Genomic DNA, 56,634 nt, shown 5'->3' with positions numbered 1-56,634 from the left:
GTCGTCAAGCAGCGGACTGGGATTGATCTCCTCGGGAATCAGCAGCAGGCGGCGGCGATGCAACCGTTCACCGATGCTCACGCGGCTCAGGTAAACACAGGTCGGTGCCGCCAAAACCAGCGGGATCGCTACGGGCAAGGACCAGAGGAAAAACAGCGGGTCCAGACTCCAGGCGAACGCCGACCAGGAGGCGCCGACGATCAGGCCCGGCAGTTGGGTCACGATGGCCTGCCGCCAGGTGGTTTCCTCCGTCCGGTTCTGCCCCGCCCAGCTGAGTGAGAAGTTCATGAAGGCCCCGAGCACATAGCGGCTGTGAGCGAGCATGCGAACCGGCGCCAGCAATACGGAGATGACGATCTCAATCAGCACGCTGACGAACAGACGCCCAAAGCCACCGAAAAACTTCGACTTGCGGTGAATCAGCGCATCGAGGATGGCCAGGAACTTGGGAATAAACAGCAACGCCATGGTGCTCAGTGCCAGCCCCAGCGCCCACTCCGGTCGCCATTCCGGCCACAGGGGAAACAGCCCCTGGTGGCCTTCGGGGAAGTAGTCGATGGGCGACAACGCCATCTGTGCTGCCTCGACGGTGGTCAGGATCAGGAACGCCAGCCACAGGGGCGACGCGCAATACGCCATGATCCCGTTCATGAAGGCCATGCGGTGGGCGAACCGCAGCTTGCGGCCGAACAGCATGATCCACAGGTGCTGGATATTGCCCTTGGACCAGCGTTCATCCCGGGTCAACTCATCGGACAGCGTGGGCGGCGATTCCTCGTAACTCTCACCCAGCTCAGGCTCCAGCCAGACTTCATAGCCGGCCCGGCCCATGTAGGCCGCCTCGACAAAATCGTGGCTGAGAATCGGGCCGCCAAAGATACCAAAGCCCGGCAGCTTCCTGAGGCCACAATGCTCCATGAACGCATCGACCCTCAGGATCGCATTGTGCCCCCAGAAGGCGGCGTCGCCCATCTGGATGGCCGCCAGCCCGGTGGCGAACAGCGGCGAATACACCCGGTTGGCGAACTGCTGCATCCGGGCGAACAGGGACTGCCCGTTGATCAGCGTCGGGTTGGTCTGCAGGATGCCGCATTGCGGCTCGCGCTCCATCAGCTGGACCATGCGCACCAGCGTCTGGCCGCTGACCAGACTGTCCGCATCCAGTACCACCATGTATTTGGAGCGGCGTCCCCAGCGGCGCAGATAATCCGCGACATTGCCGCTCTTATAGTTCAGGTTCACGGTCCGGCGCCGGTAGAACATCCGGCCTTCGGCACCCAGTTCCTCGGCCATGCGCTGCCAGGTGGCCTGCTCTTCCAGCCAGACGTTCGGATCCCGGCTGTCGGAGAGAATGTAGAATTCAAAATTCTCGATCTGGCCGGCCCGCTCAATGTCCTGATAGACCGCCTTCAAGCCGCTCAGTGTGCGGTGCACGGGCTCATGGTAGATCGGCATGATTACCGCGGTTTTGCCCAACGGCGTCTGGTCCAGCTCTTCCGCGGAATGGCGGTGCATCAAAGAACGCCGATCCCCGCCGAACAGGCGTAGCACAAAGCCCAGCATTGCCGTCCAGAAACCCACGGCAATCCAGGAATACAGCAGCGCAAACAGAATCAGCAGCCCCAGCTCGACGCCGGTACCGCCGTGGTAAGGCAGGACCCACAGCAGGTAATAACAGGCCACGGTGGTCTGCCCCAGAACAAACAGGATCAGCAGGCTGCGCCGGATAAAGGCGATGCCCCGCCAACGGTAGCGTTTGGAGGCTTTCGCCGGGATGGCGTCTTGGGTGGTTCGCTCCTGGAGCGCTTCAGACATTGGTATGGTATCCGATACTGCCGCGCATCAGCGGCGGGCTTTGCATGGGGATGGCCAGGGGTGGCAGGTCGAAGTATTCGGGAATCATGTCCATGGCCCGGGCCATGACCTCGTGGCTTCCCGCCTCGGCCAATGCCCGGTCCACCAACTGCAGCGCCTTGCGGCAGTTTTCCGACGTAATCTCCACGCCGCAGCCCCGCAGGTAGGCAATCAATCGATCCAGGGCTTGCTGACAGACCGCTCGTTTCATCGCTCGTCCTCCCTGTTGGCCTTATTCCTTGGGCGCCCGCAGATCCGAGCCGACCGGCAATTGGTAGGTCCAGGTCTCGGTGAGCGGCTTACCCTCGAGGCTCAGGAAGCCACGCAGGGTCATATCCGCATCCGGATCAGGCCGCACCAGCATGGACAGCCGCCAGGCGTCGGTGGGTTCGTTGTACTCGACGAAATGCTCGACCACCTTGACGTGGTCACCGCCGGATACCTGGCTGACCACTGGCGCATCAGGCTTCAGGCCGTCAAGCTCGCCGCCCTTGAAATCCACGATCAGTCGATAGGCCCCTTCGACATTGCCGCCACCAATCCGGTTGCCCTCGCCGACAAACGTCTGCGTAGCGTGGGCCGTGGGCTGCTTGGCAATGGACGGGGCGCCAAAGCTGAGGGTGTATTGCAGGGTTCGCTCATCGCCGGCCTTGACCTGGCCATCCGGCTGCCAGAAGGTGACGATGTTGTCGTTCACCTCGGAGCGGGTCGGAATCTCCACCAGGACCACGTGCCCCTTTCCCCAGTCGCCTTTGGTCTCCACCCAGGCACTGGGTCGCTTGTCGTAGCGGGCTTCCAGATCTTCGAACTGATCGAACTGCGTATCCCGCTGCATCAAACCAAAGCCTTTGAGATCTTCCGCCTGGAGGTAGCTCATTCGCAACTTGCGCGGATTCAGCAGCGGGCGCCACAGCCACTCGCCAGTGCCGCCATCGTGGATCAGGAGGCCATCGGAATCGTGGACCTGTGGCCGCCACTCACCCACCGGACGTACGGTATTCTTGCCGTAATAGAACATGGAGGTCAGCGGGGCGAGTCCGAGCAGCTCAACCTTGTCCCGGAAAAACAGCCGGGCGGTCACATCGACCTGCGTGCTGGCTCCGGGATGAATATCAAAGCGGTAGGCGCCGGTCAGGCTGGGGCCGTCCAGCAGCGCGTAAACGCGCATGGTGTCGCTGCCTCCGGCGGGCCGTTCGAGCCAGAATTCCACAAAGCTGGGCACCTCTTCACCGGAAGGCAGCCCGGTGTTGATGGCAATCCCCCGAGCCGACAACCCGAACCGGTTGTCGCGCCCCAGCCCACGGAAATAACTGGCGCCACCAAAGACCATGAACTGCTCCTGGTCGGTTTCCTTGTGCATCGGGAACGTCAGGCGGAAACCGGCATAGCCCAGGTCCGCGGGAACGCGCTTGGCAAACGCGTCGTTCGGATAGGTGAAGTTGGCCTTGTCGAAGTTGATGGGCTCGACGCCCTCGCTGTCCACTTCATGCAGTGTGACGGCGTGAGAATAGTAGCTGCCCGGCGGGAACATGCGCACCTGGAAGCGGGAGCGGCCTTCCCGCCAGAGACCGGCCTCGGGCTTGAAGCGAACCGCCTGGTAATCGCTGTAGCTCAGATCCCGCAGGAACTGGGGGGCCGATGCAGGGGCCTCATAGGGCTTTCCGGCACGTGCTTTCGCCATCTGTTCCACATCTTCAAGCCCGAAGGCACTGGCCACGTTGGCGGCCAGGAGCATCGCTGGGCCGAGCAGGAACATAAGCAATCGGGCTGAAAGCATGGACAATCCATCTCCGTCGTTTCAGAGGTTCAAAGGGGTGTCAGAAGCCGAGACGCCAACTCCATGACCTGTCCGGCGCGTGACGGGCTCCTGGGCAGCTTCTGTCGAGTGACGAAGACCGTCGCCCAGTGGGAGTCCCTGGTCGTTTCCGACGTACCAGAGTTTTTAATGTAACACTGTCAGTAGCTTATGCTTCAAGTGACATCTCTGTAAGACACGTCTCAGAACCGACACGCGCCAGCCCCGATTCATGGTCAGTATATGACCAATTCGAGCGTATCGTCAGAATATGTCGGAATGATGGGCAGACGCATAGACCGTCGGGTGACGGCCCATGGAGGCAGACAGGATAAGAACCGTGCGGCCCAAGCAGCGCTGCAATCCGCTAAAGGCCCATGGAAAGCGAGAGAGAAACGTCCGGCATATCAGGCTTGGTGGTCGCCAGACTGGACGCACCGAGCATCCGGCCCACACTCAAACCGGCCTGGAAGCCACGCCCCTGCATGCTGAGAGAGATCTCGGCGGCGCTGGCGGAACCATAGCGGTCGGCCTGCTCTGCCGTGTACGGCACCCAGCCCTGCAAGACCGAGAAGCGAAGACCCGAACGCATATACGGCATCAACGGCGTGTCGAAGCGCGGGCTACTGGCATCCAGGCGCAACCACCCGCCCTCGGCGGCACTCACGCTCTGGCCATTGAATCCGGAGATCATGGAGGCTCCGGCCACCGTCATGTACTCGGAATCCGGCAGATCGTTGGGCGAGAACTGGTAATGCCCGCTGACGCCCCACTGCCAGTCGAAGAAATCGCGCGAGAGGGCTGCGGACAGCGAATATTTGCGAAACGCATCATCCTCGTTGAAGTCCTCTTCCATGTCGTATTCCTTGCCGACCACTTCCAGGCCGCTGACGGCGGAAACCCGGGTTGTCGCCATCACGTCGTACCACAACTCATGGGAGGTACTGCCTTCCAGCGTGAACAGCGACTTCTGCCGGGAAGAGTCTTCCACCCACTCCCCGTCCTCGTAATAAGACGCGTCCTGCGCCGACAGGCTCATGATGCTGTCAAACTGCACGCCGTATAGAGAGAACAGCGAGCGGCGCCCGCTGACGTAGACATTGCGGCCTTCGCCGCTGGCATCGTATTTTCCGTCGTCACCCTGCACGGTACTGCGGTAGGAAAAATTATCCACATCAAAGCTGAGGCGACTCGCGCCCAGCGGAAAGGCATAGTGGAAAGAGAACGCTTCCGCCTCGTTCTCGATACGCTGGGACACCGACTCGTTGAAGTTGAGTCTGAGCGCATGGTTATCGCGAATGAGGTCGTCCGCTTCCAGGCCGATCTGACCGCTGCGCTGGTCCCGGGTAGATGCGGAATTCCCCGCCACCTGAAGGTGTGAGCCCAGCCAATGACGATGGACGTGCTGGAAGCGCACCGTCGGCGCTTTGGAGGCCTTCGATGTCGGCTCTGCGCCTTCCACCGGCGCCACGTTGGCCAGGCCGGAAGGACGACTCCAGCGCCCGAACGTGTACGACGGCAGCGTATCGGTTGCAACCAGCGCCGTGCCGCGCGGCGACGAAAAACGAGCGGCATGGGCCCGGGGCTGGGCGGACGCCCGACGCGTCTCACCCATCGCGGCATTGCGAAAGCGCAGCGTCAGGACATGATTCACAATGGGGCGTTCCGGCAGCCAGGCCACCGTGTCCTGCTCACCCTCCTGCTCCAGCACCTGGTTGATGCGATTGGCAAGTCCATTGAGGCGATCCGGATCCAGGCACTGGCGTGTCTCCGGCTGCACCAGCGCGTGAACGCGGGTGACGACCCGGCTGGACAACAGCCTCAATCCGGGCAGACGAACGGAATCGATGGGAACACAACGGCCGGACGGCCAGTCGGTTTGCAGTTGGGTTCGATCAGGCTTGGTCGCCGGACGGGACCGGGAGGTCAACCAGCCGCGGCCGTCCTGCTCCGATCCATTGGCAAAAGACGCACCGAGGGCGCTGCCCAGCTCATAGCCGGCACCCGGGTCTGGCTCGGCAAAACGCACCACGGCACCACCCTGGGTGCTGATGATGCAGCCGACAAATGCCAAAAGTGCCCAAAATCTCACAAACAAGCGTCCCCATCAGGCGCACGGAGGCACCCGACTATTTCGGTCAATGGAATTGAAGAAAATCGTTGTACCGAAGACCCCAGACGGCAACACTTGGGATGGTCCTGTTGCCCACGATGAACCCATCGCGAAACAACAAGCACGGTATGCGTTGGCAGTACCGACTATAGGCAAGATGCAGGTCACATACCAGCCCTTACTATCAAAAATTTACAAATTTAATTTTTAACGAAAAACAACAAGTTGTATCCAAGTTTGTATGTAGTTTCTGGAGATAGATTGCTGCCTTTTAGCCCCCTCGATCGCCACCTTTTTTACCCCCTCCATGGCGACCTGATACTGCCACAAGAGGCGTGTTTTCAATCGCTTGGCACAACGGTTTCAAAATCCGTCACGATGTCACGGGCACCATTCTGAAAATCAACCCGAATCCCGCCCCAACTCGGTGCACAACGCCATGACAAAACTTGTCGTATAACCGGACAGAAAAATGTAACCGGACCATCAGGGCGTTTGATGGATCGATAACACACGACAAGTGGCCCCTGCCGGAACTTGCCTGTCACCCGGAAAGCGCCGGATACTGGGGGTTGGCGGGCGATCTTTATCCGGCCGAGGCGCCAGAATTACGTCAAAGTGACGAAGTGGTAAGCGGGCATGTCTCCATTTGTCATATCAACTTGGTTACACTTGGCAAACTTTGTGCAAAACCTGAAATGTTCCGGAGACCTTTCCCCGGACGGGCCGTCGCCCGGTCATGGACAGGTTTGAATGAACCGCTAATAAGGACGATTCATATGATCAGGAAGTGCCTATTCCCCGTTGCCGGTTACGGTACCCGCTTTCTCCCGGCCACTAAGGCCATGCCCAAGGAGATTCTACCCATCGTCAACAAGCCGCTGGTGCAGTATGGCGTTGAGGAAGCAGCGGAAGCCGGCATCCATGAATTCGGTTTCGTGACCGGTCGCGGCAAGCGCGCCATCGAGGACCACTTCGACATCAGCTATGAGCTGGAGCACCAGATTGCCGGTTCAGGCAAGGAAAACCTGCTGACGTCCATTCGTGAGCTGATCGACAACAGCTCCTTCTCCTTTACCCGTCAGAACGAAATGAAAGGCCTGGGTCACGCGATCTGGACCGGTCGTAACCTGATGGGCGACAACCCGTTCGCCGTCGTCCTGGCGGACGACTTCTGCGTGGCCGAACCGGGGGATATCAGCGTGCTGGCGCAGATGGCCGAACTCTACAAGCAGTTCCGCTGCTCGATCGTGGCCATTGAGGAAGTGCCGGAAGACGAGACGCACAAATACGGTGTGATTGCGGGCGAGCCGATGAAGGACGGTCTGTATCGCATCACCGACATGGTCGAGAAGCCGGCTCCGGAAGACGCGCCGTCCAACCTGGCGATCATCGGTCGCTACATTCTCACGCCGGATATCTTCGAGATCATCGAGAACACCGAACCGGGCAAGAACGGCGAAGTCCAGATCACCGACGCCCTGCTCCACCAGGCCCAGAAAGGCTGCGTGCTGGCCTATAAATTCCGCGGCCGCCGCTTTGACTGCGGTAGCGTGGATGGCTTCGTTGACGCGACCAACTACGTCTACGAGAACATCTACAAGAACGGCAACGCATAAAGCGAGGATTCAGCCGAGCAGCTGAATCACCATGCGCCGGTTCTCCGCAGTGGTATTGCGGAACCGGCGCAGCATTTCCATCTCTTCTTCGGTCGGTTTGAGCCGTTCGATTTCCCGCTCCAGCTCTTCGAGCACCCGTCCCAGATCCGCATTGGAATCAAACGCCAGACCCGGCAGCTCCAACTGCCCCGCATCCGGTGCATCCTCGAAATCCAGCAGGGCTTCCAGGGGCGTTTCGGTTTTCAGACAGAGGTCCATCAGTTCGTCGATATCGGGAAAGGTCCGGGTTTTCGGGTTTTCGCTTTCCCAGCCGGCGACCCGGCGCTCATCGGCGTCACACAGGCGGGCGATGTCGGCAACCGACAGCTGTCTGGACTCCCGCAGCACCCGCAGGCGTCGATGAAAGGACGTCATATACCGCATCACCGATCTCCCCCTTCTCCCTCATGGTCCGGCCAATGCGGCGTGCGTCCCGCGTCGGCGGCCTGTATGCCTTCAATCTGTTCGGCGGTGCCCTGCAGCTCCACCATCCAGTCACGCTCGGCGGCAAAGCCGGTCTCCAGCGGACGCATCCGCGCATGCTCGATCAGTTGCTTGGTCGCCCGCACGGCCTGCGGTCCCTGACGGAACGACCGGCGCACCCAGTCTGAAGCCAGCTCACTCGCCTGCCCCGGCTCGCTAATGGCGTCGACCAGACCGATGGCCAGTGCCGTTTCGGCGTTAACGGTTTCGCCACACAGCAACAAACGCTTGGCCCAGACCTCGCCCACCAAGCGCGGCAACAACTGGCTACCACCACCGACCGGGACCAGACCATAGCGGGCCGGAACCATCGAAAGGCGCACCGAGGGCTCCGCAATTCTGAAGTCACAGCATAGCGCACATTCCAGCCCGGCGTCCGCGGCATCGCCGGTCAGTGCGGCGGCCGAAACCCCCGGGAAACGGCGCAGGGCGTTGAACGCCAGACCAAACTCGCGATTCACCCCGGCGCCGGCGGTCTTGCTGCCTTCATGGAACAAAGCAAGATCCACACCGTGGGAGAATGGCTGCCCCGGCTGGCCCTCGATGACGAGCCCCCGCACATCCTGGCGCCTATCCAAAGACTGCACATCACGGTAGAACGCATCGAGGCTGGCATCGCTCCAAAGCGCGTCAGTCGACTGCGGTAGCCGCATGTGGGCCAGTCCGTCGATCAGGGTCAGGTCTGTCAGAAAGGAATCGGACAAAGGCTACTCCTGCCGGAACGATCAAAGAGAAACAGGCCACCATTACACCTTATGGGTTCGCTCTCACGCAATCGCAAGACTGACCGAAAACGGTCATAAATCAATCGGTTCAATACGTCGCCCCAAGAGCATACGAAACCCTTCCAGCACACTATACTCCCTGTATCGCAGGACAAGGAGGCGACCGTCATGACTTATTCCACCCTGGATTGGCAGGCCCTCACCACGGTCGAGCTGAAAGAGCGCATCAGCAATGCCAGCATTGCGGTGCTACCGGTCGCGGCCATTGAGCAACACGGCCCTCACCTGCCGCTGGCCACGGACCGGATTATCGGCGAAGGCATCCTTCAAGCCGCCGTTAACGGCTTTGACGACGCCGAACTTCTGGTTCTGCCGACCCTGCCGATCGGCCTCAGCCTTGAGCACAGCGACTTCCCGGGGACACTCTCGCTGCGCCCGGACACGGCCATCGATGTGTTGGTGGATATCGGCCAATCCGTTGCCGCCAGCGGCATTCACCGGCTGGTCATCTTCAACAGCCACGGCGGTAACCGGCAGATTATTGACCTCGCGGCCCTCCAGCTGCGACAGCGCTTCGGGATGCTGGTGGTTAAGGCCAACTACTTCCGCTACCGCATTCCTGAGACCCTGATCGAGCCGGAAGAACTCCGCCGCGGCCTCCACGGCGGCGAGCTGGAAACCGCGATGATGCTGCACCTGGCTCCGGATCAGGTCCGGCAGGATCTGATTGACCACTTCCAGTCGCTTGAGGAAACCGGACTCGCCGGCAACCGTCATCTGACGCCAGAGGGCGACGCCGCTTTCGCCTGGATGGGCCAGGATCTGAACCCGGTCGGTGTCGTCGGACGCGCCAGCCGGGCAACCGCGGATCAGGGACGTCAGCTGGTGGCCCACTTTGCCGCCACGTTGGCCGACACGTTTCGAGAAACAGCCCGTTTCAATCTGCGGTTGCTGCGTTAACCGACAATCCGGCGGCAAACGCCACCGTATAATTATCCAGACCCCCAACATCCAAAGCACGGATCCAACAGACTTATGGCAGGACCATTACTGCAGGCTGCAGAGGCCTGGTGCCTGATTCGGCGACTGGCGCGATCAGACAAGACCGGCCCGTTCCCCGCAGACGCTCCGGAAGGGCCCGTCATCACCACGTTCGACGATGGATCATGGGAGTTACACCGACAACCGGCCGACGTGGAGGTCGCCGACCTGCTGGGCTCTTTGCTGCCCCTGTGCCACCCGGTAAACCGGTCGCTGGTGTATGCCCAGGTGGGCCAGAGCCTGGATGGGCGCATCGCGACCGTGACCGGCGCCTCCCACTACATCAACGGCTGCGACGGACTGGATCACCTGCACCGTTTGCGCGCCATTGCCGATATTGTGGTGGTGGGCGCCGGTACGGCGGACTCCGATAATCCGCAGCTCACCGTAAGACGGGTCGATGGTGATAATCCGGACCGTGCCGTGATCGATCCCCGGCGGCGAGTTTCGCCCGAACAAGTGGTCTTCGACCAGGCTGCCGCCCCGACGTTTCGTCTGGTAGGCGATGCGCCCTGCCAGGCCGATGAGATTCAGGTGACGGGCGAGTCCGGCTCGGTGACGCCGGCGGACATCATTCGTTGCCTGCAAGCCCGCGGCTATCGCCGGATTTTTATCGAAGGTGGCAGCCAGACGGTGTCGCAGTTCCTGCACGCCGGGTGCCTGGACCACCTGCACCTGATCGTTGCACCGATGATCATTGGCAGCGGCATTCCTGCATTACAGCTTCCCGAGATTGATGAACTGGACGGGGCGCTGCGGCCGGAGACGGTGCCGTTCCGTCTCGGCAGCGATTACCTGTTCGACATGCGGTTCAGGCAACCGCCCTTCTGATCGGCCACAACCACACAAGACCGGGCGCGCTCGCCACCAGGAACACCAGGCCATAGGCGACACTCAGGGCAAGTCCGTCCGCCGGGGAATAGCCCATCAGCCCCCAGAGAATGCCGGCCACGCTTTCGCGGACGCCCCAACCGGCGACGGTGATCGGCAGCACCATCGCCAACAGGAGCGCCAGTGCCCCGGGAATCAGCAACGATACGGGCATGCTCATCCCCAGATCCCGGGCCAGGATCAGGAACACGCCGACGTAGCAGAGGATAATCGGCAGCGAGACACCCAGTTGAACCAGCAGCACACGCGGCCTTAGCAGCGCAAAATGCAGCGCCGACAGGAAGGACCGGATGGCAAAGGCCAGGCGCGACCACAGGCACGCGACAAGCAGCCCGATCATCACCGCGGCCAAGACCAGCGACCAACCCGGCAGTTGGAGCCCTTCCATCATGCGGGCAACGACGTCCCCAGGCATCAGCCACCACCAGGCCAGAATCGCCAGCCCGGCCAGCACGATCTGGCCAGCCAACCGTTCGATCAGCACCGCATTCAGGGCCGACAGACTCTGCTGGGTACTGCGACCGTGACGCAGGGCACGATTGGCGTCCCCCAGCACACCCCCGGGCATCACCTGGTTGATGAAGCTGGCGAGGAAGTATTCCCGCACGGCCTCCGACCAGGGCAATGGCAAACCGAGCAAGCGCGCCGTATACCGCCAGCGTCCGGCGGACAGCACCACCTGCAATAGCGCCAGCGCCAGCACTGCGATAAGCCCCGATGCCGACAGCCGACCCAGCCGGGACAACACCTGCGCGCTGTCGAAGGCCAACAGCGCGGCCACAAGCACCGCCAGCGTCCAACCCCAGCGAAGCCAAACCGGCCAGCGGCGCATATCAGGCGTCGCTTCCGACGGTACCGGACCCCGGCGGCAAGGCCAGCAGATCCTGGTGACCCACCCGGATCCGGCTTTCACCGCGCCGAACCCGTTGCAGCCGCTGGTCCAGCCACGCCGATACGGAAGGTGCAGAGTCCGGCAACCATTCCCCGGCGGCCCGCGCCCAGCCGGTCAGCAGGTTGTCCTGCAACGCCGCCTGTGAGGCATCCAGTGACCAGACGGATGGCTCGTGAAAGACCGAAAAGCCGGCTTCCCGGAACAGCGATGCACAGACCGACCAGGCATCGGGACCCAGCGCCGGTCCGCCGCCCTTGTCCTGCCTTTGGTGGGCGTTGACCGCCTGAATCACCGCGTCGTCCTCCGCCAAGGCTGGCGTCAGGCTCACGTCGCCGCTATAGCTCAAGGTGATCAGACAGGCGGCGCCCCGCCTCGCGGCGAGCGAGACACATCGAGAGAGCCATTGTTCGGATACCAGATCCAGCAGGGCCGACGCCGTGATCAGCACCGCGCCTTCCGGAATCAGCGTGTCCAGAGAGCCAACCAGGTCACCCTCAAGTGTCTCCACGCTGGAAACACCGGGCAGGTCGCGGCAGCGCTCCGCGGCCAGCGTCAGCAGCCCGGCATCGTGATCCACCAGACACCACCGCTGACCGGCCGGCAGTCGCGGCGCGAGATAGCGGACGTTCGATCCACTGCCGCAGCCCAGATCGCACAGACGGAGGTTTGCGGCGTCGCGATCGACCAGCCAATCCGCGAGTCGTGCGGTCAGCGATTCGCTGCGGGCCGAATGGTCGGCCGCTTCACGGATAGAAAGCCATTCGCTGTCAAATACCGTCGAAGGATGCGGCACGACTTACTCCAACGCCCTGGATGGCGGGTCGCCGATCAGGTTCGCCATGGCGCCCTTGAATTGACCTGCAGCATCATCCCAAGACGGCAGCGCACGCCGCTCCGACGCCGCTCCGGCCACCAGTTGCTGGAGACGTCCAGGCATCGTCATCACCTGCCGGAGTGCCACCGCCAACGCATCCACGTCCCCCGGTGTCACCTTGATCGCCGCTTCACTGGATGCCGTGTGAGCCAACGCGCCGCCCGTCGTGGTAATGACCGGCAGGCCATAAGCCATCGCCTCGGTGATGACCATACCGTAGCCCTCGTACCAGGACGGCAAGACAAAGACATCCGCAGAGCGGTAGGCCTGATCGAGCCCCTCATCGTCCAGCTCTCCCACACAATGCACCCGATCACCCAGACCGGCCTCGTCGATCTGGCGACGCAGGCTGGTCACATAATCCGGGTGACGATCCAGGGAACCGGCCAGCGAGCATTGCCAATCCAGATCCACGCACTGCGTCAGGGCCGAGACCAGCAGATCCTGGCCCTTGCGGGGCCCCAACGTGGCCACACACAGGAAACGGAACGGATCTCCCGGCTGCAGCGGGCTGTCCGGTGCCGTTTGCGACGGCGGTGCGACCCCCGGAATGACCACCTCGATTCGCGATGGCGGCACGTCGTAGACGTTAAGACGCTCTGCGGTAAACGGGCTCGTTACGATGACGCGCTCGATCGCCTGGAGCGCCGCCTTCTCCGTAGCAAAGTAATGCGCCTGCCCGGCCTCATCCAGCCCGGTTTCATCCGCCAGCGGATGATGCACCAGGGCCATGACAGCCAGGCGCTCCAGGTGGCGGTTCGCCAGTGGCGGTAGGCCACACAGGGCAAGTCCGTCGATGACAACGCGGGTGCCATCCGGCAAGGCATCCAGCGCGCTGTCCATGGCATCGCACGCCCGGGCATCTCCATCCGGAAACGTACCCTCCAAACCCTGCAGGTGGACGCGGTCACCCCGGCGCCGCAATCCGTCAACAATACGGCGCACGTAGCCGTAGCCTCCGGTACGCTGACCGGGATCACCGGCGACCAGAAAGACAATGGCCATGGAATCAGAGGTCCTGTTCATAGCTGGCCCAGGCCACATGGGATTCGCCCAGTGTCACCCTGAGTCGTTTCAGCCCCTGGGCTTCGGCCCCCAGCGCACCGGACCGAATCCGCGCGGCCAGGCGCTGGTGGACCACTCGGGCCATGAATTCGGTGGTGGTGTTGTGTCCGCTGAATTCCTCGTGGTCGTCCAGGTTGCCCAGATTGAATTCCGCAACCACCTCACGCAGTTGCTCACCGGCCAATCCGATGTCCACCACCAGGTCGTCTGCATCCAGTTCGTCGCGATAGAAGGTGACGTCCACAACATAAGTCGCTCCATGCAGGGCCTGGGCCGGTCCGAAGCGTGGCGACCGGAAACTGTGGGCGATCATCATGTGATCGCGAACGGTCAGGCTGAACATAAGCAGGTTCCTTTCATCCATTCATCCATCAGTAGATCACCCGGTGGCACAGCACGCCGCTGTCCGCCGTCGTCACGGACGCCATCGCTGACGGCAGGTCCGTCAGACGGCACTCCGAATGGATCAGTACATCGAGTTCCGGCGCCTGCAGCAGCTTCAGCGCCAGCGCCATGCGCTCCCGGTGATTCCAGCGAGCACTTTGCACCGGCGCTATTCTGCCAACCTGGCTGGCGATCAGCGAGAGCCGTCGCGAATGGAAGGCGCTGCCCAGACTCAGCGGGACCGGCCGATCGCCATACCAGCTCATCTCAACAATACGCGCTTCGACGCCGGCCAGACCGAGAGCGGTTTCCAGGCCATCGGGATGACCGCTGGCGTGGATCACCAGATCGTAATCGTCACGTCCATCGCTTTCGGCGCGCCAGTGTACGCCCAGCTGCTCCAGGATCGCCGCCTTGTCGGGATCCGGATCGATGGCCAATACGCGGGTTCCCGGGATGCGCCGGGCCATCCACGCCACCAGGCAACCGACAACGCCGCACCCGATGACCGCCACACGATCGCCGACTCGCGGCGTCGCATCCCAAAGCGCATTGACAGCCGTTTCCATGTTGGCGGCAAGGACGGCTCGCTCCGGCGGCAGCCCTTCCGGCAGCGGCACAACCGCGGATTCGGGAACGCGGAAACAGGTCTGGTGAGGGAACAGCGAAAAAACCACACGGTTCTTCAGGGAAGACGGGCCTTCCAGCACACGTCCGACGTTGGCGTAGCCGTATTTGACCGGAAAAGGAAAGTCCCCTTCCTGGAACGGGCAGCGCATTCGCGCGTGTTCGGACTCAGGCACCCGGCCGTGGAAAACCAGGCTTTCCGTTCCCCGGCTGATGCCGCTGTAGAGCGTCTCGACAATCACGTCACCGGTTTCGGCCAACTGCTGACGGGAGACCTGCACCGGCCGCAATTCACCCCGCCGGTATCCGGTGACCCAGAATGCCCTACCCTGGTAATCCGGTCGTGCCCCTGTTTCTGCCATAGGATGTATCCTTAACGTCAATCCACCCCGCTCATAAAGGCGTAAACTGTGTTGAGATGCAAGGGATGGATTCCGTCATCCAACGTGAACGAGGGCCCCGATATGTCCCATCAGCTCGCTGCCCGGATGCGGTGGCGCGTGACCGCCGAACTGGGTGCCGCACTGTTCACCGTTATGCTGGTGGCCGGACTGCTGGGTCGCGCTCTGAGCCTGCCGAGCCTCTATCTGGCGTCGGCGTTTCTGACGGGCCTGGTGCTGGTCACGACGGTTGGAATCTGCTGGTCCAGGACGCCATCTGGACAACGCCCGCCGGACGACAGCACCCTCGGGCCCGCCAATTGGGTGACGCTCAGTCGAGGCACGCTGGTCTGCATTGCGGCGGCCTTTATACCGTTCTCGCACTATGCTGCCCAGCACGCCTGGATCATCGCCTGGATCAGCCTGATCGCCCTGATCATGGACGGTGTCGACGGCGCCACGGCACGCCGCACCCAGAGCGCCTCGGCTTTCGGTGCCCGCTTCGATATGGAGCTGGACGCGGCATTGATGCTGGTGCTCTGCGCGCTGCTGATCACACAGGGCAAAGTCGGCCCCTGGGTTCTGACCATCGGCCTGATGCGCTACCTGTTCGTCATTGCCGGTGGACTGATCCCTGGACTCCGCGCGCCGCTGCCCGAGAGTCGCCTTCGCAAGACCGTCTGCGTCTGGCAATTGGTCACGCTCATGGTCTGCCTGCTGCCCTGGGTGTCCCAAGGCTGGGCAGCGGGTCTGCTGACCATTGCCCTCACCCTGCTTGTCTATTCCTTCGGCCGAGACAGTATCTGGCTGCTTGCTTACCGCGATGCCAAGGAGACGTCCCGATGACACCTATGAGACATCTATTCGCTGCCCTGCTTTGCTTCGGGCTGTTCAACACATCGGCTGCAGCCGAGCCGATCAAGTACAAAATCGACCCGGACCACTTTTCCGTGCTGTTTGCGGTCAATCATCTGGGCTTCGACGACGTCCTCGGTTTCTTTCGGGAGGCCAACGGTGGATTTACCTATGACAAGGGCACCGGTGAACTGACGCAGGGCAAGGTGGTGATCAAGAGCAAGAGCGTCTTTACCAACCACAAGGAGCGGGACGAGCACCTGTGCAAAGCTGACTTTCTCAATTGCCGGAAATACCCGGACATCACCTTCCAGGTCACGCGGTTCGAGAAGAAGACAGCCACCACCGGTGTCTTGCATGGCAACCTGACGCTGCTGGGACAGACGCGCCCGGTCGCGCTGGATTTAACGCTGAACAAGGCCGGGGTCTATCCATTCGGCCACGAGAAGTTCACCCTGGGCTTCTCAGCGACCACCACGTTGCAGCGAAGCCAGTGGGGCATGGACTACGGCCTGAATCCCCTGATGGTCGGTGATGACGTCCGGTTACGGTTCGAGTTCGAAGCCTACGACGACAGCGGACTGTTCTGACCCGGCGCATTCCTCGCCTGTGGGCGGCGACCGATCGGCGCCGCCCACAGGCCAGCCTTTCCGATAGCGTGTGGTGAGAAGCGCCGTGATACACTGCGCGGCGTTTCAATAACCCACTCGGCTGTTTCACTGAATGAACCTTACTGACGCCAGAAAAGCCGATCTCCTGCTTGTCCTGGTTACCCTGCTCGCTGGAATCGGCTGGATTTTCTCGAAAGAGGCGGTCCTGCTGATGCCGCCGTTGCTGTTCATGGCCTGCCGCTTTCTACTGGCCGGCGCCATTCTCTGTATCGCCGGCCACCGTCAGATCGCCCGTTTGTCGTTGGAGCAGCTTCGGCGTGCCGTGGGCGTCGGGCTGGTGTTTGGTGTTGCCATGAGCTGCTGGATCAGCGGCCTGTTTCTCACGGAGAACGTGGGCGAAGGCGCCTTCCTCACCAGCCTCGGCGTCGTCTTTGTGCCGGTGATCGCGCGGGTCGTGTTCCGGGAAGCGCAACCGATGTCCACCTGGGTCGCCCTGCCCGTCGCGATTTCCGGGCTGGCGTTGCTGTCCCTGCGTAACGGTTTCCGTCCGGAGCCGGGCCAGGTGCTGTTTGTCCTGGCGGCCCTGATCTTTGCACTTTATTTCACGCTCAACACCCGTGCCGCGAACACCCGCATCGTTCAGCGCAGAACCGGCGGTGAACGTCGCAAGGAACGCGTGCCCGCCCTGGCCCTGACCGCCATCGCCCTGGTGACGGTCGGCGCGGTCACCCTGAGTCTGTCCGCGATCCGTGAGTCCTGGCTACCCACGGTCCATCACTTCAATCCGATGATCCTGGTCTGGGTCGGCCTCTCGGCCATCCTTGGCACGGCGGGGCGCTTCTTCGTTCAGACCTATGCGCAGAGTCTGTCGATCAACAGTCATGGGGTTGTGATTATGGTTCTGGAACCGGTCTGGGTCGCTATCTTTGCGGCGGGTTGGTTCGGCGAGATCATGTCTGGCATGCAGGCGGCCGGATGCTCGCTGATTTTCGGGGCGTTGCTGATCAATCGGTGGAGTGCGGTGAGGAAGTTGATTCTAAGGCGCTGACACCAAAGCTGCGGCCGAAGGCGACTGTAGGTTGGGCTGACGCAGGAAGCCCAACATTCCGAGGCGCACCGTAAATCAGCGAATGAACCGGACGGGACGCCAAGCTTCATCTATCACGCTTTGCCCGCTCAGGCGCCACGACGAAGAGGTGGTGTGATGCGGAAATTCCCGGGTAATCGCTGTTGGGCTTCCTGCGTCAGCCCAACCTACGGTCTTGGAGCAAAGATATGAACCGGCTTTCCCAAGACACAAAAAAGCCGCTTGGACATCATCCTAAGCGGCTCTTTCGTAACGGAATTCGTTGGTAGGACCAGGCAGATTCGAACTGCCGACCTCTACCATGTCAAGGTAGCGCTCTAACCAACTGAGCTATGGTCCTCCGTCAACGGGGACGAACTATACTGATCCGCTCCCCGGGGGTCAACTGGTTTTTTGAACCCGGCCGGCAAAAAATATTGCCGGTCGTTTTTACACCCCGTAGAACGACCGATACCAGTCCACAAAACGCGCGATCCCCTCTTCTACCGGCGTGTCCGGCTTATAACCCACGTCGTCGATCAAGGCCTGAACATCGGCGTAGGTGGCCGGTACATCACCCGGCTGCATTGGCAGCAGATTCTTCTCCGCCTTGCGGCCAATCCGTTCTTCGATGATCTCGATAAACCGGCTCAACTCCACCGGGTTGTTGCTGCCGATGTTGTAGATCCGATAAGGCGCGTTGCTGGTGCCGGGATCCGGGTTGGCACCGCTCCACTCGTCGTTCGGTTCCGCCACGTTGTCCAGGGTTCGGACGACGCCTTCGACGATATCGTCGATGTAGGTGAAGTCACGCTTGTGGTGGCCGTGATTGAACACATCGATGGGCTCACCGGCCAGGATCTTGCGGGTGAAGATGAACAACGCCATGTCCGGCCGGCCCCAGGGACCATAGACGGTAAAGAAACGCAGTCCGGTGGTCGGCAGACGGTACAGATGGCTGTAGGTGTGCGCCATCAATTCGTTGGCTTTCTTGGAGGCCGCGTACAGGCTCAACGGGTGGTCCACGTTATCGTGGACGGAGAACGGCATGGTCTCGTTGGCGCCGTAGACGGAGCTGCTGGAGGCGTAGACCAGATGCTTCACGTCGTTATGCCGGCAACCCTCCAGAATGTTCATGAAGCCCACCAGGTTGGCATCGACGTAGGCGTGCGGGTTTTCCAGGGAGTAACGCACACCCGCCTGGGCCGCCAGGTGGACAACTCGCTCCGGCTGGTAGTCCCGGAAGACGGCTTCCATGGCTTCCCGGTCGGCAACGTCCTTGCGAACTTCGGTAAAACCCTCGCGGCATGTCAGGCGTTCCAGGCGTGCTTCTTTCAGGCTGACGTCGTAATAGTCATTCACGTTATCCACGCCGATGACTTCATCGCCTCGGTCCAGGAGGCGGTGAGCCAGGTGCGAACCAATAAAACCTGCCGTGCCGGTGACCAGAATCTTCAAGTTAATCTCCCTGTCGGTAATCGGAAAACATGGATGGGATGGCGGGAGTCAGGCACGTGGCGACGTTCGACACATCCCTGTCCGCATAATCAGAACCCTGTCGGTACCTCGCCTACAGCTCGACGAATCAACTGGGCGTGGTCGGCTCCGATCAGGTCAGCCTGTTATAAAGCCTATTCTAACCATACCCATAAAAAAAGAGCGCCAGATGGCGCTCTTTTAATGCCGAATTCAGGCGCTGTTCAGAAATCCAGGCCAGCGCTGATGAACGGTCCACCCAGATCCACGTCCATGGCGTCATCGCCATCTTCATAGTCGATGCTCATTTTACGATACCCGGCCTGCAGGCGCAGCACGGACAGGTCGTATTGCGCGTAGGCCGAGCCGTCGAGCAGCGAGTCGCCGCCATAGCTGACGCCGTTACCCTCAACACCGACGGACAAACCGGTCAGCGGAAGATCAAAACGGGCGGCCGCATACAGCATGGGAACGACCGCGTCGATCTTGGTGCGCGTCGCGTTGCCGGCCACCGTGCGCTGTTCAACCTTCAGGTCGCCATCAAGCTTGCGCACGGTCAGGCCCGCATCCAGGTTGACCCAGTTATCCAGAAGCTCGTAATACATCGTCAAGTCAAGCTGGTCGATGTCCAGCTCGGAATGAACCGGTACGCCGGGAAGCAGATCACCAAAGCCATCGACCCCGACATTGCCGTTACCGCTCTGTTTGATCGCGGTGTAATTCACTCGAATGTTGGGAAGCACGGGAATCGGGTGTTCGAAAACCGCGGTCAGATTGACATTGTCGTCGCTGTCCAGATTCAGATCGTCGTCGACGTCAACTTCGTCACTGTTCTGGCTGGCGGTACCGGTCAGGTCGGAGTCCCAGTAGCTGACCTGGGCACCCACACCCACCACATCAGCCGCAGCCACGGAGCTAAAGCAGCCCAGGCCGCCCAGTAGTACGATGGCGGTTTTACGCATGTGTCACCTTCCTGTTCTTGATGTGTTGTGGGTGGATCAGGCCCGGCTGCCGATACCGGGCGACTACTCAGGGTCTTCAGTCGAACTGGATACCCAGCCGACGACCCACTTCCTCGTAGGCCTCAATCACTTCACCCAGGCCCTGACGGAAGCGGTCTTTGTCCATCTTCTTGCGGGTGTCCTTGTCCCAGATCCGACAGCCGTCGGGGCTGAACTCGTCACCCAGGACAATCTGACCGTCGGAACGGCCAAATTCCAGCTTGTAGTCCACCAGCAGCATGCCGGCATCGTCGAACAGTTTCTTGAGCACGTCGTTGACCTTGTAGGTCAGCGTTTTCATTTGCGCCAGATCGTCGGCGCCGGCCCAGCCGAAGGTTTCCGCCAGCGATTCGTTGATCATTGGATCGTGCAGCGCGTCGTCCTTCAGGAACAGTTCGAAGGTCGGCGGCTGCAGGGCCTGCCCTTCCTCGACACCGAGACGACGGCACAGGCTGCCGGCGGCGTAGTTCCGGACGACACATTCGACCGGAAACATGTCCAGCTTCTTCACGAGCGATTCCACCGGAGACAGGACTTTCTCGAAATGCGTCGGGATGCCGGCCGCTTCCAGCTTCTCCATAATGAAGGCGTTGAAACGGTTGTTGACCATCCCCTTGCGGGCCAGCTGTTCCTTCTTCTCACCATCGAAAGCCGAGGTGTCGTCGCGAAACAGCAGTACGAAGCGGTCGGGATCGTCGGTGCGGTAGACCGACTTGGCTTTACCTGAATAGAGCGCTTCGCGCTTTTCCATTTTCTTTCTCCGGTGTGCGCGGCGGCCCTGGGAGCCGCCGGATAGATTTTAACGATTAATAGAGATGCTCGAACAGGGTCGACAGCAAGCGGGCTGAACGATCGTCGCCGTTGTAATCCGGTGCGGTCTTCGTTCTCAGGTTCACCGCGTCGCCTTCCTTGCGGATGCTGACAAGATAGGTGTACTCCGGTTTGTCGGGATCTGCAAACCAGTTGAACCAGCCCGACTCCCGCTCGTCTTCCGTGCGGAAATCCACATAGAACTGACCGGCACTGCGGTCGATATCGACTACCGGAACCTGCGCCTCGGACAGCGAGCGGGTCACTTCAGACCAGGCCCGATCGAAACTCAAGTCCATCTCGATGTGGGGATCGCTGCTCTGGCCGGCGACCATCTTCACTTTCGGTGCGCTGGGAATATTGAGCGCTGCGCGGGAGTAGGACTTGGTGTCTTCCCGCTGTTTGAGGAAATCGCCCAGGTCAGACAGCAGCGTGCGCTCTTCTTTGGCATCGGAGGTTTCCGACGGCCACTGCAGCATGCCGTCCGGACGACCGTCGACCTTGCTCACGCGGAACTGGATCTCGGTGGTCTTGCGACGGACCCCCGGGGAAATCCGCGACTGCACCACAGTCAGTTTGTCGGGATTCTCATTGGTGATATCCAGCAGGTTGCGTGCGCGGGAACTGAAATCCGCCACTTCCGTCTGTAGCAGGCCAATCTGCGGGTTATCCCGCGCCACTCCGAGCCCGCGATCCGTCAGGTAGGACGACACCATCGGCCACACCCGCCCGGGGACTTCGTTGACCAGCAGCCAGATTTGTCCATTGAGTTCCTCGATCACGTAGTTCTGGTCGAGGATTTCGGACGTCATATCCGGCGGATTGGGGATTTCAAACTCACCGGTCGCCACCTGATCCCCGGTCTGGGTATCACGGATGGGATAGGCCGGCTGGATGTGCTCACGGGTTTGCCAGTCTGGCACTTTGACGCCTTTGCCGGTTGGCGCGTCGCGGTATTCATTGGAGCGGTCATGGATAATGCCGCAACCTGACAGCAGGCCCAGCATCAAGGCGCCTGCCATCAGGCGGGCCGGTCGGGTATCAGAACGCATCAAACGACTCCGGGACGAGCCGTCTGAGCCCGCCCCCACCTGTTTGGATTGATTCAAAGGACACCTGCGCTGGTCAGCGCCTCCTCGACCTCTGAGTGGAATTTCGGATCAAGGGGGGTCAGCGGCAAACGGATGCCTTCGCTGATCAGGCCCATGCGATGCAGAGCCCACTTAACAGGAATCGGGTTGGCTTCCAGGAAGAGCTTGCGATGCAGCGGCATCAGCTTCTCGTTGATTTGGGCCACCCGGTCCCGGTCCCCGGCAATGGCCGCTTCACACAGGTCAGCCATACCCCGCGGCGCCACGTTGGCGGTCACAGAGATGTTGCCCTTGCCGCCGGCCAGCATCAGGTCGGCTGCGGTCGCGTCGTCACCGGAATAGACCACCATACGACCCTCAACCCGCTGGATGAGTTCCTCACCGCGCGGAATATTACCGGTCGCGTCCTTGATGCCCACGATGTTGGGGATGTCGGCAAGGCGCTCGACGGTCTCGTTCATCATGTCGCAGGAGGTCCGGCCCGGTACGTTATAGAGGATCTGATCGACCGGTACGGCTTCGGCAATGGTCCGGAAATGACGATAAAGCCCTTCCTGGGTCGGCTTGTTGTAGTACGGCACAACGAGCAGGCAGGCGTCAGCGCCCAATTTGTGAGCCTCGGCCGTCAGTTCGATCGCTTCCCGCGTGGAGTTACCACCGGTGCCGGCAATCACTGCAATGCGACCATTCACCCGTTTGATAATATGGCCGATAACACGACAATGCTCATCCGGATCGAGGGTGGACGCCTCACCGGTCGTGCCGACGGCAACGATCCCGTGGGTGCCATTGTCCAGGTGGAAATCGACCAGGCGATCCAGCTCTTCCCAATGAATCTCTCCATCGGGGTGCATGGGGGTGGCCAGGGCGACGAGGCTACCAGTGATCATAATGACTCCGTTCGCGTAAAACGGTAATGGTAATTGCGGCTGACAACCGAAACAACCATTCTATATGACCGCCTGACAGACTTTTCATCGTAGAACCCATTGAACCATTCATTTCACAGCAAGGAGATGCCATGAGCACCGTAGAATTGAACCAACCGGTTCCGGATTTCACCCTGCCGGCCACCGGCGAGCAGGACATCAGCCTGTCTGATTTTCGCGGCAAGAAAAACGTTGTCATTTACTTCTACCCGAAGGACAGCACCCCGGGTTGCACCACCGAAGGCGGCGATTTCCGCGACCATCATGACGCCTTCGAGAAGGCGGACACGGTGATCTTCGGGGTCTCCCGTGACGGCATCAAGTCACACGAGAACTTCAAGGCCAAGCAGTCGTTCCCGTTCGAACTGCTCTCCGACAAGGACGAAACCGTGTGCAAACTGTTTGACGTCATCAAGCTCAAGAAGATGTACGGCAAGGAAAGCCTGGGCGTGGAACGCAGCACATTCCTGATCGACAAGGAAGGCGTCCTGCGCCAGGAGTGGCGCAAGGTGAAGGTGAAAGGGCACGTTGAAGAGGTCCTGGAGGCCGCGCAGGGACTTTAAGCCCTGAGCTGACGGCAGGCCACGCCTGCCGTCAGTATCCCGGACTACTCGGCAGCCCGCTTATCCTCGGGCGGCAACGAATAATGCACCGGCCAGGCTGCAAAGATGGCCTTGAGCATGGTGGCCAGAGGAATCGCGAAGAACACGCCCCACAACCCCCAGATACCGCCAAAGAACAGCACTGCGATGATGATCACGACCGGGTGAAGATTGTTCACCTCGGAGAAAAGGACCGGCACCAGAACGTTACCGTCCAGCGCCTGAATGATGCCGTAAACCACCATCAGCCAGATGAACTCGCTGCTCCAGCCAAAGGCAAACAGGCCGATCATGGCCACCGGTACGGTCACCACCGCCGCCCCGATATAGGGGATGACGACCGACAGGCCCACCAGCAGGGACAGCAAGGCCGCATAGGGCAACCCCATCAACCGGAACGCCACAAAGGTCGCGCCACCAACGATGACGATTTCGAGGGCCTTGCCTCGCACGTAGTTGGCGCATTGCTGGTTCACCTCGGCCCAGATGCGCCGCATCATCGGGCGCTGCTGCGGCAGGGTCGACGCCAGGGCCCGCACCAGGAGGTCGCGATCCTTCAGGAAGAAGAACACCAGGATCGGCAGCAGGACCAGGTAGATGAGGATCGCCATAACGTCGGGAATGCTCGACAGGGAAAACGACACCAGCCACTGGGTGAAGTTGGCGGCCTCACTGGTGGCCTGCTGATACAGGTTGTTGATCTGTGCCATCGACACCAGGTGCGGGTATTCCTGGGGCAGCAGCTCCAGATAGGCCTGCATTTCCCGGAACATGCGCGGCGTTTCGCCGGCCAACGACGTCAACTGCGACCACAACAGTGGCATCATGCCCAGCAGGAAGCCCACCAGAACGCCCAGAAAGAGCAGGAAGACGAGTATCACGGCCACCAGGTTGGGCACCCCGTGATTCGTCATTTTGGTAACGAGACCTTGCAGGATGAAGGCGATGATCACGGCGGCGATCACCGGCGCCAGCGTATCCCCCATCCAGATCACGGCCAGCGTCCCGAGGATCAACAGCAGGAACAGGATGACCGCTTCATCATCCGAAAAGTATTTGTGGGCCAGCGCCCGGATAATTCTGACCATCAACCGCTCCGTCTAACGCGAATCGCCACAGCGTATCAGAAAACGGAAGATCCCCTCGGATTCTTCTGCCTTTTCCAGAACATGCTGGGTTAATTTCAGGAAAGACGGGATATCTTTAGCTGATCCCGGGTCTGTAGATATAACTTCCAGGTTGTCGCCTGGCTGCATGCTATTGAGCTGGAGCTTGGTCTTGAGCAGCGGCATGGGACAACGAAGCCCGCTGGTGTCCAGAAAATGGTCTGCCATAGTATCGGATACTTCCAAAGTCGCTTGAATCTGTCATGATCCACCGTGTAAACATAAGCGCACACTGTAAAAATCATACCATCAGGAGTATATCAGGCCCGCTATGAATCACGTGTTAGTCCCCCACTTTTGTCGTAAGGGACTCCTGGGGCTGACGGCAGGCTTGGCAATCTGCCTGGCGACAGCGACGCCCGTTTACGCCGACGACAGCAACCTGCCCTCTCTGGGTGGCGTTGGCGGAGGCCTGATTTCCGAACAGCAGGAAGCCGCCATCGGCCAGCAGGTCCTGCAATCGATCCGTCGCTCCACCCCGGAGATCGGGGATCCCCTGGTACTCGACTACTTGTCGACGGTGGTTCACCGGTTGCTGCCCTACGCCGCGCTGCAGAACCGCAACCTCAGTATGGTGGTGATCGATAGCGACGCCATCAACGCGTTTGCCGTTCCCGGCGGCGTTATCGGCGTTAACGGCGGCCTGTTCCTGAACGCCGAAACCGAGCAGGAATTCGCGTCGGTCATGGCCCACGAACTGGGCCACCTGGTTCAGCGTCATTTTGCCCGCCGCATGGAGCGTCAGGAACAGAACGCGCCCCTGGCCATGGCCGGCATGCTGGCCGGGATTATCCTGTCCGCGGTGACCAAATCCGATGTCGGCATTGCCACGATCGCCGGCTCCCAGGCCGCGGCCGTGCAGAATATGCTTCAGTACAGCCGCTCCAATGAGCGGGAGGCGGACCGCGTGGGCCTCGACATGCTGGCCGCTGCCGGATTCGATCCGCACGGCATGCCGGAAATGTTCGAGATCATGATGCGCCAGAGCCGCCTGCAGGGCAGCGAGGTCCCGGAATACCTCTCGACGCACCCCCTGACCCAGAACCGGATCTCGGATTCCCGCAGCCGCGCCAATCAGTACCCATCCGAGGACTACCAGGATTCCATGGAATATCACCTGGTACGCGCCCGGGTGATGGTGCATTACGCCCAGACGCCTGAGAAGGCCGTTGAAATCTTTCAGCAGTATGTCGACCAGAAGGACACCCTGCCCCCACCCTCTGCACGCTATGGGCTCGCCGTCGCCAAACTGGCCGCCGACGACGCAGCCGGTGCGGAGAAGATCCTGAAAGACCTGCTGAACGACTATCCCGGGCGCATCACGTTCCAGGTCACGCTGGCCGAAACGCTGACCCGGGAGAAAAAAACCGAAGAAGCCATCTCGCTGATGGACGATGCCCTGCACCGCAACCCGGGCAATTACCCGATCCGCTATCAGTTGGCCGACTCCCTCTACGCAGGCAACCATGCCCAGAGAGCGGCCGAGGTCTACAGCAAGTTGGCCAACGACTACCCCGACAAGGCCTATATCTGGCTAAAACTGTCCGACGCCGAAGGTCAGGCTCGCAATATTGTGGGCGTACACCGTGCCCGGGCCGAGTACTACCTGCTGATGGGCGACCATGAAGCAGCGATACGCCAGCTCCGCGAAGCCCAGAACAAGGCACCGCCCGGCACGCCAACCCGGGAAATTGTGACTCAACGCCTGTCGCAGATCACCCGGGCCATGCACGAAGCACAGCAGTAGGAAGAGATTCCAAAGAAGAAGGGAATACCGGATAGCCCGCGTCAGCCATCCGGTTTAGCCACACCGATCAGGCGTTACCCGCCGCCTTGAGGTTCATCGAGGCGGTGAAATCGAGCATCCGGCGCAGGGGCCGCAACGCCTCTTCACGCAGCGTCTCATCCACATGAATTTCCTGATCCCCTGTTTGCAGGACATGAAGCAGGTTTTCCAGCCCGTTCATCGCCATCCAGGGACAATGGGCGCAACTGCGACATGTGGCGCCATTACCCGCCGTAGGCGCTTCGATCAGCGTCTTGTTCGGCGCCAGCTGCTGCATCTTGTAGAAAATGCCGTTGTCGGTGGCGACCACAAAGCGCTCGTTGGGAAGCGTCTGCACTGCGTGAATCAGCTGGGATGTGGAGCCCACCACGTCGGCCATTTCCACCACCGCTTCCGGTGATTCCGGGTGGACCAGAATCGCGGCATCCGGATACAGCGCCTTGAGATCATCGACACCGCGGGCCTTGAACTCCTCATGGACGATACAGGAGCCGTCCCAAAGCAGCATGTCAGCGCCGGTGGTGCGTTCGATATAACCGCCCAGATGCTTGTCCGGCGCCCACAGGATCTTCTCGCCACGAGCGTCCAGATGTTCAACGATGCTCTGCGCGCAACTTGAGGTGACGACCCAGTCCGCCCGTGCTTTCACCGCAGCAGACGTATTGGCATAAACCACCACGGTCCGGTCCGGATGCGCATCGCAGTAAGCACTGAACTCGTCGGCAGGACAGCCCACATCCAGCGAGCAGGTGGCCTCCAGCGTCGGCATCAGGACGGTCTTTTCCGGGTTCAGGATCTTGGCGGTTTCGCCCATGAACTTCACGCCGGCAACCACGACTGTCGTCGCGGAATGCTGGTTTCCGAAACGGGCCATCTCCAGGGAATCCGCCACACAGCCACCGGTTTCTTCCGCCAGGCGCTGGATGTCGGGGTCGGTGTAATAATGGGCGACCAACACGGCATCACGAGCTTTCAGCTCGGCCTTGATGGCGTCTTCAAGGCGACGTTTCTCGTCGGCGCTCAACGACCGCGGTTCCGCCTCATGGGCAAGATGTTCCTGTACCAGGATTCTGTCTTTGGCATTTACCATGAATTCTCTTCTCTCACCTGTCGCCCGACATGTCCCTTGGACCGCTCTTTGGCCATCCAGATCCGCATCGCCCATGCCGGCCGTGGATAATGCCCTGTAAATGGGGGCAAACCGGGATTATAGCAACCCTTGGAGCGACACATTAACGTCATGGTTGCATGATAAGGCAGTCGCCGGACGGTTCCCATACCTGAGCTTGCGCCCGGCGACCTGAAACGGCCATAACCACATGATCAGGCAAGGATTGCCGACCATCAGGCAATAAAAAAGGGGAGCCTTGGGCTCCCCTTTCAGGTGGCAGTGTCGCCTGCCTTGTTTGGTGGGTCGTGATGGATTCGAACCATCGACCAATTGGTTAAAAGCCAACTGCTCTACCAACTGAGCTAACGACCCAAAACGGTCTGCGATTTCCCCCGACGATTCAGGCTCTTATCGCTTGGAAGCCGCTTCAAAGCGCCTTCCTCAAATAGGTGGTGGGTCGTGATGGATTCGAACCATCGACCAATTGGTTAAAAGCCAACTGCTCTACCAACTGAGCTAACGACCCCGAACGAGGCGCATATGGTACGGATTTTTTTTCGCTTGGCAAGCCCCAGTTCCAGGAAATTTTCTGAATTCCTCAGAAAACATCAACCGCAACAAAAACCTGCTTACAAACCGACCAATGCGACCCCGGTTTTGATCACAACTTCGTCAAATAATCCCGCGCCAGCTTCGCTGCGTTGGAATCCGGGTATTTCTTTGGCACCGACTGCAGGGTCGAGCGTGCGTCCGCATCGTTGCCCATTCGCGCCTGGGTGACACCCAGCTTGTACAACGCATCCGGCGCCTTGCGATGATCGGCGAACCGGGTCGCGACGATCGTGAACGCCTGCTTGGCCTGAGGCAACTGGGGCTTGGCCAGATACACTTCCCCGAGCCAGTAATAGGCATTGACCGTCAGATCCCCTTCCGGATGCTCCGAGATAAAGCTGTAGAGCTTATCGATCGCCTGGTCGTAGGCCTTCTTGTCCCGGATGAGCGTCTGGATCTCATCGTATTCGGCCTGCTCGGCCTGGGTCGGCGCGCGGTATTCCCGCGTTTTCTGGACCTGATCCGAGTCGCCACTACCCTGCTCGTCCGCACCGGAAGCCCCCGTCGCAGCCTGTGACGGCTGATCCGACTGCTTGCGCGACAACTCCAGGACGCGCTGGTCCAGATCGATGTAGCGCTGCCGGGACTGCTTGGAGAGCTGATCGAGCTTGTGCCGCTGTTCTTCCAGATCGCCCTGCAGTTCCTGCACCTGTCGACGCAGCTGCTGGATCATGAAATACAGCTCGGAACTGGCCTGGCTGTCACCCGACTGGCTTCGAGCCGCAGAGTCCGCATTCTGGTAAGCGGGAACCGAAGATTGCGCCAGGGCGCTGCCGCTCAGCGACAGCGCCACGGCGGCCATGAGAAATCGCCTCATGTGCCACACACCCTGTTATTGGTAGATCAATTCCACACGACGGTTCTGGGCATACGCGCTCTCGTCGTGCCCCATCACAGCCGGCTTCTCTTCGCCGTAGCTGATGGTTTCGATCTGGTCGCGCGAGGCGCCATTCACCACCAGGAAGCGTTCGACGGCCTTGGCACGACGCTCACCCAGCGCCAGGTTGTATTCCTTGGTACCGCGCTCGTCCGCGTGACCTTCCAGGCGTACGCTGCGGTTCGGGTTAGCTGCCAGGTACTTGGCGTGGGCAATCAGCACGTCGCGGGACTCGGACTTGATTTCAGAGGTATCGAAATCGAAGTAGAACGTGGTGATCTTGCGCATGGCCGCCTGCTCTTGCTGCGCCGCCTGTTCAGCTTGTGCGGCACGCTCCTCGTCAGTCATGGTCTGAGAGGAAACACCGCTGGAACCTTCACCGCCGTAGACTTCGCTACCGCCTTCCTGATCAACGGCAGAAACATCGGAGCCGTAAGCACCTTCTTCCTGCGTGCCACCGGTTGAACTACAGCCCGCCATGACGCCCATGGCAACCAGCAATGCGAATAACTTGGAATAGGTACGAATCATTGTCTTTTCCTTGATTGGTTTTGATGTGTGAGCCGCTGAACGCCGGATGGCATCCGGAATTGACCCAGAGGCTCATAAGTTACCGTTTTAACGTCAATTCAGGAAGGGTGACCAGGCCGGCTCACGCACATCACCGAAACGCGACGGGAGAATGTAGTTGGAACCACCGTCGGCGGAAATAACCGCGAGAACACTCTGGCCTCCTTCCTGGGTTGCATAGATCAGCAGACGTCCATTGGGAGCCACACTGGGCGACTCATCCAGCTTGGTGCGGGTCAGGATCGTCTCCTCTCCGCTTTCAATATTCATCCGCGCAATGTGGAAATAGGAATCGCGCTGGTGAACATAGAAAATGTGTTCGCCGTCCGGGCTGAACCGGGGGCGTGCGTTGTAGCGACTGCCGAACGTCAAGCGGCGTGGGTCACCGCCATCAGCATCCATCCTGTAAATTTGCGGACCACCGGAACGATCCGACGTGAACAGGAAGGAATCGCCATCCGGCGCCCAGTCGGGCTCGGTGTCGATCGCCCAGTGATCCGTCATCCGCGTCAGTTTCCGACTGGCCACATCCATCTTATAGATTTCGGCATTGCCATCCCGGGACAGGGTCATCAACAGCGAGTCGCCATCGGGTGACCAGGCCGGCGCTGAGTTCAAACCGGGGAACTGGGCGATCCGCGTCCGCTGACCGTTCGCCAGTTGCTGGATATAGATTGCCGGGCGCCCTGTCTCAAAGGACACGTACGCCAGCTTCTTACCATCGGGGGACCAGGCCGGCGATAGGATGGGCTCGCTCGACTTGAGACGGACGCTCGCCCGCTTGCCGTCCACATCGCTGACGTTGAGACGATAGATGCGCTTGCCGTTCTCCATATCCAGGGTGACGTAGGCAATGCGGGTGGAGAAAACGCCCTTGTTGCCGGTGATCGCCTCGTACACCTTGTCGCTGATGTGGTGGGCCAGCGTGCGCAGATTGTTGGAGGCTACGGACGCCGTTTCCCCCATGATGCGCTTTTCGCGGTTGACGTCGAACAGCTCATAGCGGGCCGACACCTTGTCGCCGCCCGCCGGCTGCACCTGGCCGACCAACAGGTATTTCTGGCCCAGCAGGCGCCAGTCCCGGTAAAACACATCGTCGCCGTTGGTCGGCAGGCTCAGCATGCGCTCCGCCGCCAGCGGCTTGAATTCACCGCTCATCGCCAGATCTTCGTGGACAATCTGGCTGATGTTCTCACTGGGCTGGAAACCATCGGCTTTACCGAACGGCACCACCGCCACCGGGATGGCGTTGTCGGCCCCCTCGGTAATCCGAATCATCAGCTCCGCGTGAACCGGGAGCGCGATACAGGCGGCCAGCACCATGGTCACTATCACACGCATCATTCTGTGCATCCTGTCGTTGTCGATCGGTTTAAATCAGCATCCTACTTGAGCGTTTCCGGGTCGAACTGAATCGAGAAGCGTCGGAAATACGTGTTGAACACGTCCGCATCGTCCGGCACCGGGAAGCGACTCACACCCCGAACGGCACTGAGAGCCGAGTTATCAAACGCTTTGTTGCCGCTGCTGTTGGTGATCTTGACCGAGACCAGCTCGCCGGTCGGCAGCAACATAATCTCCAGTGTCGTCTTCAACCCCTTGCGCGCAGACGACGGGATATACCAGGCATCACTCAGTCTCTGCCGGATCAGGGCCTCGTATTTTTCGCTTTCCGAAGCCATCCGGGCCTGCCGTGCCTTGGCGGCTGCGGCAGCCTCCGCCTTTTCACGTGCGGCCGCTTCCTGTTGCTGCTGCGCCTGTTCGGCCATCGTCGCCAGTTGCTGCTCGCGCTTGCGGCGCTCTTCCTCGCGCTTCTTCTCTTCCGCTTCACGCCGCTCTTTGGCCAGCTGTTCCTGGCGCTTGCGCTCCGCTTCTTCCTGCTTACGTTTTTCCTCGGCTTTGCGACGCTCTTCGGCGGCTTTTTCTTCCGCCTTGCGCTTCTCTTCAGCGGCCTTCTTCTCGGCCAGCTCCTTGCGCCGCTTTTCCTCTTCCGCCTTTTTCCTGGCGGCAGCCGCCGCTTCGGCCTCGGCTTTACGGCGGGCCTCCTCTTTCGCCTTGGCGGCCGCTTCCTGCTTCTCTTTCTCGCGAATCAGGGCCTTTTTGCGGGCCTCTTCCTGGCGCTTCTGTTCCTCAGCCTTGGCCTGTTCCGCCGCCTTTTTACGGGCATCTTCCTGGGGATCCGGCTTGGGCTGTGATTCCGGCTGCGACGGTGGCTTGACCTCCGGCTTCTGCGCGGCCACTGGCTCCGGCATGATCAGCCGGGCCTGGATACTGCGCGGAGGCGGCTCGTGACTGGGCTTGGACCAGGACCAGCCCACCAGCGAAAACACCACAATCCCCACGTGCAGCGCGATGGACAGAGCCACCGGACTGCGCCAGGGCGGGCGCGACAGATAATCATTGGGTTCGCGTTTATTATCCGTCACAACCGAATCAACCTTCCGGTTCCTCTGTGATCAGTCCAACGCTCGTAGCGCCTGCCGATTGCAGCGCCGCCATTAACCGCACTACGGTGCCGTAATCCACGTTGCGGTCGCCCCGCACCAGCACATCACGCTGACTGCGACCGGAGAGGACCTTATTGACCTGTTCGGTCAGGGTCGGCAATGGCATGGGGTCGGAGCCCTTGTCACCCACTTCGATGTAGTACGCGCCGTTGGCATCCACAGAAACAATGACAGGCTCAACGTCTTTTGGTGCCTGCATCGGATCGGACGTGGTTTCCGGCAGATCGACCTTGACCCCCTGGGTCATCATCGGCGCCGTCACCATGAAGATCACCAGCAGCACCAGCATCACGTCGATGTAAGGCACCACGTTGATCTCGGCCATGGGCTTACGCCGCGGCGTCGAGGTAATTCCCGTACTTTTCATACTGTGCCTCCCGACAGCTTAGGCTGCGCGGCCTTTCTCGCTGCTGTGAACACGACGGTGCAGGATGCTGGAAAACTCTTCGGCGAAGGTTTCGTAGTTCTTCAGCAACGCGTCGGATTTGGCAGCAAACCGGTTGTAGGCCACAACCGCTGGAATTGCGGCAAACAGACCCATGGCAGTGGCAATCAGGGCTTCGGAAATGCCCGGCGCGACGGTCGCCAGGGTGGCGTGCTGAACCTGCGCCAGGCCGCGGAAGGAGTTCATGATCCCCCAGACCGTGCCGAACAGCCCCACATAAGGACTGGTGGAGCCGACCGTCGCCAGGAACGGCAGGTGCGCCTCGAGTTTTTCCTGCTCCCGGGACAACGCCACCCGCATGGCACGCTGGGAGCCGTCCATCACCGCATCGGGATCCTGGCTTTGCTGGCGCAGCCTTGAGAACTCCCGGAAACCGGCCCGGAATACCGACTCCAGACCGCTGTGCGCCGTCGGATCATTGCTGACCTCACGATAAAGCTGCCCCAGATCCATGCCGGACCAGAACTTTTCCTCGAAGACCAGTTGGGCCTTGCGTGCCTTCTTGAACACCTGGAGGCGCTGGAACACCAGGGCCCACGAGATAACCGAGGCCAGGACGAGCAGCAACATGACCACCTGGACCAGGAAGCTGGCGTTCGCAACAAGACTCCAAACCGAAAGATGTGACTCCACGTTTCACTCCTGGATCTGACTCGGGCCGCACCGGCCCTTCAATTCGCTGTAATTTCCCTGACGACGGCCTGCATGGCCTCCGGCAATGCTCGGGGGCGCCCGGTGTCCAACGCCACACAGGCCACTTTGACATCCGCTTCCGCCAGCAACGCCCCATCGGACTGGCGTATGACCTGCTGCTTGAAGCCAAACCAGACGCGACCGCTGGACACCAGATTCGCCGAGACCCAAAGCTCGTCATCGAGCCGGGCCGGCTGTCGGAAGTGAATATCCATCTTTTGCACGACATAACTGATGTTGTCCGCAAGACCGGCCCGCAGGGCGATCCCCTGACTTCGCACCCACTCGGTGCGCGCCCGCTCCATAAAGTGCAGATAGCGGGCGTGATAGACGATGCCGCCGGCATCGGTGTCTTCGATATAGACCCGTACCGGCCAACGAAACTCGTGTTTCGGCGCTTCCATGCTATTGCCCCTCCGAATCGCTGCCCGGCGGCGTCACGCCGAAGTGCAGGTAGGCATGGTTGGTCACCATACGCCCGCGGGGCGTGCGGACCATATACCCCTGCTGGATCAGGAACGGCTCCAGCACGTCCTCGATGGTGCCGCGCTCCTCACTGATCGCCGCTGACAGGCTCTCTACGCCCACCGGGCCACCGTCGAACTTTTCGATCATGGCCAGAAGCAAACGGCGGTCCATGTGGTCAAAGCCCTGGTTATCCACCTTCAACATATTGAGCGCCAGATCCGCCACTTCAGCGGTAATCACGCCGTCGGCTTTCACCTCGGCGTAATCGCGCACCCGGCGCAGCAGGCGATTGGCAATCCGCGGCGTCCCCCGTGAACGGCGCGCGATTTCCCGGGCACCGGCGTCTTCCATGTCCACACCCAACAGGGACGCCGAGCGCTGGACAATGTGGGTCAGGTCGGCGTTGTTGTAGAACTCCAGCCGCTGGACAATGCCGAAGCGATCCCGCAGCGGCGAGGTCAGCAAACCCGCCCGGGTGGTCGCGCCCACCAGGGTAAACGGCGGCAGATCCAGCTTGATCGAACGGGCCGCTGGCCCCTCACCGATCATGATATCGAGCTGGTAGTCCTCCATCGCCGGATAGAGCACTTCCTCGACGGCCGCGTTCAGACGATGGATCTCATCGATAAAGAGAACGTCGCCCTCTTCCAGATTGGTGAGCATGGCCGCCAGGTCGCCGGCCTTTTCCAATACCGGACCGGATGTGGTCTTGATCGCCACACCCATTTCATTGGCAATGATGTTGGCGAGCGTGGTCTTACCCAGACCCGGCGGGCCGAAAATGAGGACGTGATCGAGAGCTTCCTGGCGACGACGCGCCGCGGAGATAAAGATCTCCATCTGCTCCCGAACCGCAGGCTGGCCGACGTACTCGGACAGCAATGTGGGACGAATAGCACGATCCTGTACATCTTCAAACGCACTGCTCTGCGGTGAAATCAGGCGATCGGATTCAATCATGGCGTTGGTTCGCGGGCATCCTGTTGTTTATCTGTATTCCGTGGCGACGCGTTCAACATCATTTCACGTTCATTTTACAAACGCGAGTCCCGCTGTCACGTTACGCTCTGGTCAGATTCTTGTCAGACGGCAACTTGAGTTGCATTTAAACAAAACGACGTAACGTCCCGCCAGTCCTGGATACCTGTCGCAGTCAGGGTGAGCGGGACGTTTTTTATGCGCCTGTGCAGGCTGGTGACACTATCAGACACTGTGTTCCGGGAGAGTTCAACCGGCGGGAATCATGTTCTTCAGGGCCAGACGGATCATTTCCTGGGAACTCATGCCGGCCTCGGCCACGCGACTGACGGCCTTGGCGGCCTCCTGGGGCTTGTAACCCAGTGAAATCAAGGCCGCTTCCGCCTCGTCTTCCGGCTTGTGGGCGTCAGGCTGGTTGGCGGTGTTGAGGGTCGGCACGTCCGCATTGATCTGCGGCATGCCTTCAAGCTTGCCGAGGCGATCGCCCATTTCGATCAGCAGCCGCTCGGCGGTTTTCTTGCCAACACCCGGGATCTTGACCAACGAGGCCACATCCCGGTTATCGACGCAGCGCACAAACTGCTGGGAATCCAGACCCGACAGGATCGCCAGCGCCATCTTCGGGCCGACGCCGTTTACCTTGATCAGCAGGCGAAACAGGTCGCGATCCAGCCGAGCAGCAAAACCATACAGGTTCTGGGCATCCTCGCGCACCGAGAAGTGCGTAAAGAGTGTCACCTCCTGACCGGATTCCGGGAGATGGAAAAAGGTGGTGTAGGGAATATCCAGTTCATAACCGAGGCCGTTGCAGTCCACCAGAACATGGCCGGGCATTTTCTCGATCAGTCGTCCGCGGATCTGGGCTATCACGCACTGCCTCCTCGCTGCCTGAGCGACACGGGAGCGCGTCGCCTGTCATTGTCGTCTTTATTGTCTGCCTACCGGAGCCGACCGCCCCGAACGCGGCTGCCGGCCGCGATGCGGCCAATACTCTGACTCATGTGAGCGTGGCACAGGGCAATCGCCAGGGCGTCGGCGGCATCCGCCTGAGGCCGCTTGTTCAGCTTCAGGATACTCTGGACCATGTGCTGCACCTGTGTCTTGTCGGCCCCGCCCTTGCCGACCACCGCTTGCTTGACCTGTCGGGCCGAGTACTCGTTGACGGGCAACCCCGAATTGGCCGCCGTGACGATCGCCACGCCCCGGGCCTGTCCCAACTTGAGGGCGGAATCCGGGTTGCGCGCCATGAACACCTGCTCGATGGCAAACTCGTCGGGGCGGAACTGGTCGATCAGGGTGGCCAGACCTTGATAGATCACCTGCAGACGCTCGGCCATGGGCTTCTCGCCCATGCGGATACAGCCGCTATCCAGGTATTCGGTCAGGCGACCGTTGCTGCGGATCAGCCCGTAGCCGGTGACCCGCGAGCCGGGATCCACACCCAGAATTATCGACACACCCAGTCTCCGGCTGCTCCAGAATCAGGCATTCAGGGCGTCCATTACCTCGGCCGGGATGTCGGCGTTGGAATAGACATTCTGGACGTCGTCGAGATCTTCCAGCATGTCGATCAGTTTGAGGATGGTTTCGGCGGCATCCCGATCCAGCTCGATGTAGGTGGCCGGCACCATGGTCACTTCGGCGTTGTCCGGCGCATGACCGGATGCCACCAGCGCCTCCTTCACGTCGAGGAACTGCTCCGGCAGGGTGATGATCTCGAAAGAACCGTCTTCCTGCTTGGCCAGGTCTTCGGCACCCGCATCCAGCGCCGCTTCCATCAGCGACTCTTCATCGGTTTCCGGACCATAGGAAATCACGCCCTGCTTGGTGAACAGGTAGGCCACGGAGCCATCCGTACCCAGGTTGCCGCCAAATTTGTTGAAGGCGTGACGCACTTCGGCCACCGTACGGTTGCGGTTATCGGTCATCGCCTCCACATAAATGGCGACGCCGTTGGGCCCGTACCCCTCGTAGGTGAGTTCTTCGTAACTGGTGTCGTCGGAATTGCCGACACCCCGCTCGATCGCCCGCTCCATGGTGTCTTTCTTCATGTTGGCGGTGAGTGCCTTGTCGACCACGGCACGCAAACGAGGGTTGTCGTTGGGATCCGCCCCACCCTGACGGGCGGCAACGGTCAGCTCACGGATGAGCTTGGTGAAAACCTTGCCTTTCCTGGCATCCTGAGCCGCCTTGCGATGCTTGATATTGGACCATTTGCTGTGACCTGCCATGAATCACTCCATCAAGTGGTAAATGCAAAAGCTACTCAACGAGCACTCCCGACCGGGTAGTGGCCACGGTCGGGAGAGACGTCTGTCGTCGGTGAGGATCAGTCTTCCTTCTTGGCCTCGCCTTCGACGCCCTTGGCGACGGCCGGCTTGCGCAGACGGATGTGCAGTTCTTTCAGCTGACGCTCGTCCACTTCGCCCGGCGCCTGGGTCATGAGGCAGGTGGCGCTCTGGGTTTTCGGGAAGGCGATCACGTCGCGGATCGAGCTGGCACCGGTCATCAGCATGACCAGGCGGTCCAGACCAAAGGCCAGACCACCGTGCGGCGGGCAACCGAATTTCAGCGCATCCAGCAGGAAGCCGAACTTGGCGCGGGCTTCAGTCTCGTCAATGCCCAGGATGCGGAACACCGCCTCCTGCATGTCTTCGTTGTGGATACGGATGGAACCGCCACCCAGCTCGGTGCCATTGAGCACCATGTCGTAGGCACGGGACAGCGCGTTGGCCGGATCCGCCGCCAGCTCTTCTGCACTGCAGGACGGCGCGGTGAACGGATGGTGGATGGCTGTCAGTTCGCCATTGCCGTCTTCCTCGAACATCGGGAAGTCGACGACCCACAGCGGCGCCCACTCGGCGGTCAGCAGGTTCAGGTCGTGGCCCAGTTTCACGCGCAGAGCGCCCAGCGCCTCGTTGACCACGGTCGTCTTGTCCGCGCCGAAGAAAACGATATCACCGTCTTCCGCACCCACGCGCTCGATCAGCGCCATAGCAACGTCATCGCCCAGGAACTTGATGATCGGCGACTGCAGGCCCGCCACACCCTGGCTCAGATCGTTGACCTTGATGTAGGCCAGACCCTTGGCACCGTAGATGCCCACGTACTTGGTGTACTCATCGATCTGCTTGCGGGTCAGCTCGCCGCCCTTGGGCAGGCGCAGGGCCGCGACGCGACCTTTCGGGTCCTTGGCAGGACCGGCGAAGACCTTGAAGTCCACGCTCTCGACCAGATCGGCGACGTCCACAAGCTCGAGCGGGATACGCAGGTCCGGCTTGTCACTGCCGAAACGCTGCATGGCTTCGGAATACGGCATACGCGGGAATTCCGGCAGGTCCACCTTGAGCACGTCGCGGAACAGCTCGCGCACCATGCCTTCGGTGATGGACATCAGGCCCTGCTCGTCAATAAAGGAAGCCTCGATATCCACTTGGGTGAATTCCGGCTGACGGTCGGCCCGCAGGTCTTCGTCACGGAAACACTTGGCGATCTGGTAGTAACGATCCACACCGGACACCATCAGCAACTGCTTGAACAGCTGCGGAGACTGCGGCAGTGCGAAGAACGACCCTTCGTGGGTCCGGCTCGGCACCAGGTAGTCGCGCGCGCCTTCCGGCGTGGCACGGGTCAGGATGGGCGTTTCCACATCCATGAACTCGTGGCTGTCGAGGTAGTTGCGGATGTAGCTGGTGACCCGCGAACGGAAACGCAGGCGGTTCAGCATTTCCGGACGGCGCAGGTCGACGAAGCGGTAGCGCAGACGCACGTCCTCGCCCACATCGACGTGCTCGTCCAGTGGGAACGGCGGTGTGGCCGCAGCGTTCAGGATGGTCAGTTCCTTACACAGGACTTCCACCTGGCCGGTCGGCATGTTGGCGTTTTCGGTACCCGCCGGACGACGGCGCACGCGGCCAGTGATCTGGATCACGAACTCGCTGCGGACCTTCTCCGCCAGACCAAAGCTTTCCGGCGTGTCCGGATCCACCACGACCTGGGACATGCCGTCACGATCACGCAGATCCAGAAAGATAACCCCGCCATGGTCGCGGCGACGATGAACCCAGCCGCAGAGGGTCACGTCCTGATCGATATGTGATTCGTTGATTCCACCGCAATAGTGACTGCGCATACCCTTTCCTGTTAATCAGTGTTCAGTGTGTTCAGAGACTCAGCCAGCCGTTGACTCAGTCTTGCTCCCGGATCCGGACTCGCCGCCCTTCTCCGCCAGATTCTTTTTGCTACCGGTCTTGAAATCGGTTTCGTACCAGCCGCTTCCGGACAGACGGAAACCGGCCGCGGAAATCCGCTTGCGGAATTTCTCCGCTTCGCATGAGGGGCACACGCTCAACGGTGCGTCACTCATTTTCTGGATGACGTCTTTCTCGAAACCACACGCATCACAGACGTATTCGTAAATCGGCATTGACTGAATCCCCACAATATAACCAACACCAGCCATCTCACTTCGCCGGGGACCGGCCTGGAACCGCCAGCCCACTGCGCCGGAGCGCTGGTCACATTATCGGAAAACCGCCGAGTCTGTCCCGTGATAACCGGGTGACCGGTACTCCCAGGCACCTGGTCCGCAACACGCGCCCGACCCATCGGTTTGAAGGCCGCATATTATAAACATAACCGCCAGCAAAATCAGGCCGCGATCATACGGAATTGTGGCGTTGTCCGGTTGCATTGAACCGGTCCGGCGACACCCGGTCGGGAACGCGGATGACGCCTCCTCCCGCGAAAGGTAACATGTGTTGCTTTTCCCGGGCCGAAAACCCTTGGAGTCCCCACCGGAATTCCAGCGCCCGCACGTATTTCTGGACCTGGAGAACAGCGTGTCCGCCCGAGCCGAACAAAAACTGAAAACCCGTCGAGCCCTGATGGATGCCGCCTTGCGCCAACTGAGCGCCGAGCGCGGATTCGGTAGCCTGAGCCTGCGCGAGGTTGCCCGGGAGGCCGGTATCGCGCCGACCTCCTTCTACCGGCACTTTGCCGAACTGGACGAACTTGGCCTGGCCCTGGTCGATGAAGGCGGCGTGGCCCTGCGTCAGCTGATGCGCCAGGCACGAAAACGCATTGCCCGTAATGGCAGCGCGATCAACACCTCCGTGGATACGTTCATGGAGTACCTGCACAACAACGCCAACCTGTTCCGACTGATGCTGCGCGAGCGCACCGGTGTTTCCAAGACGTTCCGGACGGCCATTCAGGCAGAAATCGATCATTTCGTGACCGAATTGGCGGATGACCTGCGTCGTTTTGCCGAGGAGCAGCATAAGCCGCTTTCCGACGCCAAGCTGGTTGCGGAAGCCATGGTCACGCTGGTATTCAACCAGGGGGCCGAAGTCCTCGATGCGACGCCGCGGGAGAAGAGCGAACTGCAGGATAAGCTGAAGGCGGAATTAAGAATGATACTGGTGGGTGCCCAGGCGCTGGCGCGCCAGGGGGAAAGAGGGTTCCGGACCTGAAAAAGCCAGCGCCGCCCGGTCAGGATACCGAGCGGTAGGCTGAAATCACCGGAACCAGTTTCTTCTGCATGTCTCGCAGGTCCGCTTCCGCATAGGGTGCCGCCGGCACCACACCCCAAACAGGTCCGGGCCAGGCCGGATCGCCCTCAAACCGAACCACGTGATGCAGGTGCAGCTGGGGAACCATGTTCCCCAGTGCGGCCACATTGAGCTTGTGCCCGTCGAATGCGGTCATCAGGGCCTCGCCCACCGCGCTCGACTCACGAAGCAGGCGCTGTTGATCCGGCGGCGCCAGTTCGTAGATTTCCCGGACACCCACCCGTTTGGGAATCAGCAGGAGCCAGGGATAGTGGCTGTCGTTCATCAGCCGCAATTCACTCAGCTCACTGCTGGCCAGCGGAAGCGTGTCTTCAGCGAGTTTTTCATGCAGGACAAACGGCGCTGTCCCACTCATATTCAACTCCCGGTTGCGGAAAACTGGTTTCTACCTCTGCCTATAGCATAGTAAATCAGGCCATGGCGCTCGAGCATTTCAGGCTCGTAAAGGTTACGACCGTCGAACACCACCGGATGACTCAGTGCTTCAGAAATGACCTCAAAGTCCGGCAACCGGAACTCTTTCCACTCGGTGCAGATGACCAGTGCGTCGGCCCCTTTCAGTGCCTGCTCCTTGGTGCCGCACAGCTGCAGACCGGACTCTTCGCCGTAGATCCGCTGGGTTTCCTTCATGGCTTCCGGATCGTAGGCCTGGACCTTGGCACCCGCCTTCCACAGCGACTCCATCAGCACCCGCGAGGACGCCTCACGCATGTCATCGGTGTTGGGTTTGAACGCCAGGCCCCACAGCGCAATGGTCTTGCCTTCCAGATCCCCGCCAAAGTAGTGGCTGACCTTGTCGAACAGCACGTGCTTCTGGGCCATGTTGACGGCTTCGACCGCGTTCAGCAGGCGTGCTTCGTAGTCGCAGTCACGGGCGGTCCGTGACAGAGCAGTCACGTCTTTCGGGAAGCAGGAACCGCCGTAGCCACAGCCCGGGTAGATAAAGTGATAGCCGATACGCGGATCGGAACCGATACCGCGGCGCACGGACTCAATGTCCGCACCCAGGCGCTCGGCCAGGTTGGACACTTCGTTCATGAAGCTGATCTTGGTGGCCAGCATGGCGTTGGCGGCATACTTGGTCAGCTCCGCGGAACGCACGTCCATGAAGATCATGCGGTCGTGATTGCGGTTGAACGGGTAGTAGACCTCGCGCAGGATGCCTTCGGCCTTGTCGCTGTCCGTACCGACAATGATGCGGTCCGGCTTCATGAAGTCGGCGACCGCGGCACCCTCTTTCAGGAATTCCGGGTTCGAGACCACGTCGAAATCCAGCTCTTCGCCACGTTTGTCCAGCTCGGCCCGCAGGGCGCCGGCCACTTTATCGGCCGTGCCAACCGGAACCGTGGACTTGTCGACCACCACTTTATAGCCGGTCATGTACTGGCCGATGGAACGGGCCACAGCCAGAACGTATTGCAGGTCGGCCGAGCCATCTTCATCCGGCGGCGTACCGACCGCGATAAACTGGACCTCACCATGGGCCACAGCTTCCTGGGTGTCCGTAGAGAACAGCAGGCGACCGGCTGACACGTTGTGATTGACGATCGATTCCAGGCCCGGCTCATAAATCGGGATGATGCCGTTGCGCAGCTTGTCGATTTTCTCCGGGTCCACATCCATACACAGGACTTCGTGGCCGACGTCCGCCAGACACGCACCCGTAACCAGACCCACATAGCCGGTTCCAAAGATCGTAATTTTCATGCCTTCATCCTTTCAAACGTTCAGATTTTAATCCCTTTAGGCCAGCGCAGAGAGACCGCCTACTTCTGCCGCGCCTGCCAGATTTCCTCCCAGGCCAGTGCCGTGCCGACGATGGTATCGAGATCGTCGTAGTCCGGCTGCCAGCCCAGGGTTCGGGTAATTTTCGAATTGTCCGCCATCAGAGCCGCTGGATCACCCGCCCGGCGCTCGGTTTCGGTGACCGGGAAGTCGTTGCCCGACAGGCGTTTCACCACCTCAATCACTTCACGCACCGTAAAGCCACGACCGTAACCGCAGTTCAACACGTCCGACGTACCGCCCCGCTTCATGTAGTCCAGCGCCATAACGTGGGCTTTCGCCAGGTCCTCGACGTGGATGTAGTCGCGGATACAGGTGCCATCCCGGGTGTCGTAGTCCGTCCCGAAAATCTGCATGCCATCGCGCACGCCGTTGACGCACTCACAGGCCACCTTGATCAGGTGGGTGGCTTCCGGCGTCGCCTGGCCCAGCAGCCCTTCGGCATTGGCGCCGGCCACGTTGAAGTAGCGCAGAATCACGTAATTGAGGGAGCTGGCCGCCGCCAGGTCCATGATCATGCGCTCGCTCATCATCTTGGACGCGCCGTAGGGGTTGATCGGCGCCAGCGGCATATCCTCGGTCAATACCTGTGCATCAGGCATGCCATAGACCGCCGCGGTGGACGAGAACACCATGTAGGGGATGCTGTGGCGCTCGATTGCCTTGAGCAGGTTCAGGGTATTGCGGGTGTTGTTGCCGTAATACTTGAGCGGATTGCTGACGGATTCCGGCACCACAATGTTCGCCGCAAAGTGCAGAACCGCCTCAAACTTGTGCGCACTGAACAGCGCTTCCAGCGCCTCTTCGTCCGCCAGATCGCCGACGACCAGTTCACCACAGGTTACGGCCCAGCGATGGCCCGTCGACAGGTTGTCGTAGACCACCACGTCGTGCCCGGCCTCGCCCAGCTGCCGCACCACGTGACTGCCGATATAGCCGGCGCCGCCGGTTACCAGAACTTTCATAGCTTTCCCTTTCCATTCAGCTTGTTTGTCGATGCAGGCGTCGCTGCCGCAAACCCTGCTCTACCCGCGCCTGCGACGACGCTGTTCTTTTATCGCTTTTCGCCGAGCTGCAAAGAATGTGCTTATCTTGTCACTGCATTGTGAAGCGAGTATTCCAGCCTCGACCTCAACAGACCAGTTCAAGGCTTCACTATCCAACAGACGGGCAGACGATTCCACCGCACCGGCCTTGGGCTCGGTCGCACCGTAAACCAACCGTGAAATGCGCGCATGCACGATGGCGCCTGCACACATCATGCAAGGCTCGATCGTGACATAGAGTGTGGCTCCGGACAGCCGGTAATTCCCCACCCGGCGCGCGGCATCGCGCAGCGCCCGTATTTCGGCATGGCCTGTCGGGTCGCAGCCGGAAATCGGGGCATTGAAACCAGTGCCGATTTCACGACCGTCCAACACGACAACGGCCCCAACCGGAACTTCACCGATTGAGGCCGCCTGATTGGCCAAATCAAGGGCGCGAGACATCCAGAATACATCGTCACGCGCCTGATCGCCTGTCTGTGCGGTTACCATCCCGTTAATTTCCCGACGGCTCTTGCTTCCGCTTATTCCCACTCAATGGTGGCGGGCGGCTTCGAGGAGATGTCGTACGTCACACGGGACACCCCGGAAATCTCGTTGATGATGCGGTTGGAGACGGTTTCCAGCACTTCGTACGGGAGACGCGCCCAGCGTGCCGTCATGAAGTCGACGGTCTCAACGGCGCGAACGGCGATGACATATTCGTAACGGCGCTGATCACCCACGACGCCCACCGACTTGACCGGCAGGAAGACCGCGAACGCCTGGCTTACCTTGTGGTAGAGATCGGCGCGATGCAGCTCTTCCAGGAAGATGGCGTCGGCACGGCGCAGGATTTCCGCATACTCTTTCTTGACCTCACCGAGGATGCGAACGCCCAGACCCGGTCCCGGGAACGGGTGACGGTAGAGCATGTCGTACGGCAAACCCAGTTCCAGACCGATGCGGCGGACCTCGTCCTTGAATAACTCCCGCAGCGGCTCGACCAGCTTGAGCTTCATGGTCTCCGGCAGACCACCCACATTGTGGTGCGACTTGATGACGTGGGCCTTGCCGGTTTTCGATGCAGCGGACTCGATGACATCCGGATAAATGGTGCCCTGCGCCAGCCAGTTGACGTCCTTGATGCGAGCGGCCTCGTCGTCGAAGACATCGATGAAGGTGTTGCCGATGACCTTGCGTTTCTGCTCGGGATCGGTGACGCCCTTGAGTTTGGACAGGAACAGGTCTTCGGAGTCGGAGCGGATCACCTTCACGCCCATGTTGCGCGAGAACATGTCCATCACCTGATCGCCTTCGTGCAGGCGCAACAGACCGTTATCAACGAACACACAGGTCAACTGGTCGCCGATCGCCTTGTGCAGCAGTGCCGCCGTGACGGAGGAGTCCACACCACCGGACAGACCCAGCAGCACTTTCTCGGAGCCCACTTGCTCCTGGATCTGGCGAACCGCATCCTCAACGATCTGAGCCGGCGTCCACAGCGCCTCGCAGCCAGAGATGTTCAGTACGAAGTGCTCCAGGATGCGCTTGCCCTGCAGCGTGTGGGTCACTTCCGGGTGGAACTGCACGCCATAGAGGTTGCGATCCACGTTCTGCATGGCCGCAATCGGCGCGCTCTCGGTGGATGCCAGCAGCTCGAAGCCTTCCGGCATGGCCACGACCTTGTCCCCGTGACTCATCCAGACGTCGAGCAGCGACTCGCCCTGCTCGGTCAGGTGGTCGGTGATGTCTTTCAACAGCGGACCTTCCGCGCGGACCTTCACCTGCGCGTAGCCGAACTCCCGCTTCTCGGAACTGGCCACACGGCCACCCAGCTGCTCGGCCATGGTCTGCATGCCGTAGCAGATACCCAGGATCGGGAGGTCACGGTCGAACAGGCCTTCCGGAGCCCGGGGACCACCCAGTTCGGTCACCGATTCGGGGCCACCGGCCAGGATGATGCCCTTGGGACGAAACTCGTCCAGCTCTTCCAGCGTGATGTCGAACGGGCGGATTTCACAGTAGACACCGATCTCACGGACACGGCGGGCAATCAGCTGGGTGTACTGGGAACCAAAATCCAGGATCAGAATGCGGTGGTCATGAATATTTTGAACCATGAAATCCTCAATTCAGAAAAAACGAACGGGGTACAGGACAATATCCCGCACCCCGGAACCGGTCTCAAGACCTCGTTAAAACACCCGAAAGCGCGGTCGATCAGCCCACGCGGTAGTTCGGCGCTTCCTTGGTGATGGTCACGTCGTGAACGTGGCTCTCGCGCATACCGGCGTTGGTGATGCGGGAGAATTCAGGCTTCGTCCGCATGTCGTCCATGTTGGCGCAGCCGGTGTAGCCCATGGAGGCGCGAACGCCGCCCATCAGCTGATGGACGATGGCACGCATCGGACCCTTGCAGGCCACGCGACCTTCGATACCTTCCGGCACCAGCTTCTCGACGCCTTCGCTGGCGTCCTGGAAGTAACGGTCGCTGGAGCCCTGCCCCATGGCACCCAGGGAGCCCATACCGCGATAGGCCTTGTAGCTGCGGCCCTGGAACAGTTCGACTTCGCCCGGCGCTTCGTCGGTACCGGCCAGCAGGCTGCCGACCATGACGCTGTAGGCGCCGGCCGCGAGGGCCTTGGCGAGGTCGCCGGAGAAGCGAACACCGCCGTCGGCGATGAGCGGAACACCGCGCTCTTTCAGGGCAGCGGCAACATTGGACACTGCCGTAATCTGCGGAACACCGATACCGGCGACGATACGCGTGGTACAGATGGAACCGGGGCCGATACCGACCTTGACCGCGTCCGCGCCGGCGTCTGCCAGGGCAATAGCGGCGTCGGCGGTGGCGATGTTGCCCCCAATCACCTGGACGTCCGGGTAGTTCTGCTTGGTCCAACGCACCCGTTCGATCACGCCGCGGGAATGGCCATGGGCGGTGTCGATCACGATCACATCAACGCCGGCTTCTGCGAGGGCGGCGATGCGGGCTTCGGTGTCGCCACCGGTGCCGACGGCAGCACCAACACGCAGGCGGCCCTGATCATCCTTGCACGCCAGGGGGTAATCCTTGGCCTTCTGGATGTCCTTGACAGTGATCAGCCCCTTGAGCTGGAACTCATCGTTGACCACCAGCACCTTTTCGATGCGGTTGCGGTGCAGCAGGTTCTTCACTTCGTCCAGGCTGGCGCCTTCCGGCGCGGTGACCAGTTTTTCCTTCGGCGTCATGATGTCAGAGACGCGGGTATCCAGGCGGCTCTCGAAGCGAATGTCGCGACCGGTTACGATGCCCACCAGGTCACGGCCATCCACCACCGGTAGACCGGAAATGTTGTTGGCCGCGGTGATATCGAGCAGTTCGCGAACGGTGGTCTCCGGCGTCACGGTGATCGGATCCTTCACGACACCGCTTTCGTATTTCTTGACCTTGCGAACCGCAGCGGCCTGCTGATCAACGGTCATGTTCTTGTGAATGATGCCGATACCGCCTTCCTGGGCCATGGCGATGGCCAGCTCGGAACCGGTGACGGTATCCATGGCGGCAGACACGAGGGGGATGTTCAGGGATATGCCCTTCGTCAGCTGCGTTTCGAGGCTGACATCCTTGGGCAGGACTTCGGAATAACCAGGAACGAGGAGGACGTCATCAAACGTGAGGGCTTCTTCGGCAATACGCAGCATGGGACCCGCCTTAATTTAACGTGCTAAATTTCCGGGAGGCCTGCCCCTGACAACCCCGGCACTGGAAACTCTTGCAATCCATACAGCGCGCCAGGACCGGCAGAAATCAGGGATATCAGATAAAACAAACGCTTCAGCAGCTCTTCTCACGAGGCGACGCTGGAGGAGTTGCCGAAGCGCGTTTATCATCGCTCCCTTTAATCGATCTATTATATGAGGGTGTGAATGGACAGTAAACCTGAATTCATGCCCCGTATTTGTTTATCTTTTTGAAATTTCGCCTTTTTTAAATGTTCCGATCTTCGGAAAACCCCTACAAATTATGGATATAACAGCCAACACGTCCCGGCCGCGCGCGCTTTCGGTCAGTGAACTGAACCATCAGGTGCGCCATTTACTGGAAGTTTCCTTTCTCCAGGTCTGGGTTGAAGGCGAACTGTCTTCGTTTTCGCGCCCCTCGTCCGGCCACTGGTATTTCACGCTGAAAGACGCCAAGAGCCAGATCCGCTGCGCCATGTTCCGGGGCAACAACCAGCGGGTCAGCAAGACGCCGAAGGAAGGCGATCAGATCCTGATTCGCGGCAAAGTGACGCTTTACGAAGCCCGCGGGGACTACCAGATCATCGTCGAAAGCCTGGAGCCGGCCGGGCTCGGCGCCCTTCAGCAGGCCTTCGAAGCCCTGAAAAAGAAGCTGCAGGCGGAAGGGCTGTTCGAAACGGAGCGCAAGAAGCCGTTGCCCACCGTGCCACAGCATATCGGTATCGTGACGTCACCGACCGGGGCCGCCGTCCATGACATTCTGACGGTGCTGAAACGGCGCTGTCCGGGCATTCCGGTCACCCTCTACCCGACGTCCGTCCAGGGCGCCGGCGCGGCCGACGAGATCGTGGACGCCATCCGAAAGGCCGAGCGGCACGGTGTTGCCGATGTACTGATCATTGGTCGCGGCGGTGGCTCCCTGGAAGACCTCTGGCCGTTCAATGAAGAAAAAGTCGCCCGCGCCATTGCCGAGTGCAGCCTGCCGACCGTCAGCGCCGTCGGCCACGAGGTGGATTTCAGCATCGCCGATTTCGTCGCCGATTTCCGCGCGCCCACCCCGTCCGCCGCCGCCGAACACCTGGCCCCGGATCAAACCGCCTGGTTACGCACCCTGGACCAGCAACTGCATCGCCTGGACAGCGTGATCCGTCGCATCCTGCGCAACATGAGCCAGCAGCTGGGACACCTGGGACAGCGCCTGCGGGATCCGCGCCGGGAGCTACAGGCCTACCAGCAACGCCTGGACGAACAGGAGATCCGGCTGCTGTCGACCATGCGTCAGCGCCTGTCCCGCGTCGAGCAGCAGCTGCAACAGAATCAGCAGCGCCTGTCGGCCCAGAGCCCGCAACGCCTGCTTAATGAACGCCTGGAACGCACATCCCAGTTAGGTGAACGTCTTCAGCGCGCCCTGCAGTGGCGGCTGGGCGAGCAGCGAGAACGCCTGGCCCACGCCGGTCAGGCCCTGCAACTGGTCAGCCCGCTGGCCACGCTTGACCGGGGTTACGCGATCGTCGGCACAGCCGAAAAACCGGTGGTGCGCCGGGCGTCCGATCTCTACGCCGGCGACAGCATTACCGCCCGTCTCGGCCAGGGCCATGTGGAGGCCCTGGTCACGGCGGTCTATCCGGAGGACGAGCCTCCGGAAAACAGCTGACTCCCACGCCCGGACGCTTTTCCGACGGCCGGGCGAAACCTTAGCCAATCGTCTAGTAGCGACCAAGATTTAACCACCTAAAGTGAAGGTAAATCCTCCTTCACAATGCCGATAACAACGCGAGGTGGTTCCATGGGTTACCGCGACGAATTCCGGAAATCAATCGATGCACCCGATGACTTCTGGAGAGAGAAAGCGGCGCTGATCGAGTGGCTCAAGCCTCCCGAAAAGATCCTCACACGCCACGACGAGTACACCTACACCTGGTATGAGGACGGTGAGCTCAACACGTGCGATCTTGCCCTCGACGCGCATGTCCGCAATGGCCGGGGTGACCAGAAGGCATTGATCTACGACTCCCCGGTCACCGGCCAGCAGCAGTCTTTTACCTACAGTGAGCTGACGCAGCGTGTCGCCCGCTTCGCCGGCGCCCTGGCCGAGCGAGGGGTGGCCAAGGGAGACCGGGTCATCATCTACATGCCGATGATCCCGGAAGCCGTCATCGCGATGCTCGCCTGCGCGCGCCTCGGTGCCGTTCACTCCGTTGTCTTTGGGGGATTCGCCGCCCGCGAACTGGCGGTGCGTATCGATGACGCCACACCCAAATTGATTCTCACGGCCTCCTGCGGCATCGAATTGCAGAAAGTCATTCCCTATAAGCCGCTGGTGGACGCTGCCATCGACCAGGCCGAACACAAGCCGGAGGGCTGCATCGTCTACGCGCGTCCCCAGGCGGACGCCCGCATGATCGAAGGTCGGGATTTCGACTGGGCTGAACTGGAAGCCAATGCCCAGCCGGCCGCTCCAGTGCCGGTCAAGGCGACCGATCCGCTCTACGTGCTGTACACCTCCGGCACCACCGGCAAACCCAAGGGCGTGGTACGGGATAACGGCGGCCATGCCGTGGCCATGCGCTACAGCATGTCGCTGGTGTATGGCGCGGAACCCGGCGATGTGTTCTGGGCCGCGTCCGACGTGGGCTGGGTCGTCGGGCACAGCTATATTGTCTACGCCCCGCTGATCACGGGCTGCACCACCATCCTGTATGAGGGCAAGCCGGTCAAAACGCCGGATGCCGGCGCGTTCTGGCGGGTCTGTGCCGATCACGGTGTCAATGTCGTGTTCACCGCGCCGACCGCCTTCCGGGCGGTGCGCAAGGAAGACCCCGAAGCCGACCACCTGGCGAAATACGATATTTCATCGCTGCGCCGTATTCTCCTGGCCGGGGAACGGCTCGATCCGCCCACCTATGAATGGCTGCGGGAAAAGACCGGCCTGCCGATCCTGGACCACTGGTGGCAAACCGAGACTGGCTGGGCGATTTGCTGCAACCCGGTGGGACTGGAGGCCATGCCGCCCAAACCGGGTTCGGCCACGGTGCCCTCACCGGGTTACGACGTGCAGATCCTCGATTTTGCCGGCCAACCCGTGCGACCGGGCGACCAGGGGCAGGTCGCCATCCGCCTGCCGCTGCCTCCGGGTTGCCTGAGCGGCATCTGGGGGGATTCGTCACGCTTCATCAACACCTACCTGGCTCCCCTCCCCGGCTATTACACCACCGGCGACGGCGGCTACATCGACGAGGATGGCTACGTCTTTATCATGGGCCGTACCGATGATGTTATTAATGTGGCCGGACACCGGCTGTCGACCGGCGAGATGGAAGAAGTGGTGGCCTCTCACCCGGCTGTTGCCGAATGCTGCGTCATCGGCGTGCACGATGAGCTCAAGGGGCAATTGCCCATCGGGCTGGTGTTGCTCAAGGATGGTGCCACCATCGAGCACGACGAGCTGGAGGACGAACTGGTCGACATGGTGCGCGAACGCATCGGCGCCGTGGCCTGCTTCCGTCGCGCCATGATCGTGGATCGACTGCCCAAGACCCGCTCCGGCAAGATTCTGCGCCGGGTGCTGCGCAACATTGCCGACGGCGAGGAGTACAAAGTCCCGTCGACGATCGACGACCCGACGATCCTCGAAGACATCGAAAGCCGCTTTCGATCCTGAGGCTGTACAGTCTCTGAACAACCGGTCGGCGCTGAATGAGGCGTCGACTGGTTATTGCCTGATCATCCAGCGCTCCAAATTGGCGCATTCCAGCGACCGATTCCAGCCCCTCAATGTTCTCCAACTTCCTGTTTCCAGTGCCAAAGATTTTCTTTGACGGGTCCAGAAGACGGTCTATACTAATTTTTGCTGTGGAAAGACAGCGGTATTCAGTGAAAGCGTTACCACGGTCGGCTTGAGTCGCTTTGCGTTGGTCCCTTCCTCGGTACTCTCTGTAGTTCTCAGCATTCCGGCTTTCTCCCCGGAGAAGCCTCCCGTTAAGGGCTTACCCTCAGGAATAGACAGGATAGATTCATGTCAGATACGAAAACGGGCCACGTCAAGTGGTTCAACGAAGCTAAGGGCTTTGGCTTTATCGCTCAGGAAGGCGGCAGTGACGTATTCGTCCACTACAGCGCTATCAATGCAAACGGCTTCCGCACTCTGGCCGAAGGACAACAGGTTCAGTTCACCGTGACTCAGGGCCCGAAAGGACCGCAGGCGGAAAACGTGACCCCGCTCTGATCGCTTGAAAGCCGGCAGGCCACCTCCGTGGCATGGCCCGCCAACAAAAAAGCCGACACTCAGTGTCGGCTTTTTTCGTTCCTGACCTGCAGTCGTTACGCCGTAGCGGTGCCCGAGGTTGAGGTCTGGCTCGCCTCCACATGATGGGCCACGGCAGACAGCAGCGCCTGAAGGGTTGCCGACGTGGTGTCTTCAGCCAGCGCCGCTGAGCTGTGCGGCTCGCCGTTCACCTGGATGCGGATGCAGGCCATGGCGTTGGCATTGGTGCCTTCACCCAGCGCGAATTCCTCGTAGGCTTCCACCGCGAGACTCACGTCGAACCGTTGTTCGACCGCCGCGGCGACCGCTTCCACAGCGCCCAGGCCTTCTCCGGAAAGACGCTGCTCACCAAATTCAACGGTGGCGGTGACGCCATCATCGGTGCGATGCAGATCGTAGGTCCGCAGACGCCAATCGGGGCGAACCGCCAGGTATTTTTCCTCGAACAGGCGGTGGATGGTGTCGGAATCCACTTCACCGCCTTCCGTTTCGGCAGCCTGCTGCACCACCTTACTGAACTCGATCTGCAACCAGCGCGGCATGGCGATGTTGTAGTCGCGCTCCAGCACGTAGGCCACGCCGCCCTTGCCGGACTGGCTGTTGATGCGCACCACTTCCTCGTAGCGACGACCCAGGTCACGCGGGTCGATCGGCAGATAGGCAATCTCCCACTTGTCGCCTTCCTTGTAGGTGGACAGGCACTTGCGGATCGCGTCCTGGTGGCTGCCGGAGAAGGCGGTGAACACCAGCTCACCCGCGTACGGATGACGCGGATGCGTCGGAATCTCGGTGCAGGCTTCCACCACATCGGTGATCTCGGCCATGCCGGACAAATCGAGCGTCGGGTCGATACCCTGCGAGTACAGGTTCATGGCCATGGTGACCAAGTCCATGTTGCCCGTACGCTCGCCGTTGCCCATCAGCGTGCCCTCGACGCGATCGGCGCCGGCCATGACGGCCAGTTCCGCCGCCGCAACCGCGCAACCCCGGTCGTTATGGGTGTGGACGCTGATCTGGAAATGCTCACGGTATTTCACCTTGTCGCAGATCCACTCGATCTGGTCGGCGAACACATTCGGCGTCGCCATTTCCACGGTGGCCGGCAGGTTGATGATGACCGGCTGGCCCTGATCGGGGCGCCAGACCTCGTTGACCGCATCGATCACTTCGGCGGCAAAATCCAGCTCCGTGCCGGTGAAGCTTTCCGGCGAATACTGGAACGTCCAGTTGGTGCCCGGCTGCTTCTCCGCGTACGACTTCACGATACGTGCGCCGTTGACGGCAATTTCCTTGATGCCCTCGCGATCCATTCGGAACACCTTCTCCCGCTGCACGGTCGAGGTGGAGTTGTAAACGTGGACGATCGCGTTCCTGGCGCCTTCAAGCGCCTCATAGGTCCGGGCGATCAGCTCCGGGCGGGCCTGGGTGAGAACCTGGATACGCACGTCGTCCGGCACCCGGTCCTCTTCAATCAGTTTGCGGCAGAAATCGAAATCCGGCTGGCTCGCGGCCGGAAAGCCGATCTCGATTTCCTTGAATCCAAGCTTGACCAGCAAGTCGAACAGGCGCTGCTTCTGTGCAACGGTCATCGGTTTCACTAGCGCCTGGTTACCGTCCCGCAGGTCAACGGCACACCAGGTGGGCGCGTGTTGGATAACCTGGTCGGGCCAGCGGCGATCGGTCTTTTGGACCGGCTGGAAGGCAACGTATTTGCGATGATCGAATCCCATGACGATTCCTTGCTGAGTTCAAGTAATAACGAGAATGATGTGGCCCGCCTGCATCAGGCTGACGGGCATCCTTTCCTGTGTCCGTTGGCTTTTGGCCGGGACGGGCATCGGATTGATGCCGGCTGCCTGCTTCCGGGTGACGGCCGGTAAGCGGTCGGGAACGCAGACAACGTAAACAGGATAAGAAAAATAAAGCGCAATGTGCTTGCTAATTTTCGCTCATCTCAGCCATGATTGAAAGATTCCGCCAATATTTTGATAATTAATAGCGAAACCTGCCGTGAATGACGAAAAACTCGTAAAGCTCGATCGTATTGACCGAAAAATCCTTGAGGAATTGCAACGCCATGGTGAGCTAAGCAATCAGGAGCTGTCCGAACGGGTGGGGTTGTCGCCCTCCCCGTGCTCCCGGCGGGTAAAGGCCCTGGAGGATGCCGGCATCATTGTCCGCCGGGTGACGATTCTGGATCATAAGAAGCTGGGCCTGGCACTGACAGCCATCATCCTGATCGGCATGGACCGGCACACCCCGGAGCGGTTCGAGGCGTTCGAGCGGCAGGTGGGGGAATACCCGGAAGTCCAGGAGTGCTACCTGATTACCGGGCAGGACGCCGACTACATGATCAAGGTCGTGGTGCCGGATATGGACCACTACCATGAGTTTCTGCTGAACAAGATTACGCGGATCCAGGGGGTCAGCGGCGTGCACTCCAGCTTCGTGCTGCGCCGTGTGATCGACAGCACCGCCCTGCCCCTGGGTTACCTGTAGACGACTATTCCGGCCGCGGGACCGGCGGCTGGCCGGACTGGTTGACCCAGATCAGATCCTTCACGGGGTAGCCGGCCTCCCGTGCCTGTTCCACCAGGCGGTCACGCACCTGACCATCCAGTTCGGGGCTGCGGGAGAGAATCCAGAGGTAATCCTTGTCCGGCCCGGTCACCAGGGAATACTGGTAGTCGTCCTTATCCAGCGCCATCACCACATAGCTGGCGTAGAACGGGCCGAAAAACGATACCTTGAGGTGGCCGATATCGGGGGTCTCCACAAACTTCGCAACCCCCTCGGCCTGCTCCCACTCGCCACTTTCCGCATTGAAGCCCTCGTTGAGCACGGCAATCGAGCCGTCGTCGTTCCGGGTGTAGGTCGCCTGGACATAGCTCAAGCCCTCCTCAAACGGATGCGGCAGTCGGGCAATCTCATACCAGGTGCCCAGGTATCGGTCGGGCTCAAAGCCCGAAACCGGCGTCACTTTTTCCGGAACCCCGGTACAGCCGGCCAGTATCAGCAGGTTCAAAAGGCCCAACAGGGAGGGTCGAATCAAACGGGGCATCCACACCATCACACGTCCTTATCCACGGTCAGTCATCATCAGCTCATCCAGATACGCCCGCACCATGCGTTTCAGTTCACCCAGCAGCTTTTCGGCGTCCGGCTCGGGCACCGTCACCGCCAGCCGGAGCAAACTGCCGCAGGCCCTCGGCAGCATCACGCTGGCCGCCCAGCGCCGAGAGTCCGGCAGTTGCGGGCAGTTGGCGGCCAGGTAAGCCTCAAGATCGGAAGCATTGGCGTGCAACTCCTGCAGATCGAGCGCCTGCAGTTCCGGCATGGCCTCGACGCCGGCCCAGATCGCCTTGTAGGCCGGTTCGTCGCGATAAAACAGGTAGTAGACATCCAGCAGGATCTCGACAACGGTCTCCGGCCCGCAGCTGGCCAGACGCTCCCTAAGCAACCGCTCCAGCCGCTCCACATGCCGCTCGGCGATGGCTTTCACGATTGCGGATTTGTTCGGGAAATACCGGTAGAGAGACGCCAGCGACATACCGGCGCGGCGGGCAATGGCGGACATGCTGGTGCCGTCAACGCCATGATCGTGAATGGTCAGGGTGGCGTGTTTGAGAATGGTTTCCACGCGCTCCCGGCTACGGGCCTGCAAAGGTCGGCGACGCGGGGACACGCTGTGTGTATCGATCATGTTTTCCGGCTTACCTCGTGGTCCGCCGGTAGCTACGCGCCGGTCAGGGCCGCAATGGGCCTCAGGCCGGCAGCGCGTAACTGCCGGTCACATGGGCAACCAGTCGTTCTTCCTCGCCGGACAGCAGGCGGACTTCGCAGAACGCCAGGCGGCGCCCCATCCGCAGGACAACAGCCTCAGCCACCAGGTCGGCGGGGGCGGGCTTCTGCAGGAAATTGATGTTCAGGTTACTCGTTACCGCCATTTCCACCTTGCCCAAAGAGGCCAGGATGGCGGCGTACATGGTGGCATCGGCCAGCGCCATCTGCACAGGACCGGATAACGTCCCGCCCGGCCGCACAAAATTCTCGGCAAAGGGAACGCGGGTCCGCGCAAACCCGTTGCGCACTTCATCGACGCGAAAGCCGATGTCCCCCGCCATCGGGACGCCTTCGCGGATCAACACCTCCACTTCGCTGGCACTGAGGGTCATAGACTGCTCCTGTCCTTTTTATTGGAATACGGCCGGGCCGCCTGCTCTACCTGTACGTGACCACAATGGCTCCGTACAATAGCGGGCTGATTGAATCAAAGGAATACTTTACCGGGCCGGCGGTTCATTGTCCGCACGAACGATGCGCGAGCCGACTGACCCGCCCCCATCAACCACAACAGAAGCACGGACTCCCGAGATGCGCGCAAGCCGTTATCTGATTGCCACACTGAAAGAAACCCCCGCTGACGCGGAAGTCATCAGTCACCAGCTCATGCTTCGTGCCGGCATGATCCGCAAACTGGCGGCCGGGCTCTACACCTGGCTGCCCATGGGCCTGCGGGTCCTGCGTAAGGTGGAGCGGATCGTTCGCGAGGAAATGGACAGAAGCGGCGCCCAGGAAGTCCTGATGCCAGCCGTCCAACCGGCGGAGCTCTGGCAGGAATCGGGTCGCTGGCAGCAGTACGGTGGCGAATTGCTGCGCCTGAATGACCGTCACGGCCGTGACTTCTGCTTTGGCCCGACCCACGAAGAAGTCATCACCGACATGGTTCGTAACGAGCTCAAGAGCTACAAGGACCTGCCGGCCAACTTCTATCAGATCCAGACCAAATTCCGCGATGAACGCCGCCCGCGTTTCGGCGTGATGCGCGCCCGTGAGTTCATCATGAAGGACGCCTATTCCTTCGACCTGAACCAGGCCGGTCTGGACGAGACCTACCAGGTGATGCACCGGACCTACTGCAACATCTTTGACCGCCTGGGCCTGGACTACCGCGCGGTCGAAGCGGACTCCGGCGCGATCGGCGGCAGCTCCTCACACGAATTCCACGTGCTGGCTGCGTCCGGTGAAGACGACATCGCCTTCAGCACCGGCGGTCAGTACGCCGCCAACATTGAAAAAGCCGAAGCCGTCGCCCCGACTGGCGAGCGTCCCGCTCCCGGCGAAACCATGGCCGAGGTGGATACCCCCGATCAGCACACGATTGCCGACCTCGCCAACTTCCTCAGCATCGATGCCAACCGCACGATCAAGACCCTGATCGTAAAAGGCACAGAGGATGAGGACGGCAACCAGAACCTGGTGGCCCTGATCCTGCGCGGCGATCACGAGCTTAATGAAATCAAGGCGGAGAATCTGCCGGATGTGGCCGAGCCGCTGACCTTTGCCTCAGAAGACGAGATCAAAGCCGCCGTGGGCTGTGGTATCGGTTCCATCGGGCCGGTCAACCTGACCATCCCGCTGATCGTGGACCGCAGCGCCGCCCACCTGGCGGACTTTGTCTGCGGTGCCAACAAGGACGACGTCCACCTGACCGGAGTGAACTGGGAGCGGGACGTCCCGCTGGGCCGCGTCGAGGACATCCGCAACATCGTCGAGGGCGACCCCAGCCCAACCGGCGACGGCCACCTGGAAATCAAGCGCGGCATCGAAGTGGGCCACATCTTCAAGCTGGGCAACAAGTACAGCCAGGCCATGAACGCTACGGTGCTGGACGAGAACGGCAAGTCCGCCATCCTGGAAATGGGGTGCTACGGCATTGGCGTATCGCGGATCGTCGCAGCAGCGATTGAGCAGAATCACGACGACAAGGGCATCATCTGGCCGATGGCCATCGCGCCGTTTGAAGTGGCCGTCGTCACGCTGAA

The 56,634-nt window shown here is 60.8% G+C and carries 56 protein-coding genes and 3 tRNA genes (2 of these 59 running past the window's edge); 14 read left to right on the top strand and 45 right to left on the bottom strand.

Features of this window, described 5'->3' with window-relative positions; all coding sequences use genetic code 11:
• From mdoH to EB809_RS11265, 4 genes are all read right to left on the bottom strand, one after another.
• Positions 1 to 1,815, bottom strand: partial view of a glucans biosynthesis glucosyltransferase MdoH gene (gene mdoH / locus EB809_RS11280; RefSeq protein WP_123634920.1) — the 5' portion only. It extends 312 nt beyond the left edge of the window; the window shows 1,815 of its 2,127 coding nt (coding positions 1-1,815); the start codon lies at positions 1,813 to 1,815; the stop codon falls past the left edge of the window.
• Positions 1,808 to 2,065: a hypothetical protein gene (locus tag EB809_RS11275; RefSeq protein ID WP_123634919.1), complete on the bottom strand. Its 258-nt coding sequence runs from the start codon at positions 2,063 to 2,065 to the stop codon at positions 1,808 to 1,810. Before EB809_RS11275 ends, mdoH begins: the two co-directional genes overlap by 8 nt.
• 21 nt (positions 2,066 to 2,086) lie before the next feature.
• Positions 2,087 to 3,631, bottom strand: a complete 1,545-nt coding sequence (locus EB809_RS11270; protein ID WP_123634918.1) for a glucan biosynthesis protein G — start codon at positions 3,629 to 3,631, stop codon at positions 2,087 to 2,089.
• A gap of 385 nt (positions 3,632 to 4,016) precedes the next feature.
• Positions 4,017 to 5,741, bottom strand: coding sequence for a ShlB/FhaC/HecB family hemolysin secretion/activation protein (locus EB809_RS11265; protein ID WP_123634917.1), 1,725 nt, complete (start codon positions 5,739 to 5,741; stop codon positions 4,017 to 4,019).
• Positions 5,742 to 6,541: 800 nt separating this feature from the next.
• Between EB809_RS11265 and galU the strand changes: the two genes are divergently transcribed.
• Positions 6,542 to 7,381: a UTP--glucose-1-phosphate uridylyltransferase GalU gene (gene galU / locus EB809_RS11260; protein ID WP_123634916.1), complete on the top strand. Its 840-nt coding sequence runs from the start codon at positions 6,542 to 6,544 to the stop codon at positions 7,379 to 7,381.
• 9 nt (positions 7,382 to 7,390) lie between these two features.
• On the opposite strand, the gene EB809_RS11255 is transcribed toward galU, so the two are convergent.
• Positions 7,391 to 7,804, bottom strand: coding sequence for a helix-turn-helix domain-containing protein (locus EB809_RS11255; protein ID WP_123634915.1), 414 nt, complete (start codon positions 7,802 to 7,804; stop codon positions 7,391 to 7,393).
• Positions 7,804 to 8,607 carry an enoyl-CoA hydratase-related protein gene (locus tag EB809_RS11250; protein ID WP_123634914.1) on the bottom strand — a complete coding sequence of 268 codons (804 nt, stop codon included), beginning with the start codon at positions 8,605 to 8,607 and terminating at the stop codon, positions 7,804 to 7,806. The genes EB809_RS11255 and EB809_RS11250 overlap by 1 nt, the downstream gene beginning before the upstream one ends.
• A gap of 189 nt (positions 8,608 to 8,796) precedes the next feature.
• Here EB809_RS11250 and EB809_RS11245 point away from each other — a divergent pair, with 189 nt between their 5' ends.
• Both EB809_RS11245 and EB809_RS11240 read left to right on the top strand, forming a co-directional pair.
• Positions 8,797 to 9,588 (top strand): creatininase family protein, encoded by a 792-nt coding sequence (locus EB809_RS11245; RefSeq protein WP_123634913.1) that lies wholly within the window; start codon positions 8,797 to 8,799, stop codon positions 9,586 to 9,588.
• Positions 9,589 to 9,663: 75 nt separating this feature from the next.
• Complete coding sequence (locus EB809_RS11240) at positions 9,664 to 10,500, top strand: RibD family protein (RefSeq protein ID WP_123634912.1); 837 nt, start codon at positions 9,664 to 9,666, stop codon at positions 10,498 to 10,500.
• Here the strand turns inward: EB809_RS11240 and EB809_RS11235 are convergent.
• The 5 genes from EB809_RS11235 to EB809_RS11215 are packed head-to-tail and all read right to left on the bottom strand — an operon-like array spanning position 10,481 to position 14,764.
• Positions 10,481 to 11,392, bottom strand: a complete 912-nt coding sequence (locus tag EB809_RS11235) for a YbhN family protein (RefSeq protein ID WP_123634911.1) — start codon at positions 11,390 to 11,392, stop codon at positions 10,481 to 10,483. The genes EB809_RS11240 and EB809_RS11235 overlap by 20 nt on opposite strands.
• Before the next feature lies 1 nt (position 11,393).
• Positions 11,394 to 12,245: a class I SAM-dependent methyltransferase gene (locus EB809_RS11230; protein ID WP_123634910.1), complete on the bottom strand. Its 852-nt coding sequence runs from the start codon at positions 12,243 to 12,245 to the stop codon at positions 11,394 to 11,396.
• A gap of 3 nt (positions 12,246 to 12,248) precedes the next feature.
• Positions 12,249 to 13,331, bottom strand: a complete 1,083-nt coding sequence (locus tag EB809_RS11225) for a glycosyltransferase family 4 protein (protein ID WP_123634909.1) — start codon at positions 13,329 to 13,331, stop codon at positions 12,249 to 12,251.
• A 4-nt stretch (positions 13,332 to 13,335) separates the two neighbouring features.
• Positions 13,336 to 13,734, bottom strand: a complete 399-nt coding sequence (locus EB809_RS11220; RefSeq protein WP_123634908.1) for a 6-pyruvoyl trahydropterin synthase family protein — start codon at positions 13,732 to 13,734, stop codon at positions 13,336 to 13,338.
• A 28-nt stretch (positions 13,735 to 13,762) separates the two neighbouring features.
• Positions 13,763 to 14,764 carry a zinc-dependent alcohol dehydrogenase gene (locus tag EB809_RS11215; protein ID WP_123634907.1) on the bottom strand — a complete coding sequence of 334 codons (1,002 nt, stop codon included), beginning with the start codon at positions 14,762 to 14,764 and terminating at the stop codon, positions 13,763 to 13,765.
• A gap of 102 nt (positions 14,765 to 14,866) precedes the next feature.
• Here EB809_RS11215 and EB809_RS11210 point away from each other — a divergent pair, with 102 nt between their 5' ends.
• The 3 genes from EB809_RS11210 (at position 14,867) to EB809_RS11200 (ending at position 17,296) form a co-directional block, all read left to right on the top strand.
• Complete coding sequence (locus EB809_RS11210; protein WP_223807919.1) at positions 14,867 to 15,628, top strand: CDP-alcohol phosphatidyltransferase family protein; 762 nt, start codon at positions 14,867 to 14,869, stop codon at positions 15,626 to 15,628.
• A complete protein-coding gene (locus EB809_RS11205; RefSeq protein WP_123634906.1) occupies positions 15,625 to 16,227 on the top strand; it encodes a YceI family protein in 603 nt (200 codons plus the stop codon). The genes EB809_RS11210 and EB809_RS11205 overlap by 4 nt, the downstream gene beginning before the upstream one ends.
• A 133-nt stretch (positions 16,228 to 16,360) precedes the next feature.
• Positions 16,361 to 17,296, top strand: coding sequence for a DMT family transporter (locus tag EB809_RS11200; protein WP_123634905.1), 936 nt, complete (start codon positions 16,361 to 16,363; stop codon positions 17,294 to 17,296).
• Between the two features lie 302 nt (positions 17,297 to 17,598).
• On the opposite strand, the gene EB809_RS11195 is transcribed toward EB809_RS11200, so the two are convergent.
• The 6 genes from EB809_RS11195 to dapA form a co-directional block, all read right to left on the bottom strand.
• Positions 17,599 to 17,675 (bottom strand) — tRNA-Val (locus EB809_RS11195).
• Positions 17,676 to 17,764: 89 nt separating this feature from the next.
• A complete protein-coding gene (locus tag EB809_RS11190; protein ID WP_123634904.1) occupies positions 17,765 to 18,772 on the bottom strand; it encodes an NAD-dependent epimerase in 1,008 nt (335 codons plus the stop codon).
• A 242-nt stretch (positions 18,773 to 19,014) separates the two neighbouring features.
• Entirely contained in the window at positions 19,015 to 19,752 is a 738-nt protein-coding gene (locus EB809_RS11185; RefSeq protein ID WP_123634903.1) for a TIGR04219 family outer membrane beta-barrel protein, read from the bottom strand.
• A gap of 76 nt (positions 19,753 to 19,828) precedes the next feature.
• Positions 19,829 to 20,542 carry a phosphoribosylaminoimidazolesuccinocarboxamide synthase gene (gene purC, locus EB809_RS11180; RefSeq protein ID WP_123634902.1) on the bottom strand — a complete coding sequence of 238 codons (714 nt, stop codon included), beginning with the start codon at positions 20,540 to 20,542 and terminating at the stop codon, positions 19,829 to 19,831.
• 55 nt (positions 20,543 to 20,597) lie between these two features.
• Positions 20,598 to 21,653, bottom strand: a complete 1,056-nt coding sequence (gene bamC / locus EB809_RS11175) for an outer membrane protein assembly factor BamC (RefSeq protein ID WP_123634901.1) — start codon at positions 21,651 to 21,653, stop codon at positions 20,598 to 20,600.
• Between the two features lie 53 nt (positions 21,654 to 21,706).
• A complete protein-coding gene (gene dapA, locus EB809_RS11170; protein ID WP_123634900.1) occupies positions 21,707 to 22,582 on the bottom strand; it encodes a 4-hydroxy-tetrahydrodipicolinate synthase in 876 nt (291 codons plus the stop codon).
• A gap of 131 nt (positions 22,583 to 22,713) precedes the next feature.
• Here dapA and EB809_RS11165 point away from each other — a divergent pair, with 131 nt between their 5' ends.
• Positions 22,714 to 23,184 (top strand): peroxiredoxin, encoded by a 471-nt coding sequence (locus EB809_RS11165; RefSeq protein ID WP_123634899.1) that lies wholly within the window; start codon positions 22,714 to 22,716, stop codon positions 23,182 to 23,184.
• 44 nt (positions 23,185 to 23,228) lie between these two features.
• On the opposite strand, the gene EB809_RS11160 is transcribed toward EB809_RS11165, so the two are convergent.
• Positions 23,229 to 24,311: an AI-2E family transporter gene (locus EB809_RS11160; protein ID WP_123634898.1), complete on the bottom strand. Its 1,083-nt coding sequence runs from the start codon at positions 24,309 to 24,311 to the stop codon at positions 23,229 to 23,231.
• Positions 24,312 to 24,323: 12 nt separating this feature from the next.
• Entirely contained in the window at positions 24,324 to 24,557 is a 234-nt protein-coding gene (locus tag EB809_RS11155) for a sulfurtransferase TusA family protein (protein ID WP_123634897.1), read from the bottom strand.
• A 103-nt stretch (positions 24,558 to 24,660) separates the two neighbouring features.
• On the opposite strand from EB809_RS11155, the gene EB809_RS11150 reads away from it, so the two are divergent.
• Positions 24,661 to 26,136, top strand: a complete 1,476-nt coding sequence (locus EB809_RS11150; protein WP_123634896.1) for a M48 family metalloprotease — start codon at positions 24,661 to 24,663, stop codon at positions 26,134 to 26,136.
• Between the two features lie 67 nt (positions 26,137 to 26,203).
• Here the strand turns inward: EB809_RS11150 and nadA are convergent, their stop codons facing one another.
• From nadA to EB809_RS11070, 16 genes are all read right to left on the bottom strand, one after another.
• The gene (gene nadA / locus EB809_RS11145) at positions 26,204 to 27,265 is read right to left on the bottom strand and encodes a quinolinate synthase NadA (RefSeq protein ID WP_123634895.1); all 1,062 of its coding nucleotides are present in this window, start codon (positions 27,263 to 27,265) and stop codon (positions 26,204 to 26,206) included.
• A gap of 317 nt (positions 27,266 to 27,582) precedes the next feature.
• A tRNA-Lys gene (locus EB809_RS11140) sits at positions 27,583 to 27,658 on the bottom strand.
• 78 nt (positions 27,659 to 27,736) lie between these two features.
• Positions 27,737 to 27,812, bottom strand: a tRNA-Lys gene (locus tag EB809_RS11135).
• A 135-nt stretch (positions 27,813 to 27,947) separates the two neighbouring features.
• Positions 27,948 to 28,715, bottom strand: a complete 768-nt coding sequence (gene ybgF / locus EB809_RS11130) for a tol-pal system protein YbgF (RefSeq protein ID WP_123634894.1) — start codon at positions 28,713 to 28,715, stop codon at positions 27,948 to 27,950.
• A 15-nt stretch (positions 28,716 to 28,730) separates the two neighbouring features.
• Positions 28,731 to 29,306 carry a peptidoglycan-associated lipoprotein Pal gene (gene pal, locus EB809_RS11125; protein ID WP_123634893.1) on the bottom strand — a complete coding sequence of 192 codons (576 nt, stop codon included), beginning with the start codon at positions 29,304 to 29,306 and terminating at the stop codon, positions 28,731 to 28,733.
• 93 nt (positions 29,307 to 29,399) lie between these two features.
• Positions 29,400 to 30,689: a Tol-Pal system beta propeller repeat protein TolB gene (gene tolB, locus EB809_RS11120; protein WP_123634892.1), complete on the bottom strand. Its 1,290-nt coding sequence runs from the start codon at positions 30,687 to 30,689 to the stop codon at positions 29,400 to 29,402.
• A 41-nt stretch (positions 30,690 to 30,730) separates the two neighbouring features.
• On the bottom strand, positions 30,731 to 31,771 hold the full coding sequence (gene tolA / locus EB809_RS11115; protein ID WP_123634891.1) for a cell envelope integrity protein TolA: 1,041 nt from the start codon (positions 31,769 to 31,771) through the stop codon (positions 30,731 to 30,733).
• 7 nt (positions 31,772 to 31,778) lie between these two features.
• Positions 31,779 to 32,219, bottom strand: a complete 441-nt coding sequence (tolR, locus tag EB809_RS11110; protein ID WP_123634890.1) for a protein TolR — start codon at positions 32,217 to 32,219, stop codon at positions 31,779 to 31,781.
• 18 nt (positions 32,220 to 32,237) lie between these two features.
• A complete protein-coding gene (gene tolQ / locus EB809_RS11105) occupies positions 32,238 to 32,930 on the bottom strand; it encodes a protein TolQ (protein WP_123634889.1) in 693 nt (230 codons plus the stop codon).
• 38 nt (positions 32,931 to 32,968) lie between these two features.
• The gene (gene ybgC, locus EB809_RS11100) at positions 32,969 to 33,394 is read right to left on the bottom strand and encodes a tol-pal system-associated acyl-CoA thioesterase (protein ID WP_123634888.1); all 426 of its coding nucleotides are present in this window, start codon (positions 33,392 to 33,394) and stop codon (positions 32,969 to 32,971) included.
• A 1-nt stretch (position 33,395) separates the two neighbouring features.
• Positions 33,396 to 34,418: a Holliday junction branch migration DNA helicase RuvB gene (gene ruvB, locus EB809_RS11095; protein WP_123634887.1), complete on the bottom strand. Its 1,023-nt coding sequence runs from the start codon at positions 34,416 to 34,418 to the stop codon at positions 33,396 to 33,398.
• 267 nt (positions 34,419 to 34,685) lie between these two features.
• Entirely contained in the window at positions 34,686 to 35,306 is a 621-nt protein-coding gene (ruvA, locus tag EB809_RS11090; RefSeq protein WP_123634886.1) for a Holliday junction branch migration protein RuvA, read from the bottom strand.
• Between the two features lie 68 nt (positions 35,307 to 35,374).
• Positions 35,375 to 35,893: a crossover junction endodeoxyribonuclease RuvC gene (gene ruvC, locus EB809_RS11085; protein ID WP_123634885.1), complete on the bottom strand. Its 519-nt coding sequence runs from the start codon at positions 35,891 to 35,893 to the stop codon at positions 35,375 to 35,377.
• Between the two features lie 24 nt (positions 35,894 to 35,917).
• On the bottom strand, positions 35,918 to 36,667 hold the full coding sequence (locus tag EB809_RS11080) for a YebC/PmpR family DNA-binding transcriptional regulator (protein ID WP_123634884.1): 750 nt from the start codon (positions 36,665 to 36,667) through the stop codon (positions 35,918 to 35,920).
• Between the two features lie 98 nt (positions 36,668 to 36,765).
• Positions 36,766 to 38,568 (bottom strand): aspartate--tRNA ligase, encoded by a 1,803-nt coding sequence (gene aspS / locus EB809_RS11075; protein WP_123634883.1) that lies wholly within the window; start codon positions 38,566 to 38,568, stop codon positions 36,766 to 36,768.
• Between the two features lie 39 nt (positions 38,569 to 38,607).
• Positions 38,608 to 38,862, bottom strand: coding sequence for an FmdB family zinc ribbon protein (locus tag EB809_RS11070; RefSeq protein WP_123634882.1), 255 nt, complete (start codon positions 38,860 to 38,862; stop codon positions 38,608 to 38,610).
• A gap of 415 nt (positions 38,863 to 39,277) precedes the next feature.
• On the opposite strand from EB809_RS11070, the gene fabR reads away from it, so the two are divergent.
• Complete coding sequence (gene fabR, locus EB809_RS11065) at positions 39,278 to 39,910, top strand: HTH-type transcriptional repressor FabR (protein WP_123634881.1); 633 nt, start codon at positions 39,278 to 39,280, stop codon at positions 39,908 to 39,910.
• A 19-nt stretch (positions 39,911 to 39,929) separates the two neighbouring features.
• Here the strand turns inward: fabR and EB809_RS11060 are convergent, their stop codons facing one another.
• The 6 genes from EB809_RS11060 to guaB form a co-directional block, all read right to left on the bottom strand.
• Positions 39,930 to 40,364, bottom strand: coding sequence for an HIT domain-containing protein (locus tag EB809_RS11060; RefSeq protein WP_123634880.1), 435 nt, complete (start codon positions 40,362 to 40,364; stop codon positions 39,930 to 39,932).
• A gap of 2 nt (positions 40,365 to 40,366) precedes the next feature.
• Positions 40,367 to 41,716, bottom strand: coding sequence for a UDP-glucose dehydrogenase family protein (locus tag EB809_RS11055; RefSeq protein WP_123634879.1), 1,350 nt, complete (start codon positions 41,714 to 41,716; stop codon positions 40,367 to 40,369).
• Positions 41,717 to 41,775: 59 nt separating this feature from the next.
• Positions 41,776 to 42,759, bottom strand: a complete 984-nt coding sequence (gene galE / locus EB809_RS11050) for a UDP-glucose 4-epimerase GalE (RefSeq protein ID WP_123634878.1) — start codon at positions 42,757 to 42,759, stop codon at positions 41,776 to 41,778.
• 60 nt (positions 42,760 to 42,819) lie between these two features.
• Entirely contained in the window at positions 42,820 to 43,332 is a 513-nt protein-coding gene (gene tadA, locus EB809_RS11045) for a tRNA adenosine(34) deaminase TadA (RefSeq protein WP_123634877.1), read from the bottom strand.
• A 32-nt stretch (positions 43,333 to 43,364) separates the two neighbouring features.
• Entirely contained in the window at positions 43,365 to 44,942 is a 1,578-nt protein-coding gene (guaA, locus tag EB809_RS11040) for a glutamine-hydrolyzing GMP synthase (RefSeq protein WP_123634876.1), read from the bottom strand.
• Between the two features lie 100 nt (positions 44,943 to 45,042).
• Positions 45,043 to 46,506, bottom strand: a complete 1,464-nt coding sequence (gene guaB, locus EB809_RS11035; protein ID WP_123634875.1) for an IMP dehydrogenase — start codon at positions 46,504 to 46,506, stop codon at positions 45,043 to 45,045.
• A 322-nt stretch (positions 46,507 to 46,828) separates the two neighbouring features.
• Between guaB and xseA the strand changes: the two genes are divergently transcribed.
• From xseA to EB809_RS11020, 3 genes are all read left to right on the top strand, one after another.
• A complete protein-coding gene (xseA, locus tag EB809_RS11030; protein WP_123634874.1) occupies positions 46,829 to 48,199 on the top strand; it encodes an exodeoxyribonuclease VII large subunit in 1,371 nt (456 codons plus the stop codon).
• A 132-nt stretch (positions 48,200 to 48,331) separates the two neighbouring features.
• A complete protein-coding gene (locus EB809_RS11025; RefSeq protein ID WP_123634873.1) occupies positions 48,332 to 50,206 on the top strand; it encodes a propionyl-CoA synthetase in 1,875 nt (624 codons plus the stop codon).
• Positions 50,207 to 50,560: 354 nt separating this feature from the next.
• Positions 50,561 to 50,770, top strand: coding sequence for a cold-shock protein (locus EB809_RS11020; protein WP_123634872.1), 210 nt, complete (start codon positions 50,561 to 50,563; stop codon positions 50,768 to 50,770).
• A gap of 95 nt (positions 50,771 to 50,865) precedes the next feature.
• On the opposite strand, the gene leuA is transcribed toward EB809_RS11020, so the two are convergent.
• Positions 50,866 to 52,539, bottom strand: a complete 1,674-nt coding sequence (gene leuA / locus EB809_RS11015; RefSeq protein ID WP_123634871.1) for a 2-isopropylmalate synthase — start codon at positions 52,537 to 52,539, stop codon at positions 50,866 to 50,868.
• A gap of 280 nt (positions 52,540 to 52,819) precedes the next feature.
• Between leuA and EB809_RS11010 the strand changes: the two genes are divergently transcribed.
• A complete protein-coding gene (locus tag EB809_RS11010; RefSeq protein WP_123634870.1) occupies positions 52,820 to 53,308 on the top strand; it encodes an Lrp/AsnC family transcriptional regulator in 489 nt (162 codons plus the stop codon).
• Between the two features lie 4 nt (positions 53,309 to 53,312).
• On the opposite strand, the gene EB809_RS11005 is transcribed toward EB809_RS11010, so the two are convergent.
• From EB809_RS11005 to EB809_RS10995, 3 genes are all read right to left on the bottom strand, one after another.
• A complete protein-coding gene (locus tag EB809_RS11005) occupies positions 53,313 to 53,870 on the bottom strand; it encodes a lipocalin family protein (RefSeq protein ID WP_123634869.1) in 558 nt (185 codons plus the stop codon).
• An 18-nt stretch (positions 53,871 to 53,888) separates the two neighbouring features.
• Positions 53,889 to 54,512 (bottom strand): TetR/AcrR family transcriptional regulator, encoded by a 624-nt coding sequence (locus EB809_RS11000; protein WP_123634868.1) that lies wholly within the window; start codon positions 54,510 to 54,512, stop codon positions 53,889 to 53,891.
• Between the two features lie 61 nt (positions 54,513 to 54,573).
• Positions 54,574 to 54,984 carry a PaaI family thioesterase gene (locus EB809_RS10995; protein WP_123634867.1) on the bottom strand — a complete coding sequence of 137 codons (411 nt, stop codon included), beginning with the start codon at positions 54,982 to 54,984 and terminating at the stop codon, positions 54,574 to 54,576.
• Positions 54,985 to 55,183: 199 nt separating this feature from the next.
• On the opposite strand from EB809_RS10995, the gene EB809_RS10990 reads away from it, so the two are divergent.
• Positions 55,184 to 56,634 carry the 5' portion of a proline--tRNA ligase gene (locus EB809_RS10990; RefSeq protein ID WP_123634866.1) on the top strand. The gene runs 280 nt beyond the window's last position, so only the first 1,451 of its 1,731 coding nucleotides appear in the window; its start codon is at positions 55,184 to 55,186; its stop codon lies off the right edge, out of view.

The sequence above is a fragment of the Marinobacter sp. R17 genome (assembly GCF_003789045.1).
Classification (GTDB): domain Bacteria; phylum Pseudomonadota; class Gammaproteobacteria; order Pseudomonadales; family Oleiphilaceae; genus Marinobacter_A; species Marinobacter_A mangrovi.
The sequence above is the reverse complement of the archived record's forward strand: the minus strand, read 5'-3'. Positions and strand labels throughout refer to the sequence as shown.

What these genes read in the sequence shown, in the direction of transcription:
- EB809_RS11275 (WP_123634919.1), bottom strand. Translation starts at nt 2,065, where the DNA reads ATGAAACGAGCGGTCTGTCAGCAAGCCCTGGATCGATTGATTGCCTAC.
- EB809_RS11270 (WP_123634918.1), bottom strand. Translation starts at nt 3,631, where the DNA reads ATGCTTTCAGCCCGATTGCTTATGTTCCTGCTCGGCCCAGCGATGCTC.
- galU (WP_123634916.1), top strand. Translation starts at nt 6,542, where the DNA reads ATGATCAGGAAGTGCCTATTCCCCGTTGCCGGTTACGGTACCCGCTTT.
- EB809_RS11255 (WP_123634915.1), bottom strand. Translation starts at nt 7,804, where the DNA reads ATGCGGTATATGACGTCCTTTCATCGACGCCTGCGGGTGCTGCGGGAG.
- EB809_RS11245 (WP_123634913.1), top strand. Translation starts at nt 8,797, where the DNA reads ATGACTTATTCCACCCTGGATTGGCAGGCCCTCACCACGGTCGAGCTG.
- EB809_RS11240 (WP_123634912.1), top strand. Translation starts at nt 9,664, where the DNA reads ATGGCAGGACCATTACTGCAGGCTGCAGAGGCCTGGTGCCTGATTCGG.
- EB809_RS11235 (WP_123634911.1), bottom strand. Translation starts at nt 11,392, where the DNA reads ATGCGCCGCTGGCCGGTTTGGCTTCGCTGGGGTTGGACGCTGGCGGTG.
- EB809_RS11225 (WP_123634909.1), bottom strand. Translation starts at nt 13,331, where the DNA reads ATGGCCATTGTCTTTCTGGTCGCCGGTGATCCCGGTCAGCGTACCGGA.
- EB809_RS11220 (WP_123634908.1), bottom strand. Translation starts at nt 13,734, where the DNA reads ATGTTCAGCCTGACCGTTCGCGATCACATGATGATCGCCCACAGTTTC.
- EB809_RS11215 (WP_123634907.1), bottom strand. Translation starts at nt 14,764, where the DNA reads ATGGCAGAAACAGGGGCACGACCGGATTACCAGGGTAGGGCATTCTGG.
- EB809_RS11210 (WP_223807919.1), top strand. Translation starts at nt 14,867, where the DNA reads ATGTCCCATCAGCTCGCTGCCCGGATGCGGTGGCGCGTGACCGCCGAA.
- EB809_RS11205 (WP_123634906.1), top strand. Translation starts at nt 15,625, where the DNA reads ATGACACCTATGAGACATCTATTCGCTGCCCTGCTTTGCTTCGGGCTG.
- EB809_RS11200 (WP_123634905.1), top strand. Translation starts at nt 16,361, where the DNA reads ATGAACCTTACTGACGCCAGAAAAGCCGATCTCCTGCTTGTCCTGGTT.
- EB809_RS11185 (WP_123634903.1), bottom strand. Translation starts at nt 19,752, where the DNA reads ATGCGTAAAACCGCCATCGTACTACTGGGCGGCCTGGGCTGCTTTAGC.
- purC (WP_123634902.1), bottom strand. Translation starts at nt 20,542, where the DNA reads ATGGAAAAGCGCGAAGCGCTCTATTCAGGTAAAGCCAAGTCGGTCTAC.
- bamC (WP_123634901.1), bottom strand. Translation starts at nt 21,653, where the DNA reads ATGCGTTCTGATACCCGACCGGCCCGCCTGATGGCAGGCGCCTTGATG.
- dapA (WP_123634900.1), bottom strand. Translation starts at nt 22,582, where the DNA reads ATGATCACTGGTAGCCTCGTCGCCCTGGCCACCCCCATGCACCCCGAT.
- EB809_RS11165 (WP_123634899.1), top strand. Translation starts at nt 22,714, where the DNA reads ATGAGCACCGTAGAATTGAACCAACCGGTTCCGGATTTCACCCTGCCG.
- EB809_RS11160 (WP_123634898.1), bottom strand. Translation starts at nt 24,311, where the DNA reads ATGGTCAGAATTATCCGGGCGCTGGCCCACAAATACTTTTCGGATGAT.
- EB809_RS11155 (WP_123634897.1), bottom strand. Translation starts at nt 24,557, where the DNA reads ATGGCAGACCATTTTCTGGACACCAGCGGGCTTCGTTGTCCCATGCCG.
- EB809_RS11150 (WP_123634896.1), top strand. Translation starts at nt 24,661, where the DNA reads ATGAATCACGTGTTAGTCCCCCACTTTTGTCGTAAGGGACTCCTGGGG.
- nadA (WP_123634895.1), bottom strand. Translation starts at nt 27,265, where the DNA reads ATGGTAAATGCCAAAGACAGAATCCTGGTACAGGAACATCTTGCCCAT.
- ybgF (WP_123634894.1), bottom strand. Translation starts at nt 28,715, where the DNA reads ATGAGGCGATTTCTCATGGCCGCCGTGGCGCTGTCGCTGAGCGGCAGC.
- pal (WP_123634893.1), bottom strand. Translation starts at nt 29,306, where the DNA reads ATGATTCGTACCTATTCCAAGTTATTCGCATTGCTGGTTGCCATGGGC.
- tolB (WP_123634892.1), bottom strand. Translation starts at nt 30,689, where the DNA reads ATGATGCGTGTGATAGTGACCATGGTGCTGGCCGCCTGTATCGCGCTC.
- tolR (WP_123634890.1), bottom strand. Translation starts at nt 32,219, where the DNA reads ATGAAAAGTACGGGAATTACCTCGACGCCGCGGCGTAAGCCCATGGCC.
- ybgC (WP_123634888.1), bottom strand. Translation starts at nt 33,394, where the DNA reads ATGGAAGCGCCGAAACACGAGTTTCGTTGGCCGGTACGGGTCTATATC.
- ruvB (WP_123634887.1), bottom strand. Translation starts at nt 34,418, where the DNA reads ATGATTGAATCCGATCGCCTGATTTCACCGCAGAGCAGTGCGTTTGAA.
- EB809_RS11080 (WP_123634884.1), bottom strand. Translation starts at nt 36,667, where the DNA reads ATGGCAGGTCACAGCAAATGGTCCAATATCAAGCATCGCAAGGCGGCT.
- aspS (WP_123634883.1), bottom strand. Translation starts at nt 38,568, where the DNA reads ATGCGCAGTCACTATTGCGGTGGAATCAACGAATCACATATCGATCAG.
- EB809_RS11070 (WP_123634882.1), bottom strand. Translation starts at nt 38,862, where the DNA reads ATGCCGATTTACGAATACGTCTGTGATGCGTGTGGTTTCGAGAAAGAC.
- EB809_RS11060 (WP_123634880.1), bottom strand. Translation starts at nt 40,364, where the DNA reads ATGAGTGGGACAGCGCCGTTTGTCCTGCATGAAAAACTCGCTGAAGAC.
- EB809_RS11055 (WP_123634879.1), bottom strand. Translation starts at nt 41,716, where the DNA reads ATGAAAATTACGATCTTTGGAACCGGCTATGTGGGTCTGGTTACGGGT.
- galE (WP_123634878.1), bottom strand. Translation starts at nt 42,759, where the DNA reads ATGAAAGTTCTGGTAACCGGCGGCGCCGGCTATATCGGCAGTCACGTG.
- tadA (WP_123634877.1), bottom strand. Translation starts at nt 43,332, where the DNA reads ATGGTAACCGCACAGACAGGCGATCAGGCGCGTGACGATGTATTCTGG.
- guaA (WP_123634876.1), bottom strand. Translation starts at nt 44,942, where the DNA reads ATGGTTCAAAATATTCATGACCACCGCATTCTGATCCTGGATTTTGGT.
- guaB (WP_123634875.1), bottom strand. Translation starts at nt 46,506, where the DNA reads ATGCTGCGTATTGCCGAAGAAGCCCTCACGTTTGATGACGTCCTCCTC.
- xseA (WP_123634874.1), top strand. Translation starts at nt 46,829, where the DNA reads ATGGATATAACAGCCAACACGTCCCGGCCGCGCGCGCTTTCGGTCAGT.
- EB809_RS11025 (WP_123634873.1), top strand. Translation starts at nt 48,332, where the DNA reads ATGGGTTACCGCGACGAATTCCGGAAATCAATCGATGCACCCGATGAC.
- EB809_RS11020 (WP_123634872.1), top strand. Translation starts at nt 50,561, where the DNA reads ATGTCAGATACGAAAACGGGCCACGTCAAGTGGTTCAACGAAGCTAAG.
- leuA (WP_123634871.1), bottom strand. Translation starts at nt 52,539, where the DNA reads ATGGGATTCGATCATCGCAAATACGTTGCCTTCCAGCCGGTCCAAAAG.
- EB809_RS11005 (WP_123634869.1), bottom strand. Translation starts at nt 53,870, where the DNA reads ATGCCCCGTTTGATTCGACCCTCCCTGTTGGGCCTTTTGAACCTGCTG.
- EB809_RS11000 (WP_123634868.1), bottom strand. Translation starts at nt 54,512, where the DNA reads ATGATCGATACACACAGCGTGTCCCCGCGTCGCCGACCTTTGCAGGCC.
- EB809_RS10995 (WP_123634867.1), bottom strand. Translation starts at nt 54,984, where the DNA reads ATGACCCTCAGTGCCAGCGAAGTGGAGGTGTTGATCCGCGAAGGCGTC.